Source organism: Flexivirga sp. (assembly GCF_035551235.1).
Taxonomy (GTDB): Bacteria; Actinomycetota; Actinomycetes; order Actinomycetales; family Dermatophilaceae; genus Flexivirga.
The window spans coordinates 1-55,262 of the sequence record NZ_DASZNO010000038.1; the positions used below are offsets into that span (position 1 = coordinate 1).

At 68.0% G+C, this 55,262-nt stretch carries 58 protein-coding genes and 2 tRNA genes (1 of these 60 running past the window's edge); 18 read left to right on the forward strand and 42 right to left on the reverse strand.

Annotated elements, in window-relative coordinates:
• Positions 1 to 12: 12 nt before the first annotated feature.
• On the reverse strand, positions 13 to 1,155 hold the full coding sequence (gene ispG / locus VG502_RS12815; RefSeq protein WP_325550725.1) for a flavodoxin-dependent (E)-4-hydroxy-3-methylbut-2-enyl-diphosphate synthase: 1,143 nt from the start codon (positions 1,153 to 1,155) through the stop codon (positions 13 to 15).
• A 255-nt stretch (positions 1,156 to 1,410) separates the two neighbouring features.
• Here ispG and VG502_RS12820 point away from each other — a divergent pair, with 255 nt between their 5' ends.
• A complete protein-coding gene (locus tag VG502_RS12820; protein WP_325550455.1) occupies positions 1,411 to 2,859 on the forward strand; it encodes a nucleobase:cation symporter-2 family protein in 1,449 nt (482 codons plus the stop codon).
• Between the two features lie 19 nt (positions 2,860 to 2,878).
• Here VG502_RS12820 and VG502_RS12825 read toward each other — a convergent pair whose 3' ends face one another.
• Positions 2,879 to 3,436: a GNAT family N-acetyltransferase gene (locus VG502_RS12825; RefSeq protein ID WP_325550456.1), complete on the reverse strand. Its 558-nt coding sequence runs from the start codon at positions 3,434 to 3,436 to the stop codon at positions 2,879 to 2,881.
• 52 nt (positions 3,437 to 3,488) lie between these two features.
• On the opposite strand from VG502_RS12825, the gene VG502_RS12830 reads away from it, so the two are divergent.
• Positions 3,489 to 4,088, forward strand: coding sequence for a TetR/AcrR family transcriptional regulator (locus VG502_RS12830; RefSeq protein WP_325550457.1), 600 nt, complete (start codon positions 3,489 to 3,491; stop codon positions 4,086 to 4,088).
• 1 nt (position 4,089) lies between these two features.
• On the opposite strand, the gene VG502_RS12835 is transcribed toward VG502_RS12830, so the two are convergent.
• Together VG502_RS12835 and VG502_RS12840 are read right to left on the reverse strand one after the other, a co-directional pair.
• Positions 4,090 to 4,983: an alpha/beta fold hydrolase gene (locus VG502_RS12835; RefSeq protein WP_325550458.1), complete on the reverse strand. Its 894-nt coding sequence runs from the start codon at positions 4,981 to 4,983 to the stop codon at positions 4,090 to 4,092.
• A gap of 30 nt (positions 4,984 to 5,013) precedes the next feature.
• Positions 5,014 to 5,736 carry a TetR/AcrR family transcriptional regulator gene (locus tag VG502_RS12840; RefSeq protein ID WP_325550459.1) on the reverse strand — a complete coding sequence of 241 codons (723 nt, stop codon included), beginning with the start codon at positions 5,734 to 5,736 and terminating at the stop codon, positions 5,014 to 5,016.
• A 113-nt stretch (positions 5,737 to 5,849) separates the two neighbouring features.
• On the opposite strand from VG502_RS12840, the gene VG502_RS12845 reads away from it, so the two are divergent.
• The gene (locus VG502_RS12845) at positions 5,850 to 7,145 is read left to right on the forward strand and encodes an HNH endonuclease signature motif containing protein (protein ID WP_325550460.1); all 1,296 of its coding nucleotides are present in this window, start codon (positions 5,850 to 5,852) and stop codon (positions 7,143 to 7,145) included.
• A 36-nt stretch (positions 7,146 to 7,181) separates the two neighbouring features.
• Here VG502_RS12845 and VG502_RS12850 read toward each other — a convergent pair whose 3' ends face one another.
• The 8 genes from VG502_RS12850 to VG502_RS12885 all read right to left on the reverse strand — a co-directional run bounded on the left by VG502_RS12850 (position 7,182) and on the right by VG502_RS12885 (position 14,630).
• The gene (locus VG502_RS12850) at positions 7,182 to 7,913 is read right to left on the reverse strand and encodes a class I SAM-dependent DNA methyltransferase (protein WP_325550461.1); all 732 of its coding nucleotides are present in this window, start codon (positions 7,911 to 7,913) and stop codon (positions 7,182 to 7,184) included.
• A 68-nt stretch (positions 7,914 to 7,981) separates the two neighbouring features.
• On the reverse strand, positions 7,982 to 8,572 hold the full coding sequence (locus VG502_RS12855) for a mycothiol transferase (protein ID WP_325550462.1): 591 nt from the start codon (positions 8,570 to 8,572) through the stop codon (positions 7,982 to 7,984).
• 88 nt (positions 8,573 to 8,660) lie between these two features.
• Positions 8,661 to 9,992, reverse strand: a complete 1,332-nt coding sequence (locus VG502_RS12860; protein ID WP_325550463.1) for a M50 family metallopeptidase — start codon at positions 9,990 to 9,992, stop codon at positions 8,661 to 8,663.
• 102 nt (positions 9,993 to 10,094) lie between these two features.
• Positions 10,095 to 11,318, reverse strand: a complete 1,224-nt coding sequence (gene dxr / locus VG502_RS12865) for a 1-deoxy-D-xylulose-5-phosphate reductoisomerase (RefSeq protein ID WP_414655740.1) — start codon at positions 11,316 to 11,318, stop codon at positions 10,095 to 10,097.
• Entirely contained in the window at positions 11,297 to 12,055 is a 759-nt protein-coding gene (locus VG502_RS12870) for a hypothetical protein (RefSeq protein ID WP_325550465.1), read from the reverse strand. Before VG502_RS12870 ends, dxr begins: the two co-directional genes overlap by 22 nt.
• Positions 12,052 to 12,786 carry a WXG100 family type VII secretion target gene (locus VG502_RS12875; RefSeq protein ID WP_325550466.1) on the reverse strand — a complete coding sequence of 245 codons (735 nt, stop codon included), beginning with the start codon at positions 12,784 to 12,786 and terminating at the stop codon, positions 12,052 to 12,054. The genes VG502_RS12870 and VG502_RS12875 overlap by 4 nt, the downstream gene beginning before the upstream one ends.
• The gene (locus VG502_RS12880; RefSeq protein WP_325550467.1) at positions 12,783 to 13,070 is read right to left on the reverse strand and encodes a hypothetical protein; all 288 of its coding nucleotides are present in this window, start codon (positions 13,068 to 13,070) and stop codon (positions 12,783 to 12,785) included. Before VG502_RS12880 ends, VG502_RS12875 begins: the two co-directional genes overlap by 4 nt.
• Before the next feature lie 102 nt (positions 13,071 to 13,172).
• Positions 13,173 to 14,630: an NAD-dependent succinate-semialdehyde dehydrogenase gene (locus tag VG502_RS12885; RefSeq protein ID WP_325550468.1), complete on the reverse strand. Its 1,458-nt coding sequence runs from the start codon at positions 14,628 to 14,630 to the stop codon at positions 13,173 to 13,175.
• A 55-nt stretch (positions 14,631 to 14,685) separates the two neighbouring features.
• Here VG502_RS12885 and VG502_RS12890 point away from each other — a divergent pair, with 55 nt between their 5' ends.
• Positions 14,686 to 15,363 (forward strand): copper homeostasis protein CutC, encoded by a 678-nt coding sequence (locus tag VG502_RS12890; RefSeq protein ID WP_325550469.1) that lies wholly within the window; start codon positions 14,686 to 14,688, stop codon positions 15,361 to 15,363.
• Here the strand turns inward: VG502_RS12890 and VG502_RS12895 are convergent.
• The 10 genes from VG502_RS12895 to VG502_RS12940 form a co-directional block, all read right to left on the reverse strand.
• The gene (locus tag VG502_RS12895; protein ID WP_325550470.1) at positions 15,357 to 16,814 is read right to left on the reverse strand and encodes a M81 family metallopeptidase; all 1,458 of its coding nucleotides are present in this window, start codon (positions 16,812 to 16,814) and stop codon (positions 15,357 to 15,359) included. The genes VG502_RS12890 and VG502_RS12895 overlap by 7 nt on opposite strands.
• Positions 16,811 to 18,724, reverse strand: a complete 1,914-nt coding sequence (locus VG502_RS12900; RefSeq protein ID WP_325550471.1) for a M3 family metallopeptidase — start codon at positions 18,722 to 18,724, stop codon at positions 16,811 to 16,813. The genes VG502_RS12895 and VG502_RS12900 overlap by 4 nt, the downstream gene beginning before the upstream one ends.
• A 24-nt stretch (positions 18,725 to 18,748) precedes the next feature.
• Positions 18,749 to 19,618 carry a bifunctional DNA-formamidopyrimidine glycosylase/DNA-(apurinic or apyrimidinic site) lyase gene (mutM, locus tag VG502_RS12905; RefSeq protein ID WP_325550472.1) on the reverse strand — a complete coding sequence of 290 codons (870 nt, stop codon included), beginning with the start codon at positions 19,616 to 19,618 and terminating at the stop codon, positions 18,749 to 18,751.
• Positions 19,611 to 20,417 carry a ribonuclease III gene (gene rnc, locus VG502_RS12910; RefSeq protein WP_325550473.1) on the reverse strand — a complete coding sequence of 269 codons (807 nt, stop codon included), beginning with the start codon at positions 20,415 to 20,417 and terminating at the stop codon, positions 19,611 to 19,613. Before rnc ends, mutM begins: the two co-directional genes overlap by 8 nt.
• Positions 20,418 to 20,433: 16 nt before the next feature.
• Entirely contained in the window at positions 20,434 to 20,628 is a 195-nt protein-coding gene (gene rpmF, locus VG502_RS12915) for a 50S ribosomal protein L32 (protein WP_325550474.1), read from the reverse strand.
• Position 20,629: 1 nt separating this feature from the next.
• Positions 20,630 to 21,208: a YceD family protein gene (locus VG502_RS12920; protein ID WP_325550475.1), complete on the reverse strand. Its 579-nt coding sequence runs from the start codon at positions 21,206 to 21,208 to the stop codon at positions 20,630 to 20,632.
• A 102-nt stretch (positions 21,209 to 21,310) separates the two neighbouring features.
• Positions 21,311 to 21,817 (reverse strand): pantetheine-phosphate adenylyltransferase, encoded by a 507-nt coding sequence (gene coaD / locus VG502_RS12925; RefSeq protein ID WP_325550476.1) that lies wholly within the window; start codon positions 21,815 to 21,817, stop codon positions 21,311 to 21,313.
• A gap of 27 nt (positions 21,818 to 21,844) precedes the next feature.
• Positions 21,845 to 22,420 carry a 16S rRNA (guanine(966)-N(2))-methyltransferase RsmD gene (rsmD, locus tag VG502_RS12930; protein WP_325550477.1) on the reverse strand — a complete coding sequence of 192 codons (576 nt, stop codon included), beginning with the start codon at positions 22,418 to 22,420 and terminating at the stop codon, positions 21,845 to 21,847.
• Positions 22,417 to 24,621: an ATP-dependent DNA helicase RecG gene (locus VG502_RS12935; protein ID WP_325550478.1), complete on the reverse strand. Its 2,205-nt coding sequence runs from the start codon at positions 24,619 to 24,621 to the stop codon at positions 22,417 to 22,419. The genes rsmD and VG502_RS12935 overlap by 4 nt, the downstream gene beginning before the upstream one ends.
• Positions 24,622 to 26,136 (reverse strand): DAK2 domain-containing protein, encoded by a 1,515-nt coding sequence (locus tag VG502_RS12940; RefSeq protein WP_325550479.1) that lies wholly within the window; start codon positions 26,134 to 26,136, stop codon positions 24,622 to 24,624.
• Between the two features lie 181 nt (positions 26,137 to 26,317).
• Here VG502_RS12940 and rpmB point away from each other — a divergent pair, with 181 nt between their 5' ends.
• Positions 26,318 to 26,512, forward strand: a complete 195-nt coding sequence (rpmB, locus tag VG502_RS12945) for a 50S ribosomal protein L28 (RefSeq protein ID WP_166118878.1) — start codon at positions 26,318 to 26,320, stop codon at positions 26,510 to 26,512.
• Positions 26,513 to 26,711: 199 nt separating this feature from the next.
• Here the strand turns inward: rpmB and VG502_RS12950 are convergent, their stop codons facing one another.
• The 3 genes from VG502_RS12950 to thiL form a co-directional block, all read right to left on the reverse strand.
• On the reverse strand, positions 26,712 to 27,023 hold the full coding sequence (locus VG502_RS12950; protein WP_325550480.1) for a hypothetical protein: 312 nt from the start codon (positions 27,021 to 27,023) through the stop codon (positions 26,712 to 26,714).
• A gap of 29 nt (positions 27,024 to 27,052) precedes the next feature.
• The gene (locus tag VG502_RS12955; RefSeq protein ID WP_325550481.1) at positions 27,053 to 28,720 is read right to left on the reverse strand and encodes a sodium:solute symporter family protein; all 1,668 of its coding nucleotides are present in this window, start codon (positions 28,718 to 28,720) and stop codon (positions 27,053 to 27,055) included.
• A gap of 125 nt (positions 28,721 to 28,845) precedes the next feature.
• Complete coding sequence (thiL, locus tag VG502_RS12960; protein WP_325550482.1) at positions 28,846 to 29,856, reverse strand: thiamine-phosphate kinase; 1,011 nt, start codon at positions 29,854 to 29,856, stop codon at positions 28,846 to 28,848.
• A gap of 123 nt (positions 29,857 to 29,979) precedes the next feature.
• Here thiL and VG502_RS12965 point away from each other — a divergent pair, with 123 nt between their 5' ends.
• Together VG502_RS12965 and VG502_RS12970 are read left to right on the forward strand one after the other, a co-directional pair.
• Positions 29,980 to 30,213, forward strand: a complete 234-nt coding sequence (locus VG502_RS12965) for an Lrp/AsnC family transcriptional regulator (RefSeq protein ID WP_188838156.1) — start codon at positions 29,980 to 29,982, stop codon at positions 30,211 to 30,213.
• Positions 30,210 to 30,662 carry a DUF3515 family protein gene (locus VG502_RS12970; protein WP_325550483.1) on the forward strand — a complete coding sequence of 151 codons (453 nt, stop codon included), beginning with the start codon at positions 30,210 to 30,212 and terminating at the stop codon, positions 30,660 to 30,662. Before VG502_RS12965 ends, VG502_RS12970 begins: the two co-directional genes overlap by 4 nt.
• Positions 30,663 to 30,677: 15 nt before the next feature.
• Here the strand turns inward: VG502_RS12970 and VG502_RS12975 are convergent, their stop codons facing one another.
• Entirely contained in the window at positions 30,678 to 31,844 is a 1,167-nt protein-coding gene (locus VG502_RS12975) for a D-alanine--D-alanine ligase family protein (RefSeq protein ID WP_325550484.1), read from the reverse strand.
• Between the two features lie 70 nt (positions 31,845 to 31,914).
• Between VG502_RS12975 and VG502_RS12980 the strand changes: the two genes are divergently transcribed.
• Positions 31,915 to 32,979 carry a trans-sulfuration enzyme family protein gene (locus VG502_RS12980; protein ID WP_325550485.1) on the forward strand — a complete coding sequence of 355 codons (1,065 nt, stop codon included), beginning with the start codon at positions 31,915 to 31,917 and terminating at the stop codon, positions 32,977 to 32,979.
• Between the two features lie 2 nt (positions 32,980 to 32,981).
• Here VG502_RS12980 and VG502_RS12985 read toward each other — a convergent pair whose 3' ends face one another.
• Both VG502_RS12985 and VG502_RS12990 read right to left on the reverse strand, forming a co-directional pair.
• Positions 32,982 to 33,983, reverse strand: coding sequence for an NAD(P)H-dependent glycerol-3-phosphate dehydrogenase (locus VG502_RS12985; RefSeq protein ID WP_325550486.1), 1,002 nt, complete (start codon positions 33,981 to 33,983; stop codon positions 32,982 to 32,984).
• Entirely contained in the window at positions 33,980 to 34,750 is a 771-nt protein-coding gene (locus VG502_RS12990; RefSeq protein ID WP_325550487.1) for a lysophospholipid acyltransferase family protein, read from the reverse strand. The genes VG502_RS12985 and VG502_RS12990 overlap by 4 nt, the downstream gene beginning before the upstream one ends.
• A gap of 176 nt (positions 34,751 to 34,926) precedes the next feature.
• Between VG502_RS12990 and cofC the strand changes: the two genes are divergently transcribed.
• Both cofC and VG502_RS13000 read left to right on the forward strand, forming a co-directional pair.
• Positions 34,927 to 35,601 (forward strand): 2-phospho-L-lactate guanylyltransferase, encoded by a 675-nt coding sequence (cofC, locus tag VG502_RS12995; RefSeq protein WP_325550488.1) that lies wholly within the window; start codon positions 34,927 to 34,929, stop codon positions 35,599 to 35,601.
• Between the two features lie 5 nt (positions 35,602 to 35,606).
• Positions 35,607 to 35,819: a hypothetical protein gene (locus VG502_RS13000; protein ID WP_325550489.1), complete on the forward strand. Its 213-nt coding sequence runs from the start codon at positions 35,607 to 35,609 to the stop codon at positions 35,817 to 35,819.
• Positions 35,820 to 35,899: 80 nt separating this feature from the next.
• Here the strand turns inward: VG502_RS13000 and VG502_RS13005 are convergent, their stop codons facing one another.
• The 3 genes from VG502_RS13005 to leuC all read right to left on the reverse strand — a co-directional run bounded on the left by VG502_RS13005 (position 35,900) and on the right by leuC (position 38,837).
• Positions 35,900 to 36,496, reverse strand: coding sequence for an HU family DNA-binding protein (locus VG502_RS13005; protein ID WP_325550490.1), 597 nt, complete (start codon positions 36,494 to 36,496; stop codon positions 35,900 to 35,902).
• 316 nt (positions 36,497 to 36,812) lie between these two features.
• Positions 36,813 to 37,406, reverse strand: a complete 594-nt coding sequence (gene leuD / locus VG502_RS13010) for a 3-isopropylmalate dehydratase small subunit (protein ID WP_325550491.1) — start codon at positions 37,404 to 37,406, stop codon at positions 36,813 to 36,815.
• Between the two features lie 27 nt (positions 37,407 to 37,433).
• Complete coding sequence (leuC, locus tag VG502_RS13015) at positions 37,434 to 38,837, reverse strand: 3-isopropylmalate dehydratase large subunit (RefSeq protein WP_325550492.1); 1,404 nt, start codon at positions 38,835 to 38,837, stop codon at positions 37,434 to 37,436.
• A gap of 130 nt (positions 38,838 to 38,967) precedes the next feature.
• Between leuC and VG502_RS13020 the strand changes: the two genes are divergently transcribed.
• Positions 38,968 to 39,714: an IclR family transcriptional regulator gene (locus VG502_RS13020; RefSeq protein ID WP_325550493.1), complete on the forward strand. Its 747-nt coding sequence runs from the start codon at positions 38,968 to 38,970 to the stop codon at positions 39,712 to 39,714.
• Positions 39,715 to 39,774: 60 nt separating this feature from the next.
• Here VG502_RS13020 and VG502_RS13025 read toward each other — a convergent pair whose 3' ends face one another.
• The 3 genes from VG502_RS13025 to VG502_RS13035 are packed head-to-tail and all read right to left on the reverse strand — an operon-like array spanning position 39,775 to position 41,588.
• Entirely contained in the window at positions 39,775 to 40,044 is a 270-nt protein-coding gene (locus VG502_RS13025; protein ID WP_325550494.1) for a hypothetical protein, read from the reverse strand.
• Positions 40,045 to 40,053: 9 nt separating this feature from the next.
• Positions 40,054 to 40,656 carry a histone deacetylase gene (locus tag VG502_RS13030; RefSeq protein WP_325550495.1) on the reverse strand — a complete coding sequence of 201 codons (603 nt, stop codon included), beginning with the start codon at positions 40,654 to 40,656 and terminating at the stop codon, positions 40,054 to 40,056.
• Positions 40,657 to 40,670: 14 nt separating this feature from the next.
• On the reverse strand, positions 40,671 to 41,588 hold the full coding sequence (locus tag VG502_RS13035; RefSeq protein ID WP_325550496.1) for a DMT family transporter: 918 nt from the start codon (positions 41,586 to 41,588) through the stop codon (positions 40,671 to 40,673).
• A gap of 90 nt (positions 41,589 to 41,678) precedes the next feature.
• On the opposite strand from VG502_RS13035, the gene VG502_RS13040 reads away from it, so the two are divergent.
• A complete protein-coding gene (locus tag VG502_RS13040; protein WP_325550497.1) occupies positions 41,679 to 42,521 on the forward strand; it encodes a LysR substrate-binding domain-containing protein in 843 nt (280 codons plus the stop codon).
• Between the two features lie 62 nt (positions 42,522 to 42,583).
• On the opposite strand, the gene VG502_RS13045 is transcribed toward VG502_RS13040, so the two are convergent.
• The 6 genes from VG502_RS13045 to clpS form a co-directional block, all read right to left on the reverse strand.
• Positions 42,584 to 42,656, reverse strand: a tRNA-Glu gene (locus tag VG502_RS13045).
• Between the two features lie 60 nt (positions 42,657 to 42,716).
• Positions 42,717 to 42,791, reverse strand: a tRNA-Gln gene (locus tag VG502_RS13050).
• A gap of 59 nt (positions 42,792 to 42,850) precedes the next feature.
• Complete coding sequence (locus tag VG502_RS13055; protein ID WP_325550498.1) at positions 42,851 to 43,597, reverse strand: HAD family hydrolase; 747 nt, start codon at positions 43,595 to 43,597, stop codon at positions 42,851 to 42,853.
• Positions 43,598 to 43,665: 68 nt separating this feature from the next.
• Complete coding sequence (gltX, locus tag VG502_RS13060; protein ID WP_325550499.1) at positions 43,666 to 45,192, reverse strand: glutamate--tRNA ligase; 1,527 nt, start codon at positions 45,190 to 45,192, stop codon at positions 43,666 to 43,668.
• A gap of 27 nt (positions 45,193 to 45,219) precedes the next feature.
• On the reverse strand, positions 45,220 to 45,801 hold the full coding sequence (locus tag VG502_RS13065) for a DUF2017 domain-containing protein (RefSeq protein ID WP_325550500.1): 582 nt from the start codon (positions 45,799 to 45,801) through the stop codon (positions 45,220 to 45,222).
• Positions 45,802 to 45,803: 2 nt separating this feature from the next.
• The gene (clpS, locus tag VG502_RS13070) at positions 45,804 to 46,106 is read right to left on the reverse strand and encodes an ATP-dependent Clp protease adapter ClpS (protein ID WP_325550501.1); all 303 of its coding nucleotides are present in this window, start codon (positions 46,104 to 46,106) and stop codon (positions 45,804 to 45,806) included.
• Positions 46,107 to 46,177: 71 nt separating this feature from the next.
• Here clpS and VG502_RS13075 point away from each other — a divergent pair, with 71 nt between their 5' ends.
• The 5 genes from VG502_RS13075 to VG502_RS13095 all read left to right on the forward strand — a co-directional run bounded on the left by VG502_RS13075 (position 46,178) and on the right by VG502_RS13095 (position 51,493).
• Complete coding sequence (locus VG502_RS13075) at positions 46,178 to 47,503, forward strand: nicotinate phosphoribosyltransferase (protein ID WP_325550502.1); 1,326 nt, start codon at positions 46,178 to 46,180, stop codon at positions 47,501 to 47,503.
• Entirely contained in the window at positions 47,500 to 48,027 is a 528-nt protein-coding gene (locus tag VG502_RS13080; RefSeq protein WP_325550503.1) for a GNAT family N-acetyltransferase, read from the forward strand. Before VG502_RS13075 ends, VG502_RS13080 begins: the two co-directional genes overlap by 4 nt.
• A gap of 23 nt (positions 48,028 to 48,050) precedes the next feature.
• Complete coding sequence (locus VG502_RS13085; RefSeq protein WP_325550504.1) at positions 48,051 to 48,569, forward strand: GNAT family N-acetyltransferase; 519 nt, start codon at positions 48,051 to 48,053, stop codon at positions 48,567 to 48,569.
• 9 nt (positions 48,570 to 48,578) lie between these two features.
• Positions 48,579 to 49,145 carry an isochorismatase family protein gene (locus VG502_RS13090; RefSeq protein WP_325550505.1) on the forward strand — a complete coding sequence of 189 codons (567 nt, stop codon included), beginning with the start codon at positions 48,579 to 48,581 and terminating at the stop codon, positions 49,143 to 49,145.
• A gap of 227 nt (positions 49,146 to 49,372) precedes the next feature.
• Entirely contained in the window at positions 49,373 to 51,493 is a 2,121-nt protein-coding gene (locus tag VG502_RS13095) for a HelD family protein (protein WP_325550506.1), read from the forward strand.
• Positions 51,494 to 51,497: 4 nt separating this feature from the next.
• Here VG502_RS13095 and VG502_RS13100 read toward each other — a convergent pair whose 3' ends face one another.
• Together VG502_RS13100 and VG502_RS13105 are read right to left on the reverse strand one after the other, a co-directional pair.
• Positions 51,498 to 53,330, reverse strand: a complete 1,833-nt coding sequence (locus VG502_RS13100) for a bifunctional metallophosphatase/5'-nucleotidase (RefSeq protein ID WP_325550507.1) — start codon at positions 53,328 to 53,330, stop codon at positions 51,498 to 51,500.
• Between the two features lie 133 nt (positions 53,331 to 53,463).
• Complete coding sequence (locus VG502_RS13105) at positions 53,464 to 54,693, reverse strand: homogentisate 1,2-dioxygenase (protein WP_325550508.1); 1,230 nt, start codon at positions 54,691 to 54,693, stop codon at positions 53,464 to 53,466.
• An 87-nt stretch (positions 54,694 to 54,780) separates the two neighbouring features.
• Here VG502_RS13105 and VG502_RS13110 point away from each other — a divergent pair, with 87 nt between their 5' ends.
• A protein-coding gene (locus VG502_RS13110; protein WP_325550509.1) for a hypothetical protein crosses the window boundary here: on the forward strand, positions 54,781 to 55,262 show its 5' portion. 346 nt of this gene lie beyond the right edge of the window; only the first 482 of its 828 coding nucleotides appear in the window; its start codon is at positions 54,781 to 54,783; its stop codon lies off the right edge, out of view.

The window sequence follows — 55,262 nt, forward strand, 5'->3', positions numbered from 1 at the left end:
CGAGGTGCGTGGTCAGCCGACGGTGACGCTGGGTGCCGCGGCGGCCTCGCCGTCGACGGGCTCACCCATCTCCTCGGCGATCCGCATCGCCTCCTCGATCAGGGTCTCCACGATCTGGCTCTCCGGGACCGTCTTGATGACCTCGCCCTTGACGAAGATCTGCCCCTTGCCGTTGCCGGAGGCGACGCCGAGGTCGGCCTCACGCGCCTCCCCGGGACCGTTGACGACGCAGCCCATCACGGCCACCCGCAGGGGCACCGTCATGCCCTCGAGCCCGGCGGTCACCTCGTCGGCCAGCTTGTAGACGTCGACCTGGGCGCGGCCACAGGACGGGCAGGAGACGATCTCGAGCTTGCGGGGCTTGAGGTTGAGCGACTGCAGGATCTGGTTGCCGACCTTGACCTCCTCGACGGGCGGGGCCGACAGGGAGACGCGGATGGTGTCCCCGATGCCCTTGGACAGCAGCGCGCCGAACGCGGTCGCCGACTTGATCGTGCCCTGGAACGCTGGGCCCGCCTCGGTCACGCCAAGGTGCAGCGGCCAGTCACCGCGCTCGGCCAGCAACTCGTAGGCGCGCACCATCACGACCGGGTCGTTGTGCTTGACCGAGATCTTGAAGTCGTGGAAGTCGTGCTCCTCGAAGAGGCTCGCCTCCCAGACCGCCGACTCGACGAGCGCTTCCGGGGTGGGCTTGCCGTACTTCTCCAGCAACCGCTTGTCGAGGGAGCCGGCATTGACGCCGATGCGCAGTGAGACGCCGGCGTCCTTGGCCGCCTGCGCGATCTGCTTGACCTGGTCGTCGAACTTGCGGATGTTGCCCGGGTTGACGCGTACCGCCGCGCAGCCGGCGTCGATCGCGGCGAAGACGTACTTCGGCTGGAAGTGGATGTCGGCGATGACCGGGATCTGCGACTTGCGCGCGATGGCCGGCAGCGCGTCGGCGTCGTCCTGGCTCGGGCAGGCGACGCGCACGATGTCGCAACCGGCCGCGGTCAACTCGGCGATCTGCTGCAGGGTGGCATTGATGTCGGTCGTCGGCGTCGTACACATCGACTGCACCGAGATCGGAGCGTCCCCTCCGACCTCGACCTTGCCGACCTTGATCTTGCGGGACTTGCGGCGGGGTGCGAGCACCGGCGCGGGCGCGCTCGGCATACCGAGAGAAACAGTCACACCCTCAGTATGACTCCCGGCATCCACTGCCCGAAATGTGGCCGATCCGCCTCGACGTCGCACGTGCGCGCCGACTACGTTCAACAAACTGTTGACGAGTGCTGTGACGCGTGCCACTCTTTCATGTGTCGAAATAGTTCTTCCGCATTGCGAGAAGGTGATCCGAGTGTTCCCTGAACCCGCCGACCCACCCGCCCAGCCATCCCTGAACCCACCCCACCGAACTCCACTCGAGGGATGAGCGCCGTGAAACTCCTACGACGCGAGGGCAACCCGATGCACCAGGGCCGACCCGAGGACACGATGTACGGTCCCGGTCGCCTGCTCATCTACGGAACCCAACACATCCTGACCATGTATGGCGGAGTGATCGCCCCACCCATCATCATCGGCGGAGCCGCGCACCTGAAGACGTCCGACGTCGCGCTGCTGGTCACCGCCGGCCTGTTCATCAGCGGCATCGCAACCCTGCTGCAGACGCTCGGCTTCGGACCGGTCGGCAGCCGCTTGCCGATCGTGCAAGGCGTCTCGTTCGCCAGCGTCTCGACCATGGTGTCGATCGCCAGCAAGGACGGCGTGCGGCCCGTGCTGGGCGCAATCATCGTGGCCGGACTGATCGGCGTCATCGCCTCGACCTGGTTCGCAAAGATCGTCCGGTTCTTCCCGGCGGTGGTGACCGGCTCGATCATCACGGTGATCGGCGCATCGCTGATGCCCACGGCCTTCACCTGGTGCATGGGTGGTGACCCGAAGTCGGCGGACTTCGGCTCCCCCACCAACATCGGCTACGCCGGACTCACACTGCTGATCATCGTGCTGATCAGCAGGCTCTTCCAGGGAGCCGTCTCACGCCTGTCGATCCTCATCGGCATGATCATCGGAACGATCGTCGCCGCGGCGACGGGACATGCCGACTTCTCCGGCGTGCAGGATGCCAAGCTCGTGGCACTCCCCCAGATCCTGCACTTCGGCTCCCCGACCTTCCAGGTCGGCGCGATCATCTCGATGACCATCGTGATCTTCGTGATCATGACCGAGACGACCGCCGACATCCTCGCCATCGGGGAGATCGTCGGCACCGAGGTGGACGACAAGCGCGTCGCCGCCGGCCTGCGCGCCGACATGGCGGCAACCACCGTGGCGCCGTTCTTCGGCAGCTTCCCGGCGAGCGCATTCGCCCAGAACGTCGGACTCGTCGCACTCACCGGCATCAAGAGCCGGTTCGCCGTCGCGGCCGGCGGTGGTGTGCTGGTCGTGCTCGGGCTGCTGCCGGTCGTCGGCGCGATCGTCGCAGGCATCCCGTCGCCTGTCCTCGGCGGCGCGGGGATCATCCTCTTCGGCTCGGTCACGGCCAGCGGCATACGCACCCTGGCGCGGGTCGACTTCGAGAACGGCCTCAACCTCGTCATCATCTCGGTGACCTTCGGCTTCGGCGTCATACCGATCGCGATGCCGACCTTCTGGGACAGGTTCCCGGACTGGTTCGGCGTGATCATGGACTCCGGCATCAGTGCCGCTGCGATCAGCGCGGTGACGCTCAACCTCTTCTTCAACGAGTGGAAGTGGGGCAACAGGCCGGGTGCTTCGGTCTTCGCCGAGCGGGACAACCGCGTCGAGCGCTTCGGCGACCGACTCGAGGACGACATCCGACGGTCCGAGAAGATCTCCCGCACAGCCGTCGACTAGCTCGGCCGGCATCGGGCCGTCACGCGGACGCGCGGGCGGCCCGATGCTCGTCGGCAAGGATCGCCCAGATCTGCTTGTCGTGATGTATGCCGCCGTTCAGCCAGGCCTGCCGCAGGGTTGCCTCGTGCGTCATACCGAGTCGTCGGGCGGTGGCGGCGCTGCGTACGTTGTCGGCGCGACAGCGCCATTCGATGCGGTGCAGCCCGCGTTGGGTGAAGGCCCAATCCAGCATGACCCGCCCGGCGGTGGTGATCAGTCCGCGCCCTTCGCCGGCGGGTTCCAGCCAGCACCCCAGCTCGGCGGTCCCACCTGCCGCGTTGAAGTCGACGAACATCAGGCCACCGACGAGAGTGCCCTCGGCCCAGATGCCGACGAGGCGCGCCTCATCCCGTGCCGTCGCTTCGGCATACCGGACCAAGGTGGCGCGAGCTTCGTCGACGGTCTCGGTGACGAACGACGGGCCGACCCAGGGACGGATGTGCTCCCGCGCGCGATCGAGGTGGGCGGCGAATTCGTCGGCATACCAGGGCTCCAGCGTGCGCAGGTGGACTCCGTCCGCGAGTGGGTGGGTGAACATGGCCGCTCCGATCGTTTGCATAACGTTTGTTGTGCAAACTAGCATTCCGCCCATGGCCAGGCCAAAGGGAAATCACGAGGAGCGCCGCGGCGACGTCGCCGAAGCCGTGTGGCAGGTGCTGGCGAGCGACGGCTTCAACGGGCTGACCATCCGGGCGATCGCCCACCGGCTGCAGGCCACCACCGGTGTCGTGACGCACTACTTCCGGTCGAAGCGGGAGATCGTGAGTTACGCACTCGACCTGCTCGAGAAGCGGTCGGCGAGTCGACTGCGCACGCCGGCAGCGGAGGGGCTTGCCGCCCTGCGGTCCGCGGCGATGGACATGCTGCCGCTGGACGCCGACTCGACGACCGCCAACCGCGTCTGGATCTCGTCGTGGGACCACGCACTCGCCGATGCGCAGTTCCAGCGCGACCACGCCCGACGGTACGCCGACGGCGTCGAGCACCTGGCGCAACTCATCCGCGTCGCGCAGGGACGCGGCGAATTGGTTGCCGGTGATGCGCAGGCGATGGCGACCGAGGTGCACTCGTTCGCGCTCGGGCTGATCGTGCAGGCCGTCCTGGACCCGGCGGAATATCCGGCAGATCGCCAGATCGCACTGCTCGACGGTTACCTGGGACGACTGGCACGAACGTCCGAAATCCGTTGACTCAGTGGGTTTTTCGCTGCACCAGGCCTCGGATGAATTCGGTCACCTCATCCGGTTTCTCCTCGGCCATGAAATGGCCGGCGTCGATCGGCTCGTAGGTCGCGGCTGGCGCCCACTTCTTCCACAGGTCGAGGGCGTTGAAGCCCAACTGGGCGCCCCAGTCCTGCGACAGAACACCGACCGGCATCGCCAGTTGTGCTCCCGCCGCCCGGTCGGCGCGATCCATCTCCAGGTCGATGCCGGCGGTGGCCCGGTAGTCGGCGACGATCGACGGCACCGCTGCGACGGAGCTGTCGACATAGTGCTGACGGACATCCGGCTCGAACGTCGTGCCACTCGGGTCCCAGGCGTCCAGGAACGATGCGAAGAAGTCGGCCGCGACCGCCTCGATCATCCTCTCCGGCAAGCCTTTCGGCTGCGCCATCAGGTAGAGATGCCAGGCGACCTTGGCGTCCACGCCGTGCAACACGTCCCACGTGTCCAGAGTCGGCAGGACGTCCAGGATGCCCAGGTGTGACACCGCGTCGGGGTGGTCGAGCGCGGCTCGCGTGCCGACCAGCGCACCGCGGTCATGGCCGATCAGGGCGAACTGCTCGGCGCCGAGTTCCCTTGCCACAGAGACGATGTCGCGTGCCATGGTCCGTTTGGAGTATGTCGAGGCATCCGCTTCCACCGGCTTGTCGCTCGCGCCATACCCACGCAGGTCGGGGACGATCACCAGGTGATCGTCGGCCAGCCGGGGCGCGACCTGCCGCCACATGAGGTGCGTCTGGGGAAAGCCGTGCAGCAGCACGATCGGCTGCCCCGAACCGCCGATGGCGACGTTGAGGGTCACGTTGTCGTGTCCCGGAATGCGGCGGTAGTCGAAGCCGTCGATGATGGATCGCGCGTTCATGGGGCCTTTCGATGGTGGATGGATGTGCGGTCAGGCGAAGATCGCGCGGGGCGGCTCGGTCCGGTCGGCCGCGCTGGCTCGGAGCGACGGGATGAGCACGTCGTCGACGAGCCTGGCGAGGTAGTCGGCGCCGGTCGCCAGTCCGTTGAGGCGGCGCAGGAGAAGGACGGAGCCGGCGACTTCCTCGTAGGCGAACGGACGGGTTCCCTTCGGGAGCTCACCGCGCGAAATCGCCGCTGTCAGAACGCATTCCGGAAGTTTGGCGCCCGTCGGACCGGCCGCTTCCTCGATATGGCGGCACAGCTCGGGGTCCTCGAGGCCGGCCTGCAACAGCATCAGGCTCATCGCTCCGTCGGACGCGCGCAAGGTCGCGTCGAGCCGTTCGCAGAGCGCCAGGAGATCGCCGCGCAGCGATCCGGTGTCTATCTCGTCGGTAGGTGTCGCAGACGAAGGACCAGCCTTGATCGCGGCGACGACCATGTCCCGCTTGGTGTTCCAACGGCGGTAGAGCGTCGCTTTGGAGGCGCCGGCCCGGCGCGCGACCCCTTCGAACGTCAGGGCGTCATACCCCACCTCGGCGAGGAGGTTGAGAACCGTCTGCAGGATCGCGGCTTCCCGCTCCGCATCGCGCGGACGGCCCTGCGTGGTTGCGTCAGAGGTATTTCGAAACGGCACGTTTCGTATCGTAATGACTTTCTGCGGGACTTTCAACGTGTCGGCGAGCCGGGTGCGGCGTGCTCCCGCGATATCCACATCCCCGGCCCTCGACGCTCTTCGTCCACACGACGCGACGAGGGCGATGCTAGGCGGTGCGGAACGGCATTAGCTTCGCTGTCATCGATGACCGACGAATGGTGGTGTGAGGCATGGGCTTTGATGACGATGATCCCCTCGCACAGGTGCGCGCCTGCGTGGCGACACTGGACGAGCTGCTCGAGTGCATCGACGAATTCAGCGAGAGCGAGCTGGCCGACGCGATGGTCACCCTGCTGCGCCTGCACAGCCGCAGTGAGCAGCTGGCGACCCTTGTTGCACGCCGCGCCCGCGAGCGCGGCGATGTGAAAGCGTCGGACGCGGCCAATACGACGCAGTGGGTGGCCAACTGCGCGAATACCGCGGCGGTGCCGTTGGACGTGCGCGACGCGCACACCATCGCCTCCGTCGCAGATGCCTGCCAGGGCGAGAATGCCCGCGTGGTCACCGAAGCACTCCGTGTCGGCAGCTGCACCCCGGCGGTCGCGAAGACCGCGCTGCAGGAGGCAGCAAAGGTCGCACCGGTGGTGCCCGAAGCCGACCGCGACCAGGTCCTCGGCTGGTTCCTCGATCTCGACCCCGCATCCGGTGCCGCTGGGCGCCGGTTGCTGACCCGGCAGATCCTCGCGATGTACGCCCCGGACGAGCTCGACAAGTCCGACGCCACGCTGGAGCGCACCGAGTCACTGTCCTGGTGGACCACTGAGACCGGCATGACCCGACTCACTGCGGAGCTGGCTCCGGTCAATGCCGCGATCGTCAAGGAAGCCGTCATGGCCCTGTCTGCGCCGCGGACCGGACGCGATGCCGACGGTCGCATCTCCACGGACGCGCCGAGCGACGGCAGCCAGGACGAGCGAACACCCGGCAAGCGCCGCGTCGACGCGCTGGTGACCCTCGTGAGTTCCGCAGCGCGCTTGAGGGACGTCGACGCCGCCGGGCTCGGATCTGCCGCGCGCGTGACGGTGACGATGCCGCTGGACACACTGACGGCCGGCCTCGACTCCGCCACGACATCCACCGGCGACCTCCTCGACCCGGGAGCCGCACGGCGGCTCGCCTGTGATGCCGACATCATGCCGGCAGTCCTGGGCACGGAGAGTGAACCACTCGACGTCGGGCGAACCAAACGCCTTGTGCCCAAAGGGCTTCGTACTGCCGTGACGCTCCGGGACAATGGTTGCACGTTCCCCGGCTGTGACCGACCGCCACAATTCTGCGAGGTGCACCACATCGTGCCGTGGTCAGCCGGCGGGGTCACAAGCCTGCTCAACTCCGCCATGCTGTGCACGACGCATCATCAGAAGGTGCACCGGTCCGGATACACGGCAGTCGCCACTGCCGCGCGTGTCGAGTGGGATCTCACGGCGGCGCGTACGACCGGCAGCCGGAGCAGCGACGCCGCGTGAGTCTTCCCGCGGTTGGCGAGGGTGGGTCCGCTGTGCTCACTCCGTCTTGTGCCATACCGAGACGTGGGACTCGCTCTCGCCGGTGAACTCACTGCCGTCCCAGTCCGCGACGCGCTTCTCGAGCGTCATACCGGCGAGTTGCGCCATCAGATCACACTCGGCGGGCCAGACGTATCGAAAGTTGCTGGCGCCATAGCGAACGGTGCCGTCTGCTTGTCGGGTGTAGTGATGCGAGGTGCCTTGCTGCGTCGCCAGGTCATAGGTGTCGAAGCCGAGATGACGCTCGCCGACGTGGAACGGGACTGCCGTCTGCCCCGGAGGCATCCGGCGAATCCCCGGGATCCATAGTTCGATGACGAAGTGACCACCCGGCACGAGATGACGTGCGGCGTTGCGGAAGACCGCTACCTGTTCGGCCTGGGTGCGTACATTGCCCAGACCGTTCCAGACCAGGTAGACGAGTGAAAACTCACCGGCCACGACTGTTGTGGCCATGTCGCCGACAGTTACCAGCAGGTTGGGTGCCTTGGCATGCAGCTGATCGACCATCGGCTGCGACAACTCGATGCCGCTGACGCTGATCCCCTTGTCGATCAACGGGATAGCGACGCGACCGGTGCCGATCGCGAACTCCAGGGCTGCACCGGTGCCGGCGAGCCCGGCCAGGAAATCCACCGCGGGCGTGAGCACCTCCGGGGCGAACATGAACGACGACTCCGCGTCATACCGCTCCGCCGCTTCGACATCCCACAGATCGCTGCTCGACATGTCACGAGCGTGCCGCAGCGATCGACCCGCCCGCCAGCGAATTTGACGCTCTGCGGAAGGCTCGCCGGTCAGGCTGCGCCGATCGTCCCTGGCGCCGGCACGTAGGGCTGGAAGAACTGCGACGCCGGCATCCCCTCGATGCTCATCACGAGTGCGGGGATCGCCATACCGTCCAACTGCTCGCGAATGATGTCGGCATGCCCGGCGTGCCGCGCGAACTCCTCGAGGAAATGCACGATGTCGTAGCGCCTCTTGACCGGTGCCGATTGCATGATTCCGTGCCACGGCGCAGGCGGTGCCATGGCATCCGCGTCCGGATCCGTGTGCGCCAGCGCTGCACGCAATTCCGCCCGCGCGGAGTCGAATTCGGCCAGCACATCGGAGACCTTCTCGTCGCTACCGACTTCCAGGCTCTGGAGGTAAGCGGCAAATGCCGTGTCGTCCAGCTCCGAGAACGAACCCGAAAGCTGAGCGACGTAGCCCCGCATACCGTATGCAGCGTGCTTGAGCAGCGCCGCGAGCGAGAGGGAGCTTGCGCAGGGCGTCGACTTCGCCTGCTCCTCCGTCAGTCCGTGGACCGACGCGCGCAACGCATCCAGTTGCTGATCGATGTAGTGGGTCAGGCCGGTGATCTCGTCGTGCGAGGTCGGTGCATACATCCGTCGCTCCTCATCAAGCGCTCGTCCATTGACGACAACACTCTGCTGCGGGCTGCGGACAGGGTCAGTCCGCAACCTGCTCGCAGGCTCACCCGAGTTTCACCGGATTGACGATGTCGGCATACGCCAGTAGGGCGAACATCACCAGAAGCACGATCGATACGCCATACGCGAGCGGCAACGCCTTCGCGACATCGACGTAGACGGGACCGGCGATCCCACGCGCGCGGGCGATCCGACGCTTGACCGCCTCCCACAGAGCGCCTGCGATGTGACCTCCGTCGAGTGGCAGTAGCGGCACCATGTTGAAGACGAAGAGCGCCATGTTCAGCGAAGCGAGGATCATCAGCAGCACGACAACCTTGTCCTTCGTGCTGGCGAACTTCGACTCGGTCACGTCACCTGCAGTGCGGCCTACACCGACGACGGACTGCGGGCTGTACTGATCGCGGGTGCCACCGCTGAATGCGGCGTTCCACACGCCGACCATCTTCTGCGGGATCTTCACGAAAACCGATGAGGTCTTCTTCAGCGCATCGCCGAAGGTGCCGATCGCTGCCGGAAGCGACTGCCGCTCGTCACGGTAGGTGCCGCCGATCGACGCGCCGATGATCCCGACGTCCTCGTACTCGACCTCGCCCTTCCAGTTGACGACCTGCGTTCCATTGCTGTCCTGCTTGGGCATGCGCTGCAGCTTCGGTTTCACCTGCAGCGTGACGTTCTTGCCGTCGCGCTGGACCACCAGCGGAAGCTGCTTGCCCGGGTGGGAACGCACGATGTCGGTGAAGTTGATGGTCGAGGTGATCTTGGTGCCGTCGATCGAAACGATCCGGTCACCGGGCTCCACGCCGGCCGCTGCCGCGGCGGTGCGTCCGGCTGCGTCACAATCGGTCACTGTCTTGCCGGCGGCTGTCGGCGAGCACGACTGCACTGCCGCGATGCTGGCGGTCTGCTGCACGGGCAGTCCGATCCCGCTGGCGATGATGATCAGCAGGACCAGCGCGATGACGAGATTCATGAAGGGGCCGCCGAACATGATGACGACCTTCTTCCAGGTCGGCAGCTTGTAGAAGACCCGGTCGGCGTCGCGCGGTGCGATGTGCTCGTAGGCGTCCTCCCGCATCTGGTCGGCCAGCTGGCTGAATCGGCCGGTCGACGACGAGCGGATCAGCCCGTCCTTCTCCCCCGGACGCGGAGGGAACATGCCGATCATCCGGATGTAGCCGCCGAGCGGGATCGCCTTGACGCCATACTCCGTCTCGCCGCGACGGCGCGACCAGATCGTCGGACCGAAGCCGACCATGTACTGGGTGACCTTGACGCCGAAGAGTTTCGCGGGTGTGAGGTGACCGATCTCGTGCAGGGCGATGGAGACACCGACGCCGAGCAGCAGAATGATCACACCGAGCAGGAACAACACGCCTACCAGCGTCTCATGGGGACGCCCTCCTTCGTCGGGTGTCCCATTCGACCCGTGCTTGTTCGCTCGCTGCGCTCGCGGTATGGGTGGCTGCGATCGCGCTCAGCGCCGAACGAGGATCTCCTGTGCATGCGCGCGTGCCCACGTCTCCGCGGCGAGGACATCGTCGACGGTGAGCTCGCCGGCGGACGGTGCGTGCTCGTCGACGACACGCTGCACCGTCTCGATGATGTCGGTGAAATGGATCCGACCGTCGTGGAACGCCCCGACGCACTCCTCATTGGCTGCGTTGTAGACCGCCGGGTAGGTCGAGCCGGCCATACCGACCTGTCTCGCCAGTTGCACGGCGGGGAACGCTCCGTCGTCGAGCGGCTCGAACCGCCAGTCCGCCGCCTTCGTCCAATCGATCGGCGTCTCCGCATCGGGGACTCGATCGGGCCACCCCAGCCCGAGCGCGATCGGCACGAGCATCGTGGGCAACCCGATCTGCGCGACCACCGCCCCGTCGACGAACTCGACCATCGAGTGGATGAACTGCTGCGGGTGCACGACGACATCGATGCGGTCGAACGGCACGTCGAACAGCAGGTGCGCCTCGATGACCTCGAGCCCCTTGTTGACCAGCGTTGCCGAGTTGGTGGTGATGACCTTGCCCATGGCGAAATTCGGGTGCGCCAGTGCCTGCTGCGGTGACACCTGCTTCAACTCGTCGAACGGCATCCCACGGAACGGGCCACCGCTCGCCGTCACGACCAGACGTCGTACTTCCCGCTCGCTTCCCGCGCGCAGGCTCTGCGCGATGGCGGAGTGCTCGCTGTCCACGGGCACGATCTGCCCCGGCCGGGCAGCCCGCTTCACGATCGAACCGCCGACGATGAGGGATTCCTTGTTCGCCAGCGCGAGTGTCGAGCCGGTCTCCAGCGCAGCCAACGTCGGGCGGAGCCCGATCGAACCGGTGATGCCGTTCAGGACGACGTCGGCGCCAGACCGTGCGACCTCTTCCGAAGCGTTCCCACCGATCACGATCTCGGGCCGGTAGTCACGCACACCGGCGCGCCGAGCTTCGTCGTCCAGCACGTCGCGGAACTCCGCCTCCTCCCCCGCGGCGAGCCCCACCAGACCGACGCGCGCCTGCACCGCCTGCTGCGCGATGAGCCGAGGCTGGCCACCGCCTGCGCTGAGCGCGGTCACCCGGAAACGGTCCGGGTTGCGCGAAACGATGTTCATCGCCTGGGTGCCGATGGACCCCGTCGACCCCAGGATTGCTACGGAACGCTGGGCAGGGGAGGCTGCAGGATTGTCGGTCACGCTCTCATTAAATGCCATTCATCAGTTCTCGCATCCTCTCCCCGTGCTCCGAGCAACTCCTCCAGGATGTAGTCACCGACCCCAGTGGCCCGCGCCGGCCGCATCTCGATCAGCCGGTCCCCTGCTTCCTGGGGCACCAGCAGCCGTCGACTCGCCCAGCTGCCGGCAGTGCCCAGCAGGATCCCGAGGAGGACCTGGTCATGATCCGGGTCCCGCGTAGCTCGCCATACGGTGGCATCGAACTGTGCGACGCCCTCGCCCCAGAGGTCTTGTGCCAGGTCTCCCGCGGTGAAGGACGCCACCGTCAGGGTCACCGGATCGCCGTGACCGTCCGCCACGCCGTCGACCGTGCAGAACGCGTCGACCTCGTCCGGCAACTTCTCCGGCTCGGTCAGGCGGAACTCGTGTATGCCGTCATCGGTGACGTCCTCGATCACCACGACGTCACTGCCAAGATGGTGATAGCGCAACACTCCGACCTCGGCGGTCGCCTTGCTGATCAACAACGCCGATCGTGCGGACGCCCGCACCTGCAGCATCGTCACGACGGACTCCGGCAGTTCCATCCCCGCCCCGCCGTTCACCGCGACGGCACCATGTGCGCACAGCGACCGGTAGGCGACCTGCACCGCCACTTGGCGTTGTACCTCGTCGAGGCTGCTCAGGTATGGCGCATCGACCACCGGATGGTGGGCGCTGAACAGCAACAACTCCTCGTCGGTGAACCGCACCAGCAAGGGCGCGAGCCGCCTCATGCCCCGACCTTCACCGGTTGGACCAGCGTTCGGCCCGAGCCATCACCGGATCCGTTCAGTCCCGGCCGTCTCCAGGGAAGCTGCGCTGCGCCCGGTGCCTGCTCGACAGGCGCCGGCACCGGCCGCGGCCCGCTCAACGGCGGCGGCCGCAGCGGCCAGTCCGGCGGCCACTCCCCCGGCGCACGCTCCGGCCCGCTCAGCGGTGGCGGCTCGAACGGCCAATCACCCGGCGCACGTCGCGGCCCGCTCAACGGCGGGGCCGCAAGGGGCCAGTCGCCGCCCCAGCCCGCAGGCGGGCGGATGGGCCCGACCCATCGCGGTGGGGCCACGGGCCTACGCAGCAACAGGCGCTTCAGATCCGACTCGACGTGCATCGACTGCTGCTCAAATCGCTGACGCAGCAACGTGATCCGGTCTTCGATGGCCGTCCGCTCCGCGGATGGTCCCTCCGGCAGACGTCTCGCGTGCGCCTGTGCATCAGCGAGGTCGTGCCCGAACGTGCTCGCGAGCGATCCGAGCCGCTCGACCGCTGCGCGCGCCCCCTGCAGCGTGCCTCGGTGCGCGTGCGCGATCGCGCCGAATGACACCGCGGCTGCTCCGGACCAGCGAGCCGCGGTGCTGTCAGCAGCCCCGCCGAGTGCCTTCTCCTGCCCGTGCAGCTCGAGAGCGAGCGCATTGCACCGTTGGCCCGCACGCAGCAACATGGCGGGATCGCCGTCCGGTGGTCTCACGACTGTTCCACCAGCGCGACCCGAACCAGCCATTCGGTCCGTCGATAAGCCCCCGCGGCGGTGTCGAGATGCGCCGAGAGCGTCTCGGTCTGCTCGCGCACGAACTCGATGGCTTGCGGCAGCACCCCACCTGCGACGCAGGTGTTACCGCCTTCGACTCCGAGTCCGCGCTGCACATCGTCGACGATCGCTCGGGCGAGCAGTGTCGCACCGTCATCGTGAGCAGCCCGCAGCAGCGCGGCTGCCGTCTCCAGCGAGCCCGGATTCACCGTGAGCTGGCCCATCGCCGACTCCCTTCCTCGTCCTCACAGCGAGGTTAGGAGCCGACGACGGTCAGCCGCAGAAGTTATCCACAGGGCTCCGCCCGTGGCAGAACCTCGGCCGGCTCAGAGAGCCAGCCCGACATACTTGGTCTCCAGGTACTCCTCGATGCCCTCGAAGCCACCCTCTCGACCGAAACCACTTGCCTTGACGCCACCGAACGGTGCTGCCGGGTTGGAGACGACGCCCTGGTTGACGCCGACCATGCCGTACTCCAGCGCTTCGCTCACACGCAGCACCCGGGCGTAGTCGCGCGTGAAGAAGTAGCCGACAAGTCCGTACTCGGTGTCGTTCGCGCGCTGGATGACGTCGGACTCGTCGGTGAACGTCTGTATGGCGGCCACCGGCCCGAAGATCTCCTCCCGCGCCATCGCCGCGTCACCGGGCAGGCCAGTGATCACGGTCGGTGTGAAGAAGAAGCCGGAGCCCTCGCGCTTGCCACCACCGGTGACGACCTTCGCCCCGCGATCGGTGGCATCGGCGACCAGTCCGGTCACCTTGTCGACCGCCTTCGCGTTGATCAGCGGGCCGACGTCGACCCCGTCGACCAGCCCGTCGCCCACTGTCAGCCCTGCCATCCGCGCGGCGAACTTCTCACTGAACTCGGCCGCGACGTCGGCGTGGACGAAGAAGCGGTTGGCCGCCGTGCACGCCTCGCCGATGTTCCGCATCTTGGCGAGCATCGCGCCGTCGACCGCTGCATCGATGTCGGCGTCGTCGAAGACGATGAACGGCGCGTTCCCGCCCAGCTCCATCGACACGCGCAACACCTGCTGCGCCGACTGCTCGATGAGCGTTCGTCCGACCGGCGTGGAGCCGGTGAAGGTCAGCTTCCGCGCCCTCGGGTCACGGATGAGTGGCTCCATGACCTCGCCGCTCCTGCTCGTGGTGACGACATTGAGCACTCCGGCGGGCAGCCCTGCCTCCTCCATGACCTGCGCGAGGTAGAGCATCGACAGCGGTGTCTCGGCCGCGGGCTTCACCACCATCGTGCAACCTGCTGCCACGGCCGGACCGATCTTGCGCGTGCCCATCGCCAACGGGAAATTCCACGGGGTGATCATCAGCGTCGGACCCACCGGCTGCTTCATCGTCATCAGCCGGGTCGCGCCGTTCGGCGCCGTCGAGTAGCGCCCGGACACGCGGACCGCTTCCTCGGCGAACCAGCGGAAGAACTCGGCACCGTAGGCCACCTCACCACGCGACTCGGCGAGCGGCTTGCCCATCTCGAGCGTCATCAGCTCGGCGAAGACGTCCGTCCGCTCCACGATCAATTCGTATGCCGCGCGCAGGATCTCGCTGCGGTCTCGCGGCGCAGAACGCGCCCATTCGGCCTGCGCGTCCGCTGCGGCGGTCAACGCCGCGTCACCGTCCGCGACCGAACCGTCGGCGACCCGAGTCAGCTCTCCCCCGGTGGCCGGGTTGTCCACTTCGAGAGTGGCGCCTCCCTCGGCATCCCGCCAGCTGCCGCCGATGAACAACTGCTTCTTGACCTGCTCAACAACCGAAGACGTCTTTGTCATGACCCAAGCGTGCCACCCCTTGGTGGGCTCGAGAATGGGGCCCAGAATGAACGGCATGAGCCGGACCCTCGAAGTGATCGTCACCAGCGTCACGGACGCCCGCGCCGCACACGACGGCGGCGCCGACCGCCTCGAGTTGGTTGCCGAGCCGGAACGCGGTGGGATGACTCCGGCACCGGACGTGGTGCGCGCTGTGCTCGCGGCGACCGATCTCCCGGTGCGGGTCATGATCCGACGCGCTGAGTCGCACCGGTTGACCGACGAGGACGCCGCTCAGCTGTGTCGCGACGTCGAATCACTGCCCATGGCAACAGGTTTCGTGTGCGGCGCGGTCGATGTAGCCGGAGTGCCATCCGACGCCCTGGGACCGGTCATCGCTGCGTTCGGCGGTCGGCACTGGACCTTCCATCGTGCTCTCGACGACGCGCCCGATCTGGCGGCAGCTGTCACTGCTGCGCTGTTCCTGCCCGGGTGCGACCAGGTGCTGACTGCGGGCGACCCGGCCGGGATCGACGTCGGCATGCCGCGCATCGTCGCCACACTGCGCGATCCGGAACTCGCCGCAGCGACCCTCGTCGGCGGCGGCGTGACCTATGACAACCTGCCGGCGCTACTTGCTGCCGGCGCCCGCGGCATACACCTGGGGCGTATGGCGCGGGTCGACGGCAGCTGGGATCACCCTGTGCAGAGCGCGCTCGTCCGTGCCGCCGCGGACCTCGTTCACGGTCACTGAGCCGCGTCGAAGACCTCCACGTCCGCGCGCCAACCGTGATCGAGCGGGTCGAACGGGTGCAGTGGGTGTCCGACGTGCTCGAACCGGAGATCGCCGATCCGCTGGTCTACCGGACCCTCGGTCAGTGCCATCACCCAGCCCCTGCTCACCTCCTCCAGCTCCGGTTCGAGGTAGCCGATCTTGTTGATCACCAGTCTGGTTCGGGCCAGGTCCACCCCGACCCGCGCGTAATCGCCGACCGTGTGGAACGGGCGGCGACGCGATGTCAGGACGACCTGCAGGCGCCCCAGTCGGATGACGGCGACCTCCCCGGAGCAGTCGTCAGCGAGCCGGTCGACGACTCCAGTGAGTCGCGCGCGTGCCGGCCAGCCGAAGCACCCTCCGACCTCTTCGTCGAAGGCACCGCCAACGCCGATCTGCCGTGCCGCCTGCACCCCGCCGGGATCGACCAGCGCTGACCACACTGCGTCGCCCGCGCCCTCGGTGACCCGCTGGTCCGCGACCAAGGCGTCCAAAGTCGTTGCCACATCTCCGGATCCGCCCGCCGTCGGGTTGTCGCCGGTGTCACTGATGAAGAACGGACCGTCCGGCGCCGCCTCCGCGGCATCAAGCGCCCACGGCAGACTCCCGGTCGGGCCGCAGAAGGCGAAGTCATCCCGCGAGGCGACGAATTGCTCTGCCACCCGCCCACATTCACGCTGTATGGCGCAAGCGTCCTCCCCCACCACCACGGCAGCGGCCGACGTGCGAGCCTCGTCGGCCCAGGCATAGCCGACCCACAGCGCCGACTCCCACACGCCCTCCGGCGGATCGGCCAACGACCGGTAGAGCGAGGCCGCAGGCTCGACGCGCGTCGAGGTCTTCTCCCCCGGCAGCGCAACAGGGATCCGGCACCACGCACGCGCCGGACGCACACCGGATGTCAGGGCACGCGCCAGCAGCCGTGCCGCGCGGTCCCGCGTCTCCGGTTCGTCCACGTGCGGCGCTGTTCGGTAGCAGGTCGGCAGCTCCACACACCGGACGAACTCGCGCGACACCTGCCCGTGCAGGTCCATCGCCGCCGCCATCACGACCTCCGCGCCGCCGGCGGCCTCCCGCACCCGGCGAGCGAGATCCGCCTCGACGTCGCTCATCCCCTCGACGAGCATCGCGCCGTGGATGTCGAGCAGCACACCGTCCCAGGGTGCTCCGGCCCGGACCGCGTCGAGCACCTGCTGCAGCAGTGCGTCATACGCGGCACGCAGGACCGGTCCACCCGGCAGCGCCCGCGCGACCGGGCCCGGCACGAAGTCGACCTCGCGGACGTGCCCCGACGGCACGGCCGGAAAGCGTTCCAGCACCCGGTCACCGGTACGAATACCGAAGTCCGCCAGCGTTGTTCGGTGCGGGGCGAACGACGAGCACTCGGTGCCGATGCCGACGATGATCGCTCGCGGGCGCTGCCCGGTCACTCAGCCAGCCACGCTGCGTAAGCGTCGAACGTGTACGGACGCCCCAGGAAGTCGGCGACCAGATCGGCCGCGTCCTTGCTGCCGCCCGGGACCAGGACCTTGTCGCGATAACGACCGGCAACCTCTGCGTTGTAGAGGTCGGCCGTGTCGAACGCGCTGAACATGTCCTTCGCGATGACCAGCGACCACATGTAGGTGTAGTAGCCCGAGCTGTAGCCGTCCAGGTGACCGAACGCAGTGTGGAAGTGCGTGTCCGGGACATACGGGAAGACCGAGTACTTCGCCTGCAGGTCACGCACCACCTCGGTCAGGTCGGCATACCGCCGCAGGTACAGGTTCAACGACAGGGCGGCGTAGAACATCTGCGTCCGCGCCTGGAACCCCTTGCCGAAGTCATCGGCGCGACGCATCTTCGTCACGAGTTCGGCCGGGATCGTCTCTCCTGCCTCGTTGGTCGCGAAGGTCGCCAGCACGTCGGCGTCCCACGCCCACTCCTCCAGCATCTGACTGGGCGCCTCGACGAAGTCCCATTCGGTGGCGACCCCGGTGAAGCTGATCCACTCCTGGTCGCCGCCGAGCACATGGTGGATCAGGTGTCCGAACTCGTGGAAGAGCGTCACGACCTCGTCGTGCTCCATCAGGCCCCGGCCGAAGTTGCACAGCAGGACGCCCTCGGGCAGTTGCCGTCCGCGCAGCCCACCACGCAGGTCGAACTGCGCCGCATGCTTGTACTTCCCGTCGCGTGGGTGCAGGTCGAGGTAGATCCTGCCGATCCGCTCCCCCGCCCGCAGTACGTCGTATGGCGCCACGTCGGCGTCCCAGGTCACCGCGTCGACCGGCTCGAACGAGATCCCGAAGAGCCGCCCGGTCACATCGAGCAGGCCCTGCCGGACCTTCTCGAAGGAGAAATAGGTCCGGACCTGCTGTGCGTCGACGGCGTACTGCTCCTTGCGCACCAACTCGGAGTAGAAGGACAGGTCCGAGGACGAGATGTCGGTGGCCTCCGGCACGTCCTGCTGCAGCCGCTCCAGCAGGACCGCCTTGTCACGTTCGGCGCTCTCTGTGGCCGCCGCCGTGATCTTGTCGATGAACTCGCCGATGGCAGAGGCGTTTCCGATCATCTTCACCTCGGCGTCGAAGTCCGCCCAGGTGTCATAGCCGAGCAGTTTCGCGTGTTCCGCGCGCAGTTCCAGCAGTCGTTGCAGCACCGCGTCGTTGCCGGGCCAGGCGACGTTCAGTCGTTCGAGCGTCATCGCCATACGGGTGGAGGCGTCCTGGCAGAAGGTGATCAGCGGAATCGCATCCGGGTAGTCCGTCGTCACGGTGACCAGACCGTCATCGCCGGCCGGGTGCGCGTCGAGCCAGTCCTGCGGCATACCGGCCAGCGCCGCCGGCGGCACGGAAATGCTCCGCACGCCCTCGCGGATGTTCTTGCTGTGCTCCTGGCTCGCCCTGAGTTCCAGCTCGGCGAGTTCGCTCAACCGGGCCCGCGTCTGTTCGTCCTGGTCCACCCCACTGCGCCGGAAATCGCGCAGGGTGTGCTCCAGAAAGCGCCGCGCCCCGTTGTCCAGGCCGGAGGTGTCGACCGACGAGAGGATGCCGAAAACCTCCGGGTCCATACCGAGTTCGGTGGAGAAGGCGTCCAGCCGTTGCATCGCCGTCTCGGCGGCGTCGCGCACCGCGGAACTCGGATCCGCCTCGGAGTACACCCCGGCGACCCCGGCGGCCCCCGCGAGCGCGACATGGATGTCGTTCCAGGCACGCAGCGTTTCGAGCGCGTCAGTGGGCGGGCTCTTCTTGAACGACGTCACGAGCGAGCGCGCCCGATCGAGGCCGCCGTCGCAGGTCCGGGCGACCCACTCAAGGGCCTCGTCGGAAGTTGGCAGGGTCTGCGGCTCCAATGCGCTCATGGAGGCAACCTAACCGGATGCGGCTCAGCCGACCACGCGCGGACGTCGCTGGCACCGCGGACAGCTGAACGACGACCGGTTCATGAACGACTCGCGCACCATCGGCGTGCCGCACCGACGACACGGATCGCCTTGTCGTCCATAGGCGTTCAGCGATCTCTCAAAATAGCCGCTGGCGCCGTTGACGTCGACATACAGGCTGTCGAAGCTGGTGCCGCCCCGACCGAGAGCCTCGGTCATCACGTCGGCGGCATGTCCCAGCACCTCGCGAACCGCCGCCGCGGTGAGTCGCTCCGTCGGCCGCTCACCGTGCAGGCGTGCCCGCCAGAGCGCCTCGTCCGCATAGATGTTGCCGATGCCGGAGACCAGGGACTGGTCCAGCAGCGCCCGCTTCAACTGGGTATGGCGACGCCGCATCGCCCTGCTGACCGCCTGCTGGTCGAACGCGGCCTCGAGCGGGTCCGGCGCGATGTGGCCGATGATGTCCGGCACACTGCCGGGTCCGAACGGATCCGGCACCAGCGCAACCAGTTGCAGACCGCCGAAGGTCCGCTGGTCGACGAAACGCAATTGGCGCCCGTCGGAGAGGTCGAAGAGAGCGTGGGCGTGCTTCTCCCGGGGCGATTCGGGCTCCTCGACCAGCAGTTGCCCACTCATCCCGAGGTGTATGACGAGGGCCTCGACCGCGCCGTCCAGCTCCAGCCAGAGATACTTGCCACGCCGCCGCGCACCGGTGACCGCGCGTCCGCGCAACCGGTCCGCCAGGTCGACGGGACCAGGCACGTGTCGTCGCGCGACCCGATGGCCGAAGAGTTGTATGTCGGTCAGCGACCGGCCGACCACGTGCGTGGCAACGCCACGGCGGACGACCTCGACCTCGGGGAGCTCAGGCACTTCCGGCGGTCGACGGGCTGTCGGACCCCGACACGCTCGAGGTGTTGCGGGAGGTCTCCTCGGCGGCGTCGGCCCGCGCCTTGAGGGTCTTCCAGGCGATCTCGGCTGCCTGCTGCTCGGCGGACTTCTTGTTGCGGCCGACGCCCCGGCCGAGCTTCTCGTCGGAGATCAGCACGGTCGCGGTGAAGGTCTTGTCATGGTCCGGCCCCTCCTCCTCGACGCGGTAGAACGGCACGCCGAGGCCGAGCGCGGAGGAGATCTCCTGGAGCGAGGTCTTCCAGTCCAGTCCCGCTCCGAGCGTCGCTGACTGCTCGATGAGGGTGTCCATCAGGCTGTGGATCAGCGCGCTCGCGCCGGGGATCCCGCTGCAGAGGTAGACCGTGCCGATGACTGCTTCCATCGTGTCGGCCAGGATCGAGTCCTTGTCGCGGCCACCGGTGGTCGCCTCGCCACGGCCCAGCTTCAGGAAGTCCCCCAGCTCGAGCTGCCGGGCAACCTTGGCCAGTGCGAGCGAATTGACAACCGCCGCACGGAATTTCGCCAGCTGTCCCTCGGGCAGGTCGGGGTGCTCGTGGTAGAGGTGATCGGTCACGATCAGGCCCAGCACTGCGTCGCCGAGGAACTCCTGGCGCTCGTTGTGCGGGATGCTGCCGTTCTCGTAGGCGAACGACCGATGTGTCAGAGCACGCGAGAGCAGCGACTCGTCGACAACCTGTCCGGATCGCTCTTCGAGGATCCGGGCGAGGTCGGCGACGGGCCGCTGTGCGTGTTCGGGACGCTGCCGCTTACTGGGGCTCACGTCGTCGAAGAGGCCGTCAGGCCTGGTGCTCGGTGCGCTCCGCGGCGCTGTAGTGACGGTCCTTGTAGGTACCGCACGCCGGGCAGGCGACGTGCGACTGCTTCGGCGCGTTGCACTGCGGGCAGGTCGACAGCGCAACCGGCGTCGCCTTCCACTGCGCGCGGCGGGACCGGGTGTTCGAGCGCGACATCTTCCGCTTCGGGACAGCCACGTCAATTCCTCTTCTCGTCGGTGTCGGTGTCATCGCCGCCGGCAAGTTGTGCCAGCGCCGACCACCGGGGGTCGATCACTTCGTGGTGGTGCGTCGGGTCGTCCGCGAGCAGTGCTCCGCATTCGGAGCACAGGCCCGGGCAGTCTTCCCGGCATACCGGCTGGAAGGGCAGTGCAGGCACCACCGCATCCCGCAGCACGGGCTCCAGGTCGGCGAGATCGCCGTCCAGCTCGTGCACGTCCTCCTCGTCACCGTCCTCCACCTCGCGGTGGTGAGCAGCCCGATCGGCGTAAGCGAACAGCTCCTGAAACGGAACGTCGATCGGTAGATCGACGGGCTCCAGGCACCGCACGCAAGCACCGGTCGCCGTGGCGTGCACCGTGCCGGTCACCAGAACGCCCTCCATCACCGACTCCAGACGCAACCGCAAGGTCATCTGCTGACCTTCCGGCACGCTGATCACGTCGGTGCCGAAGTGCTCAGGTGCCGCCACCTGCACCTCACCCTCGAGCATCCCGCCGGGTCGCCTCGGAAGCTCCTTGGTATCAAGGGCCAGCGGGCGTCGCGTATCGGTATGCATCACAGTGTGTTTCGCAGGAGACATGGCACGGTCTCACGTCGGAACGACAAGACCGAAGAGCAAGGTTACCGGGTGAGGTGCCCGTCGCCCAAACCGGCGCCGTCACTCGGTCCGCGGCGCCGGCCCCAGCCTGTCCAGCAGCGGAGCGAGCACCGGCTTCGGCACCATCGCACTGACGTCGGCGCCGCGCTGCGCGATGAGCCGGATCAGCGAGCTCGAGTAATGCGTGTATGCCGGGTCGCCCGGCAGCAACAGCGTCTCCACCCCGGTCATCTCGCGGTTCATCAGCGCCATCGGCAGCTCGTACTCGTAGTCGGTCAGTCCCCGGATGCCCTTCACCAGCACGGCGGCGTCCAGCTCACGGCACACATCCACGATCAACCGGTCACCGAAGGCGAGTGCACGCACGTTGGGCAGGTCGGCGGTCGCCGCCTCGATCAGCTCGATCCGCTCCTGCGGGCTGAACGTGCCCTGTTTGGCGGTGTTGTGGAGTATGGCGACCACCACGTCGTCATACAGCGCACTCGCGCGCTTGATGACGTCGAGGTGACCGTTGGTGATCGGGTCGTAGGAGCCCGGGCACACACACCGTGCAGGATTACCGCTCATGTCACGCACTCTAGCCAGCGGACGGGCTCACGCGGTGTCGCCATCGGGCACGTACTCCGCGAACCAGCAGGTGGTTTCGCCATAGCGCCGCGGCCCGATCAGCTCGACACCTGCCGGCCACACCGGTTCCGCGGATCTGCTGGAGCGCTCCACGACCAGGACCGCGTCGACCGCCAGCGATCCGTGCTCGACCAGGCTCGCGAGCACGCCGGCCAGCACCTCCTCGCCCACTGCGTATGGCGGGTCTATGAACACCAGATCGGCGCGCGGCGCCAGCGGTGCGCCGACCACGGACTCGACGGTGCCGGCACGCACCTGCACGCCGGCGAGGCCGAGGTGGCGGACGTTCTTGTCGATGGTCGCGGCAGCCTTGCGATCGGACTCGACCAGCAGCGCCGAGTCGGCACCTCGTGACACGGCCTCCAGGCCGAGGGCGCCGGAGCCGGCGTAGAGATCGACCACGTGCCCGCCGGTGAGCGCGTCGAGGTGCTCCAGCCGGCCGAAGACGGCCTCGCGGACCCGGTCCGACGTCGGTCGGGTGCCCGAGCCCGGCGGGGTCAGCAGCCGGCGGCCACCCGCGGTCCCCGCGATGATGCGCGTCATCCGCGCTCCAGGAACGCCGCTTGTTCCTCGCTGAGCCGATCGGCGACCAGCTGCGCCAGTCGCGGATGCCCGGTCAGCTCCGGGTCGTCCTCGACGATCGCCGTCGCGTCCTCGCGGGCGAAGTCGATCAGCTCCACATCGGAGGGGTGGCTCAGCCGCAACAGCCGCAGCTGACTGCGCGTGCCACTCTGCGCGGCGCCCAAGACATCGCCCTCGCGTCGCAGGGACAGATCGAGATCGGCCAGTCGGAAACCGTCGCTCGTCGCGGCCACCGCTTCGATCCGCTCGACCGTGTCGGGGTTCTCGGTCTCGGTCACCAGCAGGCACAGGCCCGCCGCATCGCCACGCCCCACGCGGCCGCGCAACTGGTGCAGCTGCGAGATGCCGAAGCGGTCGGCGTCCATCACGACCATCACCGTCGCATTGGGCACGTCGACACCGACCTCGATGACCGTGGTCGACACCAGCACGTCGATGTCGCCGGCACCGAACGCCGTCATGACGGCATCCTTGTCATCGGCGGACATCCGGCCGTGCAGCATCTCTATCCGCAGTCCCTGCAACGACGGCTCGCTCCGCAGCCGCTCGAGCTGCTGGTGCACGCCGGTCAGCTCACGCTGGGCCTCGGGCTCCTCGCCCTCGTCATACGCCTCGAAGTCCGGTGGCGGCTCCCCCTCGAAGCCGACCTCGAGCGATGCGTCCATCGGGTCGCCGATGCGGGGGCACACGACGTAGGCCTGGTGCCCCGCGCGGACCTCTTCGGCGACACGCTCCCAGGTGCGCGTCATCCAGTTGGGCCGGCTGCCGGGCACGACATGGCTGGCGATCGGTTGCCTCCCGCGCGGCAGCTCTCGCAGCACCGAGGTGTCCATGTCGCCGAAGACCGTCATCGCGACGGTTCGCGGGATCGGCGTCGCCGTCATCACCAGGACGTGCGGCGGCCGAGCAGCCTTGGCGCGCAACGCATCCCGTTGCTCGACGCCGAAGCGGTGCTGCTCGTCGACGACCACCAGCCCGAGGTCGGCGAACATCACGTGTTCCTGGATCAGCGCGTGCGTGCCGACCACGATGCCGACCGGGCCGGTCGCCACGTCGAGCAGGACCTTCTCCCGCTGGGCCCTGCTCATCGAACCGGTGAGGAGCGCGACCCGGGTGGCGTTGTCGGCACCGCCGAGCATGCCGGCCTGTCCGAGCTCGCCGAGCATCGCGCTGATAGACCGCTCGTGCTGTTGCGCGAGGACCTCGGTCGGTGCGAGCAGCGCCGCCTGGCCGCCCGCGTCGATCGCCGCCAGCATCGCCCGCAGCGCGACGATCGTCTTGCCCGAGCCGACCTCACCCTGCAACAGCCGATGCATCGGGTGGCCCTGTGCCATGTCGTGCGCGATCTGCTCCCCGACCTCGCGCTGGCCCGCCGTCAGCTCGAACGGCAGCCGGGCGTCGAACGCCTCCAGCAGGCCGCCGGAGACGGCAGTGCGCGGAGTCGCCTCCTCCTGGCGGGCTTGCGCGCGCCGCTGCGCGAGCACGGTCTGCACCACCAGCGCCTCGTCATACCGCAGCCGGCGCTTGCCGCGCCCCCAGTCGGCGTCCTGCAACGGCAGGTGCACGTGCTCGTATGCCGTCTGCAGGTCCAGCAACTTCCGCTCGCGCCGCACCTCGTGTGGCACGGGGTCGTCCAGCTCGACCTGCTCCAGCACCAGCCGCATGGTCTGCGTCAGCTGCATGTCCGTGACGCCCTTGACCGCGGGATAGAGCGGGATCAGCCCCCCGCGGTAGACCGGGTCGGTCTCCCCGCCGGAGAAGAGCGTGTATTCGGGATGCGCCAGCTGCAGCGTGTGGCCGTAGGTCTGCATCTTGCCGCGGAAGACACCGTGGGCGCCGGGGACCAGCCGCTCCTCGTGACCCCAGGCGCTGAAGAACACCAGCGAGGCCTGCTGCCCGTCCGCGTCCTGCAGCACAGCGGTGAGCATCTTGCCCTTGCGCCCGCGCATCGGACGCGTCTGCGCGGACACGATCGTCGCCACGAGGACCGCATCCTGCCCCGGGTGGAAGTCGGCCAGCCGGCCGCTCTTGCTCGCGTCGAGGTAGCGGCGCGGCAGGAAGTCGAGCAGGTCACCCACAGTGCGCAGGCCGCGCGCCTTCTCCAGCTTCGTGGCAGCCTTGCCGACGACCGGCTTCAGCGAGCTGCTGCGTGTGATCGCCACCTACTCCACCCCGATGGTGAGCAGGGGCTCGCCGAGCCCACCGGCGACGTGCGTCACCTCCAGCTCGGGCCGCTCGCGGCGGACAACGCCGAGCAACCCGTCGATCCGCGCGGCGGCGAGCCCGTCGCCGGTCACCAGCGTCACCAATTCGGCTCCTGCCGTGGTCTCGATCAGTTCTCGGATCTGCCCCATCAGGGCATCATCACCCGGATCACCGACAACCCGGCGGCTGGCGACGTCGGCCGCCGCCTCACGTGCGGCAGCGCAGAGCTGATCGAAACTAGCGTCGGGATCGAGCACCGCAGCGGCGGCTATCGCCTGAGCCGCATCACTGCCGACCGCGACGACCCCCTGGTCGGAGCCGAGTGCCCGCGCGGCGTCATACGCGTCGGGCGCCGCGCAGAGCAGCAACGTGCCCGACCGCCCGAGCCGCGCGCGCAGGGCCGCCTCGTCCTGCCAGTCGGTCACCGTCGTGATGCCGGCCCGGTGCAGCTGATGCGCCACACCCTGGCCGTGGGCGAGCGCCAGAACGGCGAAATCGGGTGTCTCCGTTGACCTGTGGTCGGCGAACCGCGTGATCCGGAAACGATGCGCATGGCCGGACCCGACACCCGCGTTGACCGCGGCCGCGACGTCGTCGACGTGCACATGCACCGAGTAGCGGCGTGGGCCACCGGCCACGACGAGTGAGTCCCCGAGGTCGTGCAGCGTGGTCTTCAGCACTCCGACCGCGTCCTCGGTGGTCTCCTCGAGCAGGAACATCACCTCGTACGCCGGACCGTCGAGCGGCGCGTGATCACCGCAGTCGGCCGGCAGGTCAGCCGCACCCGTGCTGTCCTTGCTGATCCGCAGCCAGTCCGGCTGCTCGCCACCGGTCGTGGCCAGCCCGCCCTCGCCGTGGATCACCCGTTGCAGCGCCTCCAGCAGCAACAGATAACCGGCGCCGCCCGCGTCGACGACACCGGCACGGCACAGGACGGGGTTGTCGAACCGGGTTCGCAACAGCGCATCACCGGCGCCCTTCACAGCGGCATCGATCACGCCCACCAGGTCACTGGCCGTGGAGTCGGCATCCGTTGCTGCCGAGCCGGCGGCGGCCGCGACGGTCAGGATCGTGCCGGGCACCGGTGCCGACACGCCGTCCTGCGCCAGCTGAGCCGCGCGCGAGAGCACCAGCGCCAGCTGGTGCCCGCCCAGCTGCTGGCCCCGCGAAGCATCGACGGCCTCGCTCAGACCACGGGACAGCTGGCTGAGGATGACGCCCGAGTTGCCGCGCGCCGTGGTCAGGGTCGCCTCCGCCATCGCCGCCGTCGCCGTGACGATCGTCTCCGGCGCCCTCCGGTCGAGTTCGTCGACCGCATCACTCATCGTCATCAGCAGATTGCTGCCGGTGTCTCCGTCGGGCACCGGGAAGACGTTCAGGCCGTTCAGCGCCTGCGCGTATGCCGCCAGGTCGGCACGTGCGGTGATGACCCATCGGCGCAGCGCTGCCAGATCGAGGTGGGCGAGCGGCATGAGACGCTGGATACCTTTCCGGTCGACGGCGCGTGCACCCCGAGCCTAGTCATAGGCGGCATGACCCGTTTTGGAGACCGGGCACCGCCTCGGCTACGCTTGGGCGGTTCCCGTTAGCGACCTGCCTTGTGGCATGCCTACGGGCCAGATCGTTTTCAACCATTATCCAAGGAGATTCACCGTGGCTGCCACCTGCGACGTCTGCGGCAAGGGACCCGGCTTCGGTCACAACATCTCGCACTCGCACCGCCGCACCAAGCGTCGTTGGAACCCCAACATCCAGCGCGTCAAGGCGCTGGTGGGCGAGGCCGGTGTGACCCCGAAGCGTCTCAACGTTTGCACTTCCTGCCTGAAGGCCGGAAAGGTGAAGCGTTGAACTGCTGAGTTCTTCGCTCTTCAGAACGGGCTGTCCCAAACGGGACGGCCCGTTCTTGTATGTCGGAGCCCCATGACCGAGCGGAGCAGCGAACGACCGAGAGGAGTACGGATTCCAGTGGAATCCGTACTCCTCTCGGTCTGCCGGTACTCCTCTCGGTCAGCGAGAGGCCGGAACCGGTCGGCTCAGGTCAGTCGGGTCAGTCGTCCTTCGGCAGGTTCGGGTTGGCCATCTCGGCAGCAGCCTTGTCCCGCTCGAGCTCGACCTCGTCCACCACGATCGGCCGCAGGTAGCACCACACCGCCATACACACGGCGAAGATGAACATGCCCAGGCCACACCAGAGGTTCAGATTGAAGTCGTCGGCCTTGCGTTTGTCCTCCTCGGTGAAGTTGACCAGGCCCATGATGAACAGCACCACGCCGTAGATGCCCATCAGGGCGGCGATGATGTTGCGCACATCGAACAAGCCGGCGCTGTGCCTGCGCGGGGTTGTCGTTTCAGCAGTCATGACTCTTCAGCTCCTTTCGTGAGACCGGGTCAGTGGAAGATGACGTTGAGGATGATGACCAGGGCGAGTGAGACACCCGCCAGCTTCACCGGCGAGAGCCACCAGTGGGCGACGGCCTCCTCGGCGTGGTCCTCCTTCGGCGTCAACGACTTGACCAGACCGCGCAACTCCGATTCCGGCTTGGGAGTGGTGAACCCCGTCACGATCACACTCACCAGTATGTCGACCACGAACGCAGCACCGGCGCACACGAAACTGGCACCCTGGCCCGACAGGCCGATCCAGCCCTGGGACAGCCCGCCCAGCGCGTCCTGCGACGCGATGCCGACCACGACCGCACCCAGGGTTCCGGCAACCAGGCCGGTCCAACCCGCGGCGGACGTCATCTTCTTCCAGAACATGCCGAGGATGAAGGTCGCGAACAGCGGCGCGTTGAAGAAGCCGAACAGGGTCTGCAGGTACCCCATGACGTTGTTGTACTGGCTGGCGAACGCCGAGGTCCCGATCGCGATGATCGTGGCGGCGACGGTCGCGATGCGGCCGAACTCCAGGTAGTACTTGTCGTCCTTGTCCTTCACGACATACGTCTGCCAGATGTCGTACGACATGACGGTGTTGAACGCGGAGATGTTGGCCGCCATACCGGCCATGAACGCGGCGAGCATGCCGGCGATGGCGACACCGAGCAGACCGTTGGGCAGCAGGTCGCGCATCAGGAAGAGCAAGGCGTTGTTGTAGTCGTGCTTGCCCGAGCCGGAGAACGCGCCGAGACCGGCGGCCGCCATACCGGGGATGATGATGATGAACGGGATGAACATCTTCGGGAAGGTGCCGATGATCGGTGCCCGCCGGGCGGAGTTCATGTCCTTGCTGACCATCGCGCGCTGGACCTCGACGAAGTTGGTGGTCCAGTAGCCGAAGGACAACACGAAGCCCAGGCCGAAGACGATGCCGATCACCGAGAGGGTGGCACTGCCGAAGCCGGTCAGGCCCTGACCGGGCCAGGACTGCATCGGGTCGTGCGCGAAGTTCTGGGCGTGCAGCTTGTCCTGCAGTCCGCCCCAGCCACCGATCTTGTGCATCGCGATCAGCGTCAGCGGCAGCAGCGCCGCCACGATCACGAAGAACTGCAGCACCTCGTTGTAGATGGCCGCGGACAGCCCACCGAGCGTGATGTAGGAGAGCACGATGACGGCGGCGATGATCGTGGAGATCCAGATGTTCCAGCCGAAGAGCGTGTTGACGATGGTCGCCAGCAGGTAGAGGTTGATGCCGGCGATCAGCACCTGCGCCACGGCGAAGCTGATCGCGTTGACCAGGTGGGCCTCGGGTCCGAACCGCCGGAGCATGAACTCCGGCACACTGCGCACGCCGGAGCCGTAATAGAACGGCATCATCACCACGGCGAGGAAGAGCATCGCGGGGATCGCGCCGATCCAGTAGTAGTGGAAGGTCGCCATGCCGATCTGTGCACCACTGGCCGACATACCCATGATCTCGGTGGCGCCGAGGTTCGCGGAGATGAACGCCAGGCCCGTGATCCACGCCGGCAGCGAGCGCCCGGACAGGAAGAAGTCGACACTGCTGGACACCTGACGGCGCGCAACGAGGCCGATTCCGATGACGAAGACGAAATAGAGCGCGATGAGGATGTAGTCGACCGGTCCGGCATCGAGTCTCAACGCGGACGAATCCATGTGCATGGGTCACCTACGGCTTTCTGGGTGGCCATCGAACAAGCTCGATGGGACGCAGCGATGTTGCGCGACTGCGCAGACACTACTCCGCAGGTGACACATTCCAACGTTCGGTGTTGAGCGTTTCAGTCGGTCTTTGCCGAACCGAAATGATCCCAGCCGACCCGCGTGTGTTCGCGACCACCGACGGTGATGCCGGATCCGGGCGCAACGACACCGATGATCCGCCAGCCGGGCGGCACCGCACCGGCCGGAAAGGTGGCCAGCAGGCTGTGTTCCTCTCCCCCGGTCAGCACACAGGTCTCGGCGTCGGCCCCGCCGACCGCATCGGTCAACGCTCGTATGTCGGATGCGAGCGCCGTCGGGTCGAGGTCGAGCCGCACACCGCTCGCGCGGGCGATCCGGCCGCCGTCGCGCAGCAGGCCGTCGGAGATGTCCAGCATCGCCGTGGCTCCGGCCCGAGCGGCCACCGGTCCCTGCTCGTATGGCGTGCGCGGGCGGCGTTGCGCCAGAACGAGATTCGCGCCCTTCGCAGCGTGCTCACGCTGCAGCAGAAGCAACCCGGCTGCGGCTCGTCCCAGCGTGCCGCACACTGCGACCAGATCGCCCGGCCGCGCACCCGACCGCAGCACGGCGGCAACACCGTCCAGCTCGCCGAACGCGGTGATACTGACCACCCGGGTGCCTGCCGGAGCCGAGGACAGGTCACCGCCGACCACCACGGTCCCGGCGTCGCGCGCGGCGTCGGCGACGCCGGTCGTGAAGTCGGCGACCCATTGCAGGGGCGTCTGCTGGTCGGCGACGAGCGTGACGAGCAGGCCGGTGCAGCGGCCGCCCATCGCCGCGATGTCCGCGACGTTCTGCACCACGAGCTTGTGACCGACATCGGCACCGGTCGACCACTCGTCGAGCCAGTCACGGCCCAGCACCATGGTGTCGGTCGTCGCCAGCGCAGCGCCCGACCGCACCCGCAGCAGCGCGGTGTCGTCGCCGGGGCCGATGATCACGTCATCGCTGGTCGCGAACCTCGGCAGCACCGTGTCCAGCAGCTCCTGCTCCTCGACGTCGGCCAGCGTGCGCGAGTCCTGTGAATGTGCGCTGGACTGTGCGCTGGAATGTGTCCCGGACTGCGTCATACCTGCTCGTTCCACCCTTCGTCACCGCCCCAGCATCAACGCACGGTAGCGTTTCCGCGGGCACGGCCATCGTGCCGCCACCCCGTCCCGCGGGGCTTCGCACGACACTCGGGAGACTACGCAATGGTTCAGGCCTACATCCTCATCCAGGCGGACCTCGGACAGGCGACCGCTGTCGCCGCCGCGGTGCGCGAGATCCCCGGCGTGTTGTCCTCCGAGGACGTCACCGGACCGTATGACGTCATCGCGCGCGCCGAGGCCGAGACCCTCGACAAGCTGGGCTCACTCGTGGTGGCGAAGATCCAGGAGGCTCCTGGCATCATGCGCACGCTGACCTGCACCGTGGTCCATCCTTGAGGTTCGCCCCCGCCGCAGCGGTCTGTGCTCTGGCGCTGACGGCTTCGCTCACGGCCTGCGGAGGTGAAGGCGCCGTGCAGGCATCGCCGCCCGAGCAGGCCTCGAACCCGTTGTGCGCCAGGGCTTCCCGGCAATGGCCCACGACAGTCTCCGGACAGAAGGCACGCAAGGTCACGACGAAGTCGTCGACCGTCCACGCCTGGGGCGATCCGGCGATCATCGCCCGCTGCGGTGTTGCGTCCCCGGGGCCGACAGCGACCGGTTGCGTGTCGGTGGACGGCATCGACTGGGTCGGCAGCAAGCTCTCCGACGGCGGTCGCTACATCACCTACGGCCGCACCCCGGCGATCGAGGTCCTCGTGCCGACGAAGTACAACTCACTCCCGCCGCTCGGTGCGTTCACCCAAGCGGTCCGGCAGATCCCCCAGGGAACCCACCGCTGCAGCTAAATCCTCGAGCGCAACTCACCGCAGGCCGGTGCGCCGCTCCAGTGCCAGCTCGATCAACTCGGTGATCAGCGACGGGTAGTCCAGCCCGGACTCCGCCCACACCCGCGGGAACATCGACGACGGCGTGAAGCCGGGCATCGTGTTGATCTCGTTCAGCATCAGGCCCGTTCCGGCCTCGTAGAACCAGTCGACGCGCGACAGGCCCTCGCAGCCGGCCGCCTCGAACGCCTTGACCGAGAGCCGCTGGATCTCCTCGGCCACCTCGGCCGGCAGGTCGGCCGGGCAGCTGAGCTGGGCGTCACTGTCGAGGTACTTCGCCTCGAAGTCATAGAAGGTATGGCGCTCCCCCGTCACGGTGATCTCGCCGACCTTGCTCGCCCGCGCCGGATCGGAGCCATGGCCCTCGAGCACACCGCACTCGACCTCGCGGCCGGCGATCGCCGCTTCGACCAGCACCTTGGGGTCCGACTCACGCGCGATCTCGATCGCCTGCTCCAGGTCCGCCGGCCGGTCGACCTTGACGACCCCCATGCTCGACCCGGCACGGGCCGGCTTGACGAACACCGGCATACCGAGGCTCGTCGCGCTGTCCAGGCACGCGGCCCTGTCGCGCCGCCATTCCTTGTCGGCGATCACGACGTGCGGTCCGACCGGCAGTCCGGCCGCGGAGAAGACGACCTTCATCAGTGCCTTGTCCATCATCACCGCGGACGCCGCGACACCGGACCCGACGTAGCGGGTGTCCGCGAGCTCGAGGAGCCCCTGCAGGGTGCCGTCCTCACCGAACGGGCCGTGCAGCAACGGCAGCACGACATCCACGGACGTCAGGCGGCGTGGTGGCTCGTTCGGGGCGAAGACCATCAGCTCACGCGCCCCCGGGTCGGCGGACAGCAACGCGGTCGTCTCACCCTGCACGCTCGGCGTGTGCTCGGCGGTGAGCTGCAACGGCTCCGGGTCGTCGGCGACGAGCACCCACCGGCCGTCCTGCGCGATGCCGATCGGCACCACGTCGAAACGGTCGCGGTCGATCGCGCGCAACACACTCGCGGCCGTCGAGCACGACACCGCGTGCTCGCTGGAGCGGCCGCCGAAAACGATTGCGACTACGGGCTTTCGGCTGGTTTCGTCGGCCTGTCCGTGCGGCTCTGCGTGGACATCTGGGGCCGGGCTGCGGTCACTCATCGCCCTGAGCCTAACGCGAAGGACGTGGACAGCCGCGCTGCGCCGCCGCCTGTCATGCCAAGGTGTTGCCATGCCTGAAGATGTCAGCTACGCCCCCGCCACCCGACTCGTCGGACTCGGACGTCCGGCCCGGACGCCCGGAGCGCCGGCGGGTCCCGGTATCGAGCTCAGCTCCACCTACGTCGCCGGCGACGGCCCGGCATACGGCCGCTTCACCAACCGCACCTGGGAGGCACTGGAGCAGGTCCTCGGCGACCTGGAGGGCGGCACCGCACTCGCCTTCAGCAGCGGTATGGCGGCCGTCAGCGCCTGCGTCGAACTGACCCCGCAGGGCGGCACGGTCGTGCTGCCGGCACACGTCTACAACGGCACCACCTCCCTGGTCGACCAGCTCACGCAGACCGGTCGACTCGTGCCACGACGAATCGACCCGACCGACACGGCGGCGGTGATCGCCGCCCTGGACGGCGCCGACCTGGTCTGGCTCGAGTCGCCGACCAACCCGATGCTCGAGGTCGCGGACCTCTCGGCGATCCTCACGGCCGCCCGCGAGCGGGGCGTGGTCTCGGTCGTCGACAACACGTTCAACACACCGTTGCTGGCGCGCCCGCTGGAGTTCGGCGCGGACGTCGTCGTGCACTCGGTGACCAAGTTCCTGGCGGGTCACTCCGACGTCGTACTCGGTGCGCTCGTGACGTCGTCCGACACATTGCACGAGCGCTTGCACTCACACCGCACGCTGCACGGCGCCATACCGGGCCCGCACGAGGTATGGCTGGCGCTGCGCGGCATGCGCACCCTGCACCTGCGGCTCGAGCGCTCCTGCGCCAACGCCGCCGAGCTCGCGGAGCGGCTCATCGACCACCCGGCGGTCGCCCAGGTTCGCTACCCGGGGTTCGGAGCCATCGTGTGCATCGAACTCGCCGGTGGTCGCAGCGCCGCCGAAGCGGTCGAGGAGGCTGTCCGCCTCTGGCTGCCCGCGACGAGCCTCGGCGGTGTCGAGTCCTCGCTGGAGCGTCGGCGCCGGCACGCCGCGGAGCCGGAGAGCGTGCCCGAGGAGCTGGTCCGCCTATCCGTCGGTGTCGAGGACGTCGACGACCTGTGGCGCGACCTGGACACCGCCCTGTCGTCCTAGGGTCACGCGCCCTCGTGCTTGCGGGCGCGCGACATGAGCGCGTCGGCGACGTCCTGGGGTGCACGTCCCTCGTGCACCACGGCGGCGACGTTCTCGACGATCGGCACATCGACGTCGGCGCCGTGCGCGAGCTGCAGGATCGACTCACACGACTTCACGCCCTCAGCGGTCTGCTTGGTGCTCGCGATGACCTCCTCGAGCGACATCCCCGAACCGAGCCGGTAGCCGAAGGTGCGGTTGCGTGACAGCGGCGACGCGCAGGTCGCAACCAGATCACCGACACCTGCCAGGCCGAGGAAGGTCTGCGGGTCGGCGCCCAGCGCCGCTCCGAGCCGGGCGGTTTCGGCCAGGCCGCGCGTCAGCAGGCTCGCCATCGTGTTGTCGCCCATGCCCATGCCGGATGCCATCCCGACCGCGAGGGCGATGACGTTCTTGGTGGCACCGGCGATCTCGGTGCCGATGACATCGGTGCCCAGGTAGGGCCGGAAGTATGACGTCGCGCTCGCCTCTGCCACCTTGGCACGCACCCGCGGACTCGCCGCTGCGACGACTGCGGCCGCCGGCTGACGAGCGGCGATCTCCGGTGCCAGGTTGGGTCCCGAGACGACGACGATGCGGTCCTGTTCGACCTGGCCGGCCTCGGCGATCACCTGGCTCATGCGCTCACCCGTGCCGAGCTCGATGCCCTTCATCAGGGACACGATCGGTGCATCCCTGGGCAACAGCTCGCGCCAGTCGGCGAGGTTGCCGCGCAGGGTCTGTGACGGAACCGCGAGAACGACGATCTCCGCGCCGTCCAGTGCGTCGGCATACGAGCTGGTGGCCGTGATCGTCTCCGGCAGCACCCGTTCGGCGAGGTAGCCGGAGTTGAGGTGCGTGCTGTTGATCTCGTCGGCCACCTCCTGGCGCCGTGCCCACAGCCGGACCGTGCAACCGGCATCCGCCATGATCGCCGCGTATGCCGTGCCCCAGTTGCCGCTGCCGAGTACCGCTACGTGAGTCATCCGTCGCCCTTCGTTTCCGACCGGCCGGCGCTCGCCGGCGGACCGTCACCACCGCGCGCCGCGTGCTGCGTGCGCGGGTCGAATCGTGTGTCAGGTGCCTTCTCGTGCCGGATGTCCTCCAGGAGTCGGGTGATCTCGTCCATCAACCGCACACTCGCGGTCCGTAGCTTCCGGGCGTCGATCGGACCGTCACGCAGATCGCTCAGGTCGATCGCGGGACCGGCCGCAACGTGGATCAGCTTGCGCGGCAACAACTTCGGCAGCTTGTCGCGGTAGGGCCACATCATCTCCCGGGTGCCCCAGATCGCGAGTGGGATCAGCGGGACGCCACTTTCCAGCGCCAGTCGCGCAGCTCCTGACTTGCCCACCATCGGCCAGAAGTCCGGCTCGCGGGTGATCGTGCCCTCCGGGTAGACGCACACGCACGCGCCGCGCTCGAGCGCCTCGGTCGCCGCGGAGAGCGCCGAGGTCGCCCGCGAGGTGCCCCGGTAGACGGGGATCTGCCCGGTGCCGTGCAGGATCTGCCGGACCACCGGAGGCTTGAAGAGGGAGGACTTGGCCAGATAGTGCGGGGCGCGTCCGGACGCCACGAGGTAGTGGGCCAGCGGGAAATGGTCCATGTTCGAGATGTGGTTGGAGGCCGCAACGAATCCGCCATCACGCGGGATGTTCTCCATGCCCGTCCAGTCACGGAAGGTGATCCGCTGCAACACCGGATAGAGCGTCGTGATCACCTTGGAGTACATCGGCTCGATGTTCTCGGTCATCGGGGGACGCGACACGAGTGCTAGCTCCTTACCCTCAAGTCCGCACGGCGGCACCGGTGCCGCCCGCACACGGCGCGACAATACCTGCAGTTGTCAGTATCCAACCCCACTCCGTCGCTGCGTCCCAAGTGAACCGCCGCGACGGGCCCGTGGGGCGGTCTGAGAACATCATTCCCGTGGACTCCGCCATCACCTCGACCTGGCACGTGATCGTTCCGGTGAAACACAGCTCGAGGGGGAAGTCCCGGCTGCGTCCACCCGAGGGGGTCCACCGCCGGGACCTCGCCCTCGCGATCGCTCTCGACACCCTCGACACCGTGCTTGCCATCGTGCCCGCCCAGCAGGTTTTCGTGGTCACTGCCGATCCCGAGATCCGCCTGCAGCTGCGCGGGTCGGGTGCAGTGCTCGTGGACGACCCCGGCCGCGGCCTCAATGCAGCTGTGGCTGCAGGGATCTCGGCCGTCACCTCCGGTGCGCCACACACCCCGGCCGCCGTGTTGCTCGGCGACCTGCCCGCTCTGAACACCGAGGAACTCGCCGGCGGGCTCGCCGCCTGCGCCGCGGCGGAGGCAGCCGTCGTCCCCGACCACGAAGGCACCGGCACGGTGCTGCTGACCCATCACGACGCCGCACGGCTCGTCCCCCGCTTCGGCACGGGCTCGGCTGCGCGACATGCGCGTTCGGCCACCACACTGGACCTGGACCTGCCGCGGCTGCGGACCGACGTCGACGACGACACGTCGCTCGCTCTGGCCCGGAAACTCGGTGTCGGACCCTGGACCGGCCGGCTGCTGGAGTCCTCCAGCGGACGACCGGCGGACGGATCACCGATCGACTCACCCGTAGGCTGACCGTCATGCAGGCGACGATCCACACCTTCGACAACGACTCCGGCTCCGGCACCGTGCTGACCGACAACGGCCGGTTGCTGACCGTCGATCATGCGACGTTCGCGAAGTCCCACCTGCGGCACCTGCGCATGGGGCAGCGGGTGAGCATCGAGGTGGGCGCCGAGGGCGTCACCCGACTCTGGATCGAGGGCATCGGCCCGGGTCAGCGGATCCGCTGACCGACCCACCCGCACAAAACAGACCGACGGCCGCCTCGTGAGTCACGAGACGGCCGTCGGCACGTGTGGGGCGGGTGGCCTCAGCGACGCGATGCGCGCTTGGCGGTGCTCTTCTTGGCCGTCGCCTTCTTGGCGGTGGTCTTCTTGGCCGCGGCCTTGGCGGGGGTCGCCTTCTTGGCGGTCGTCTTCTTCGCCGCAGCCTTGACGGGCGTCGCCTTCTTGGCGGTCGTCTTCGTGGCCGCAGCCTTCGCCGTGGTCTTCTTCGCCGCAGCCTTGGCGGGCGTCGCCTTCTTAGCGGTGGTCTTCTTGGCGGTCGACTTCTTCGCCGCGGACTTCTTCGCCGGCTCCGCTGCGGCGGCGGTCGATGCACGCCCACCCGCGTTCCCGGTCTTGGGCAACGAGCGCGGGTTCGCGACAACGGTCTTGAATGCGGTGCCGGGCTTGAACTTCGGCACGGCGGTCTTCTTGATGCGCACGGTCGTCCCGGTGCGCGGGTTACGGCCGGTGCGGGCCGCGCGCGAGATCTTCTCGAAGGTGCCGAAGCCGGTGATACCGACCTTGTTGCCCTTGGCGACCTCGCGGATGATGGCATCCACCACAGCCTCCAGAGCGTCGCTGGCTGCCTTCTTACTGCCGAGACGGGTTTCCAGGCTCTGGATGAGCTCTGCCTTGTTCATGGGTCGTATCCCCTTCGGGTGGTGCCGGCGTTCGACCGGGCGTCCTATTGCAGGTCCTCAAGCTGACGCTCGATTGAGACAGACGGTATGCCCACCACGTCAAGTCGGCAACCTGCAACGCCGCTCGATTTGCCTAGGGCACAACAGCTTTGGGCGGTCTGGCGCTCTCGCGGCAGGCCCTGCGAACTTCCCCTGTATGACGCGGAAAAGCCCGGACCTCGAACAAGCAAATATCCCAACTTCTTTCAACGACAACGAAATTCGCGCGGATGCCCCTCAAGGGACATCCGCGCGAAGTGGTATGACGAGCCGCCGCTCAGGCCGGTTGCGTCGCCGGCTTCCAGCTCGGTCGAGCAGATTCGAAATTTGTGATCTGATCCGCGTGTCGCAGCGTCAGGCTGATGTCATCCAGGCCCTCGAGCAGGCGCCAGCGGATGTAGTCATCGACCTGGAAACCGAAGACGTGCTCACCCGCGGTCACGGTCCGTTGCTCGAGGTCGACGGTCAGCTCGAGGCCGGGGTCGTTCTCCAAGAGCTTCCAGAGCAATTCGATGTCCTCCTGCCGCAATTGAGCTGCGAGCAGTCCGGCCTTGCCGGCGTTGCCCCGGAAGATGTCCGCGAACCGCGAGGACAGCACGACTCGGAAGCCGTAGTCCATCAGAGCCCAGACCGCGTGCTCACGGGACGACCCGGTGCCGAAGTCCTGACCGGCGACGAGAACCGAACCCCTCCTGAAATCAGGGTTGTTCAGCACGAACGTCTCATCATTGCGCCAGGCGGCGAACAGGCCGTCCTCGAAACCGGTTCGACTCACCCGCTTGAGGTAGACGGCCGGGATGATCTGGTCGGTGTCGACGTTGCTGCGCCGCAACGGAACTCCGACGCCGGTGTGCTGGGTGAACTTCTCCATGACGTTCCTCGATCCTCTCTGCCGTTGTCAGTTGGTGGTGGTCAGGTCGGACGGGCTCGACAGCGTGCCCCTGATCGCCGTCGCAGCCGCGACCAGCGGACTGACCAGGTGCGTCCGGCCGCCCTTGCCCTGCCGGCCCTCGAAGTTGCGGTTGGAGGTGGACGCGCTGCGCTCCCCCGCGGACAGCTGGTCCGGGTTCATGCCCAAGCACATCGAGCAGCCCGCCAGCCGCCACTCGGCACCGGCCTCGGAGAACACCTTGTCGAGGCCCTCACCCTCGGCCTGGAGTCGCACCTTCGCCGAACCGGGCACGACGAGCATGCGCACGCCATCGGCGACCTTGTGCCCCTTGATCACCTCGGCCGCGGCACGCAGATCCTCGATCCGGCCGTTGGTGCAGGAGCCGAGAAACACTGTGTCCACTGCGATTTCGCGCAGCGGCATACCCGGGGTCAACCCCATGTAATCGATGGCACGCTGAGCCGCGGCCCTCTCGTTCTCGCCCAGGAAGCTCTCGGGGTCGGGCACCTCCGCCGACAGCGGCAGGCCCTGACCGGGGTTGGTGCCCCAGGTGACGAACGGCGTCAGCGCGCTCGCGTCGATGTCGACCTCGGCGTCGAAGGTCGCGTCGTCGTCACTGACCAGCTGCGACCACGACTGCACCGCCGCGTCCCAGTCGGCGCCGGTCGGAGCGTGGTCGCGGCCCTTGAGATACGCGAAGGTCGTCTCGTCCGGTGCGACCATCCCGGCGCGGGCGCCGGCCTCGATCGACATGTTGCACATGGTCATTCGTGCTTCCATCGACATGTTGCGCACAGCCGACCCGCGATATTCGAGGACATATCCCTGGCCGCCGCCGGTGCCGATCTTGGCGATGACCGCCAGGATGATGTCCTTGGAGGTGACGCCCTCGGGCAGCTCACCCTCGATGTTGATCGCCATCGTCTTGAAGGGGTTCAGCGGCAACGTCTGGGTGGCGAGCACGTGCTCCACCTCGCTGGTGCCGATGCCGAACGAGAGGGCACCGAAGGCGCCGTGCGTCGACGTGTGGCTGTCGCCGCACACGATCGTCATACCCGGCTGGGTCAGACCCAGCTGCGGGCCGATGATGTGCACGATGCCCTGCTCAGCGTCACCCATCGGGAAGAGCTTGACGCCGAACTCCTCGCAGTTGGCGCGCAACGTCTCCACCTGGGTGCGACTCACCGGATCCGAGATCGGGCCGGGGGTCGTCGGGACGTTGTGATCCTCGGTGGCAACCGTCAGGTCCGGCCGACGCACCTTCCGGCCCGCCAGTCGAAGGCCCTCGAACGCCTGGGGGCTGGTCACCTCGTGCACGAGATGGAGATCGATGTAGAGCAGATCCGGCTCGCCGTCGGCATGACGTACGACGTGTTGTTCCCAAACCTTCTCTGCCAACGTGTTTCCCACGTCGACCCTCCTTCATCGAGCCTCACCCCGGGAGCGTTTTGCCCCCGGATCACCTGTTATCGACCGAGCCTGACCGTGAAACTCGCCACAAGGACTTGCGTCTCGCGGACTGAGACGTCAGTATCAGTGCATGGACAACTCTAGCGGTGTCGGCGTTCTGGACAAGGCCGCCGTTGTGCTTTCCGCCCTCGAAGCCGGCCCGTCAACCCTCGCCCAACTGGTCGCACACACCGGACTCGCACGCCCGACGGCCCATCGCCTGGCCGTCGCGCTCGAGCATCACCGGCTCGTCGCACGGGACATGCAGGGCCGCTTCATCCTCGGCCCGAGGCTCAGTGAGCTCGCCTCCGCCGCCGGCGAGGACCGGCTGCTCGCAGCCGCCGGTCCCGTGCTCGGCGCGCTGCGTGATCACTGCGGGGAGAGCGCACAGCTCTACCGCCGGCAGGGCGACCAGCGCATCTGTGTCGCGGCAGCGGACCGGCCGATGGGCCTGCGCGACTCGATCCCGGTCGGCGCAACGCTGACCATGCAGGCCGGATCAGCCGCTCAGATCCTGATGGCCTGGGAGGAGCCGGACCGGCTGCACCGCGGCCTGCACGGCGCCAAGTTCACGGCGACGATGCTGTCGGCCGTCCGGCGTCGCGGCTGGGCGCAGAGCGTCAGCGAGCGCGAGCAGGGCGTCGCCTCGGTGTCGGCACCGGTGCGCGGCCCGTCGGGTCGCGTCATCGCGGCGGTGTCGATCTCGGGGCCCATCGAGCGTGTGTCCCGTCAGCCGGGCCGGCTGCACGCCGGCACCGTCGTGGCCGGGGCGAACAAGCTGACCGAGGTGCTGGCCCGCGCACACGCGGCCACCGCGCGCCGCGGCGAGTCCGCCTGACCCGATATCCCGTTCAGCATCCCGTCCACCGGCCGTGACGACGGCCGGTGGACGGCGGGTTCACCCGTGAATGCCCTTGTACCACTTGTCGATCGCGGCCTTGCTGGTCTCAAGATCCGCCCCGGTGCTGTCGCGGTAGAGCTTGATGGCCAGAACCTTCCGGCCCCTGGCGATGGCTGCGCCGATCGCGACGCGCGCCTCGTGCGACAACCGGAGGTCGAACTCCTCGATGCGCTCGGCGCTCACGTCGGCGCCGCGCCCGCGCCGGGCCTGCGCCAGAACGACGACAAGGACCACCACGACGACCAGCAGCACCACCCAGATCCACACGCGACGAGCCTACCGAGCCGCGCCGTATGCCCCGTCCGGAGTGCGGCCGCTGACCAGCCGGGCGATGTATGCCGCCGCCTCCTCGCGCGACAGCCCGTGGGTGGCGATCAGTCCACGCTCGATCGTTGCGGCATACGCCGGCGACGGGGGCTGCTCGGCGACCTGCACGGAGGCCGGGAAGGTGAACGTCAGCACGGGTTCCCGCTCGATCGAACCGGCCACCAATACCCGGTCGTAGAGTCCCGTCCCGCCGACCCACTCACCGGCCGCGATGGTCCGGTCGAGTGGCAGTGCGCCCCCGACGGGCAGATGGCGCTCCTGGAGCCACACGTCGGGGAACTGCTCGAGCGTCAGGCGATAGGCCGTCGCCAGCGATGGTCCCTCGCCCTGCGGGTCGTAGAACGCCATACCGCCGCCCCACACGCTCGACTCCGCACCGAACAGAACGCGTCCGGGCAACTGCGTCGGGCGGCAACCGGTGGGCATCGTCGTGTCACGGCAGCCGGTGTAGGTGCGGCGCGCGCCCTCCGGTCGCCCCCCGCTGACGTAACAATCGAAGCGCTGCGGCGAGAGATTGGATCCGTACGAGGCGTACCAGACATGCGTGGTCATCCTTCGATGATCACTCAGCGCACCGATTCGACGGGCTCGGGGGATACCTGGCGCATGGCCCGGCCGACGTCCGGCGCCCGGACCGGTGCGCGGCCGAGCAGGCATGCTGCGGCGCCGAGCACGAGGCCACCGAGCACACCGGCGTCCGGCCGATCGCCGAGCAGCACCCAACTCAGCACCGCCGAGACGGACGGTATGACGGCGAAGAGCATCGCCACCTGTCCGGCGCCGCCGCGCCGCAACGCCGCGAGATAGAAGCTCATGCCGAGCAGCGAGCTGAAAACGATCATCGCGACCATCGACCAGACGGCCTGCGCGGGGCGATCGACCTGCAGCGGCTGGGTCATTGCGAACACGATGGCTGCGGGGACCGATGCGAGGATCCCGATCCCGGTGCCCATGATCGGATCGACACCGCGCACGAAGCGCTGCTGATAGACGCCGCCGAGCGACAGCCCCAGGACGGCGATCAGCACGCCGACCACACCGATGCCGAGGGATCCCGCCGAGCCCAACCGGCCCGCGAACGCCACCAGCACGGCAACGACGGCCAGGACGAGCGCGAGCACGCGCCGCCGACTCAGCCGCTCGCCCAGCATCGGCATCGCGAGTGCAGCAGTGACAACGGGATTCATCGAGATGATGAGCGCGACCAGCACCGGCGACATCCCCAGGCTGAGGGCTTCGTAGCACCCGATGAACTGCACGGCCTGGATGAGCACGCCGACGACGACCACGTGCCCCAACTGAGCGCCGCGCGGCCACGGCACTCCGCGCCGCGCGGCGAGCAGCAGCAGGATCGGTGCCGACACGACGAACCGCAGGATCAGCACCAGCCCCGGCGACATCGCCTGCACGGCGAGCGCTCCGATCGGGTAGCCCAGGGCGTAGAGGAGGACGACGACGAGCGACAGTCGCACGGGAAGTTTCACGACTTCATCCTCGGACCGCCACGTGCCCCCTGTCCAACAATGATGAGTGATCATGATCAATCGCATTCACTAATCGGTTATCGTGGCGTCATGTCCGCGACACTCGACATCACTCCCCTGCGCTCCCTCGTCGCGATAGCCGGCTCGGGTGGCTTCCACCGCGCCGCCCTCACGCTGCACCTGACCCAGTCGGCCGTCAGTCAGCACGTCCGCAAGCTCGAGCAGGCGACCGGGCGTCAGCTGGTCGAGCGCAGCGGCCGACAGACCCGGTTCACGCCGGACGGCGATCAGCTGCTGCGCAGTGCGCGCCGCATCCTGGCCGAGCACGACGACGCCGTGCGGTTCTTCGAGAGCCCGGACTCGCGCACGCTCACCATCGGCGCCTCGGAGCATGCCGCCGAGATGCTGCTGCCGGAGATCTCGAGTGCGCTGCGCGAGGCGCTCCCGGACACGAGTTTCCGCTTCCGCCTCGATCGCACCGCGCAGGTCGAGCGTGCCCTGGACGACGGCGTGGCGGATCTGATCGTCCTCGCCGAACTCACCAGTCCACCGGCGGCCGAGCGCAGCCGGCTGCGGCTGTGCTGGTTCGCCGCACAGGACTTCCGGGCGCCGGCCGGGGCGCCCCTGCCGGTGATCGCGTTCGACGAGCCGTGCATGCTGCGCCGGCCGACCTTCGACACGCTGACCGCGGGCGGCCTCGAGCACGAGCTCGTCGCGGAGGTGTCGAACCTGTCGGGTGGCTACTCGGCGGCCCGTGCCGGGCTCGGCGTCATCCTGCTCCCCCACATCGGCCGCGCCCCCGAAGGACTGATCGAACGCACCGACCTCCCGGAGCCGCCCGACGTGCGTATGTCGGTGCGTGCCGCCTCCGCAACTCCCGACTCGGCAGTGCGAGCCGTGACGAAGGCCGTGCGCCGGGCGATGCAGGGCTGAGGAACCGGCAACAATCGCGAAGCGCCCGAGTCCTTGGAGGACTCGGGCGCTTCGTCTCAACGTGACCCCAGCGGGATTCGAACCCGCGTTACCGCCGTGAGAGGGCGACGTACTAGGCCGCTATACGATGGGGCCGCGACCGGTGAAACCATACCCGAACCGGGTGATTTCGCCGAATCGGCGATCTCTCGCCGATGGCTGGGGTACCAGGACTCGAACCTAGACTAACTGAACCAGAATCAGTCGTGCTGCCGATTACACCATACCCCATGGGGGTATCACTCCGTCGCTGGCCTGACGCCTCCGACGAGGTGAACCGAGGTGAGACACTACCCGGTCGAAGGGGCTGCGCCCAAATCGGGGAGGTCCAATCCGTCGGCGACCGGCGAGACTTCCGCCAGCGTCGTGATGAACGGCACATCCACCGGGGACGCCGGCGTGTTGTCGCCGCGTCGTCGCAGCCAGATCGGGTGCAATCCGGCATCGCTCGCGCCCACGATGTCGGCCTCCCATTCATCACCGATGTATGCCGTGCCGGCGGGCTCGCTGCCCAGGCGCTCGCACGCCTCCCGGAAGACTCGGGCATCGGGCTTGCCGAAGCCGAGCGTGTCCCGCGTGACCAGCGCGCCGAAGCGGCCCGCCAGGTCGGTCGCGGCGAGCTTCGGCAGCGTCGCTTCCTCCGACGAGTTCGTGAGTGCGCCGACCGCGATGCCCGCCTCGTCGCACGCCTGCAGGAAGGGCAGCACGTCGCCATACCGATGCTGCCGCGCCAGGAACGCAGGGCGGAACGCCTTCTCATACATCTCGAACGCACGCGACGGCACGGGCAGCCCGTGCGCCACCCCGACCTCTGCCAGCCGGTGCGCACGCATCGTCTCGAAGTCGAGCGTGCCCGCGGTGTAACGGCGGAAGAAGCCGCCCGGGTCGGTCCGGAAGCGCACCGCGGCATGCTCGTGCCACTGCGGATCCTGCTCGGGCCACACCGCCGCCATACCGACCGCGCCGGCGCCGATCATGGCCGATGTGGTGTCGACCAGGGTGTCGTCGATGTCGAGCAGGACGGCCGTGACGGACATCCGGAGAGGCTTCATGCGCAATGCTTTCTCGTCTGCTTTCCGATCGTTTGCTTTCCGATCGCTCGGGTTCAGACGGTCGCGCGCAGTGCCCTCAGCCGGCGCAGCGTCGAGTCCTTGCCGAGGATCTCCATCGACTCGAACAACGGCGGCGAGATGCGCTGCCCGGACACCGCGGTCCGGAGCGGTCCGAACGCGAGCCGTGGCTTGATGCCGAGCCCGTCGACGATGGCACCGCGCAGCGCCTCCTCGAGGCGCGCGGCGGTCCACTGGAGCCCACTGCCATCGGGGTTGCCGATCGCGCCGCTGATCGGCTCCAGGGCGGCGATGGCCGCATCCAGAACCTCCGGCGCGCTCTCCTTGAGCTGCTTGCGGGCGTCCTCGGCGATCTCCAGCTCGTCGTCCTCGACGTAGAAGGGCGCGACGAGCGGGGCCGCCTCCGAGAGCAGGTTGATGCGCGTCTGGATGAGCGGCACCAGCGCGTTCAACCGGCCCAGCTGCGGGAGCGACGCCGGCTGCGGCAGGGCTCCGTCGCGCTGCAGGAACGGCAGCAACCGCTGCGCAAGGTCCTGCTCGGACAGCTCGCGCAGGTAGTGACCGTTGAGCCAGTTCAGCTTGTCGAGGTTGAAGACCGCACCGGCGGGGTTGATCTTGTGCCAGTCGAAGTGCTTGCTGAACTCCTCGAAGGTGAACGTCTCCCGCTCGGTGCCGTCGTCCTCGATGATCGGCGGATGGCCTTGCAGCGCAAGGAAATTGACCAGCGCCTCGGGCAGGTAACCCTGCTTCTGGAACCACGTGAGCTTGGCCCACGGGCTCTTGCGCTTGGAGATCTTGGCCCGCTTCTCGTCGCGCAGCAGCGGGATGTGCGCGAACTGCGGAGCCTGCCAGCCGAGCCACTGGTAGAGCAGGATGTGCTTGGGCGTCGAGGAGATCCACTCCTGGCCGCGGACCACGTGCGTGATCTCCATCAGGTGGTCGTCGACGACGACCGCCAAGTGGTATGTCGGGAACCCGTCGGCCTTGAGGATGACCTGGTCGTCCGGTTTCGGCGCCTTCGTCGGGCCCATGATGAGGTCCTCGAACTGCAGCGGCGCATCGTCCGGGATCAGCATCCGCACGACCGGGGTCTCGTTGAACCCTGGCAGCTTGGCGCGCTCCTCCTTGGTCTTGCCGAGGCAGGTGCGGTCGTAGCCGGTCGGCTGCTTGGTCTTCTGCTGGACCTCGCGCATCTGCGTCAGCCGCTCACCGGAGCACCAGCAGTAGTAGGCGTGCCCGTCGGCGATCAGCTGCTCGACATACGGCTGATAGGTGTCCAGCCGCTCGGACTGCTTGTACGGCGCGAACGGGCCGCCCTTGTCCGGGCCCTCGTCCCAGCCGAGCCCGAGCCAGTGCAGCGTGTCGTAGAGCTGCTGCTCGCTGTCCTCCTGGAACCGCGCGCGGTCGGTGTCCTCGATGCGCAGGATGAAGCTGCCACCCTGCTGGCGCGCGAACGCGAGATCGAAGATCGAGACGTATGCCGTGCCGACGTGCGGGTCACCGGTGGGTGACGGTGCGACGCGCAGGCGGGGCTTCTGGGCGGATTCGGAGGTTTCGCTCATGATGCCCGGATTCTATTGCCAAGCCCGCTAGAGCAAGGCTCCGGCCAAGGACTCCTGCATCCAGGTGAGGAAGTCGTAATAGAGGCCGATGATCAGTCGCGGGTCGTCCGACGCGTCCTCCCCCGCGACCGCGAGGTCGTGCTGCAGTTGCTCACTGTCCTCGTCGGTCCGCAGCCGCAGGCGTTCGCCCAGCGCCAGCCGTACGTCGGCGAGACCGACCAGCAGCGCCTGCGCCTGGCCCAGGTCGAGATCGAGCTTGTCCCGCGTCGTCGGCTGATCCAGTGCCTCGATCGCCGTCGACAGGTTGGCGACCTTGCGTTGCCGCAGGCTGTGCTCAGTGAGTGACCGGAACTCGGCGGCGACCTCCTTGTCACCGCGGTGGCCGTCCGGCAGCAGCCGGGCCAGCGCGGGATCGCGGTGCGCGACCTCCTCGGGGTCCGGTGCGTTGCCGAGCCCGGCCAGCAGGTCCTCGACCGGGTCGCCGGACAAACCGCCCTCCGGCGTCAGCAACTCGCGTGTCTGGTCCAGCAGTTCGCGGACGATGGCGCGCTCGTTGGCATCCAATCGCGCAACGACACGAGAACCCTTGCGCTTGAACGCAGTTGCCATCGTCAGGCGTCCCTCTCGAAGGTCGCCCACAAGCCGTAGCCCTGCATCGCCTCCGTGTCGGTCTCCATCCGCTCCCGCGGCCCACTGGAGACAACGGCCTTGCCGTCCCGGTGCACGGTCATCATCAGCTTCTCGGCCTTGGCCGCGGAGTAGCCGAAGTAGGTCTGGAAGACCCAGGAGACGTACGACATCAGGTTGACCGGGTCGTTCCAGACCAGCGTCACCCACGGCCGGTCGGTCTGCTCGGTCGCCTCGGCGTCGAGGTCGACGTCGGGTGAGGCATGCTCCGGGGGCGCTACTGACACGCCACCCACGATAGGCAAGACACACCACCGGAAGCGAGGCTGCCTCGATCAACGACGTTAGAGTGACGCGCGTGACCACACGCGTGGGCGCGTCCACCGCGCTGCTTACCGACCACTACGAGCTGACGATGCTGAGTGCGGCGCTGCGAGACGGCACCGCTCATCGCCGCAGTGTCTTCGAGGCATTCGGGCGACGCCTGCCCGACGGTCGGCGGTATGGCGTGGTCGCCGGCACCGGCCGGCTGCTCGATGCCCTGGACAACTTCCGGTTCGGCGACGCGGAGCTGGAGTCGCTGCGCGAGCACCACGTGGTCGACGCGCCAACCCTGGACTGGCTGGCGTCATACCGCTTCACCGGCGACGTATGGGGCTACGCCGAGGGCGAGATCTACTTCCCCGGCTCGCCGATGCTGGTCGTCGAGGCGAGTTTCGCCGAGGCGGTCGTCCTGGAGACGCTCGTGCTGTCAATCCTCAACCACGACACCGCGATTGCGTCGGCTGCCAGTCGTATGACGGCCGCAGCCGAGGACCGGCCGTGCATCGAGATGGGCTCGCGACGCACCCATGAGGAGTCTGCAGTGGCGGCCGCCCGTGCGGCATACATCGCGGGTTTCACCACCACGTCCAACCTCGAGGCGGGCCGACGCCACGGCGTGCCGACCACCGGCACCGCAGCCCACGCCTTCACCCTGCTGCACGACGACGAGCGGGCCGCGTTCCAGTCCCAGGTCGACACGTTCGGCCCGGGAACGACACTGCTGGTCGACACCTACGACGTCCCGAACGCCGTCAAGCTGGCCGTTGAGATCGCCGGCACGGAGCTCGGCGGCGTCCGCCTGGACTCCGGGGACCTGTTGCAGCAGGCACGGGAGGTTCGCGAGCAGCTCGACTCGCTCGGAGCGACCAGGACCAAGATCGTCGTCACCTCCGACCTCGACGAGTTCGCCATCGCCGCACTGCAGGCCGGACCGGTCGACGGCTACGGCGTCGGCACCCAGCTGGTCACCGGATCCGGTGCTCCCACAGCGGGATTGGTCTACAAGCTGGTCGCCCGCGAGAACTCCGCCGGCGAGCTGCAGGGCGTGGCCAAGAAGAGCAAGGACAAGACGTCCATCGGCGGGCGCAAGTTCGCGCTGCGCCGTCGCAACCCTCAAGGCATCGCCGAGGCGGAGGTGATCGGGATCGGGACTCCGCCCGTCGACGATGGCGACGACCGGTCACTCCTGGTGCCGCTCGTCGAGGGCGGTGAGCGCGTCTTCCATGGCACGCTGAACGACGCCCGCGAGCACCACCGCGCTTCTCGGGGAGAGCTACCGCCGACCGCCCGGCAGATGTCCCGGGGCGAGCCGGTCATTCCGACGCTGTACCAGTGCGATGAGAAGGAGAAGACGCGATGACCCGCATCGAGCTACTGGACGGCGACGCCGCTGCCCCTTACGCCGACCGCATATTTGCTTTGTATGACGCAGTGTTCGGCAGGTTCCCGGAGAAGGCGGACTGGCTCGAGCAGCTCTTCGACCGGGACCGCAAACGCGACGGATACCGACTGGTGCTGGCACTCGACGGGGAAAACGTCCTCGGCTTCGCCTGGGGCTACCACGGCGAGCGTGGCCAGCACTGGCCCGACCTGGTGGCCCGGACCCTGCCCGAGCTTCCCGCCGAGTGGGTCCGCGATCACTTCGAACTCGTAGAGCTGGCAGTCGATCCCGACGCTCGCCGGCAGGGCATCGGCGTCGGCCTGCACGACGCCCTGCTCGACGGGCTGACCGGGCGTGCGCTGCTCGGCACCACCCTGGCGCCCGACGACCCGGCGCTGCGCCTCTACAAGTCACGCGGCTGGAGCACCCTGGGGCACCTGGCCGACAACCGCCAGGTCATGGGCGCCTACCTCCCGCTGCCGTACACCAAGCGGGCTGAGTAGCGCAGGAGCGCTATCGAAACCACATGACGCACGTCGACGTCCTCGACAGCGAGCGTTCGGCCGCGTACGCCTCGCGCGTATTCGCCTTGTACGACACGGTTTTCGCCGACTTCGCGGACGAGGATGCTTGGCGGGAGCAGATGTTCGACCGGCACCGTGCACGGGACGGCTACCGGCTCGTCGTCGCGCTCGACGATGAGCGCCTCCTCGGTTTCGCCTGGGGCTTCCGCGGCGAACGCGGCCAGTACTGGCCGGATCTGGTCGCCCGAACGCTTCCCGACGTCGGCGCGGAGTGGGTCGGCGGTCATTTCGAGTTCGTCGAGCTTGCCGTCGACCCGGCTGCGCGGCGACAGGGCATCGGTCGCCGCCTGCACGACGCCCTGCTGGACGGCCTGACCGGCCGCGCTCTGCTCGGCACGAGCGCGGACGAGACAGACCCGGCGGTGCGCCTCTATCGATCATGCGGCTGGCGAACCCTCGGTCTGCTGGACGATCAGCGACAGGTGATGGGACGAGATCTGCGGAGTGCCGGCAGGTCGTAGGCTGAAGCCATGGGTCGCGCACTGGTGCTGGTCGATGTCCAGAACGATTTCTGCGAGGGCGGCTCGCTCGCCGTCGCCGGCGGCATCGCTGTCGCCGAACGCATCGCGGCATACGTCGAGGACCACGGCGGGGAATACGCGCAGATCGTGGCGACCGCCGACTGGCACATCGACCCCGGCAGCCATTGGTCGAAAACGCCTGACTTCGTGGACAGTTGGCCGGTTCACTGCAAAGTGGGAACACCCGGCGCGGACTTCCGGTCCGAGGTGCATCCGGTGATCGCGCAGGCGGCGGCGATCTTCCGCAAGGGCCAATACGCAGCGGCATACAGCGGTTTCGAAGGTGCCACCGAAGACGGCGTCGGTATGACCGAGTGGCTGCGCGACCACGAGATCGACGAACTCGACGTGGCCGGCATCGCGACCGACTACTGCGTTCGTGCGACCGCGCTGGACGCGGCGAGTGCGGGGCTCACGACTCGGGTCCTGCGCCACCTCGTTGCCGGCGTCGCACCGGGATCGACCACGCACGCGCTCAACGACTTCCGCGCTGCCGGCATCGACGTCGTCGACTGACGCCTCGACACCTCCATCACCCCTCACACCGAGAGGACACCCGTTTGCCGGCAGGACACCCAATTACGGGCAAAATCGGCCCCAACGGGTGTCCTGTCAGTACAACGGGTGTCCTCTCGGCGAATCCGAGGCCACGGTTCGCGGCAGTCGTCAAAGGTGCGAACGCGGGAACATCCACTGATCATTGGCGGTTGAGACGGTGCAGTCACCGTCCCCGAGAGGATTCCGTGAGCGAAACGCCGACGACCACCCCGCAGACCGACGCACTCACCCAGGAACAGGAGATCGTCGACGAGGCGTACCTCCGCAGGGAGGATCTGCTCGCCGAGGTCGGCCACGACCTAGAGACCGCCCCGCGGGACTCCGTGGAGGCTGCCCGGATCACCTCCCTGCGGCGCCGCCGCACCGACCTGCAGCATGCCGAGAACGGCCTGGTGTTCGGGCGGCTCGACGCGGTCGACGGCTCCGTCCGGCATCTCGGGCGCGTCGGACTCCCCCGCGCCGATGACGACTCGGAACCACTCGTGCTCGACTGGCGGGCACCGGCCGCCCGTGCCTTCTACACCGCGACCCCGCTGGACCCGCAAGGGCAACGACGCAGGCGGCACATCCACATGGACGGACGCCTCGTCGTCGGTGTCGATGACGAACCTCTCGATGGCTCAGTCGATTCCGGCGATCTCGTCGGCGAAGGTGCGCTGCTGTCGGCCCTGTCCGCACGCCGTACCGGTCGGATGGGCACGGCGGTCGCCACCCTGCAGAAGGAGCAGGACGCCATCGTCCGCGCGAGCAGCGACGGCCTGCTCGTCGTGCAGGGCGGCCCGGGCACCGGCAAGACGGTCGTCGCGCTGCACCGGGTGGCGTACCTGCTCTTCAGCCATCCCGAGCTGGCCGACCGGGGTGTGCTGGTCCTCGGTCCGTCCCGCCGTTTCCTGGATTACACCGCCCAGGTGCTGCCCGCGCTCGGCGAGACCGCCGTCGTGCCGGCGACGTGCGAGACGCTCGTGCCCGGCGTCTCCGTCGAGGACGATGAATCGCGCGAACTCGCGGAGCTCAAGGGTCGCGCGCTCTGGATGCCCGCACTCACGGCATACGTTCGCTCTCTCGCACCGGCTCCCGTGGCGCTGAACTTCGTGCTCGACGGTGAGCGTCACACGTTGTCCGCGGCGCGAGTCCGGCGCGCCCTGGAGAGTGCGGTCGCCGGACGCGACCTGCACTCGGCGCGCCAGTGGTTCTTCGAGCAGGTGCACGATCTGCTGACCGATTCCGCCGTCGAACGACACGAGGAACTGCTGGCGGGTGTGGAGGCCGGTTTCGAGGACATCCTCGCGAAGGTCGACGCGAGCCAGGCACGTGCCGATGACCGCGGTGTGCGCCTGGATGTCACCGGCGCAGAGGTCGACGGCACGCTCACCGATGCGGATGTCGATCGGCTCCGTGATCGAATCGCCAAGGATGCCAATGTCGCTCGCGTGCTCGACGATTACTGGCCGGTGCGGGATGCGCGCCGGACCCTGCGCGCTCTGCTCAGCTCCGACAACCTGTTGCAGCAGTTCGCCGGCACACTGACCGCCGACGAGCGGGCCCTCATCACCAGCGGCGGCCCACTCCTCGCGGCGAGCGACATCGCCCTGCTCGATGCGGTCGCCGAGTTGCTCGGCTCGGTGGAGACGTCACCCGAGCAGGGCGAGTTCCTCGCGGATCGCGCTGCGAACAGGCGTGATTGGGCCTATGGCCATGTGGTCGTCGACGAGGCGCAGGAGCTCTCGGCGATGCAGTGGGAGATGGTGCGCCGCCGGGTGCCGAGCAGGTCGATCACCGCTGTCGGCGACATCGACCAGACCGAGGCACCGCACCGCCATACATCCTGGAGCGCTGCGATCGACCCGGTGTTCGGCGAGCGCTGGCGGCGCAGCGATCTCACGATTTGCTACCGGACACCGAGGGAGGTCATGGCGCTCACCGGTCCGGTGCTGGCACGCGCCGGCAGCCGCAACGATCCGCCGCGCGCTGTCCGCGACTCGGGGATCGAGCCGTGGACGGTCGACGCGGCCGAGGCCGAACTCGTCGCAACGGTGCGGGAATCGGTCGCGGCGATGGCTGCTCGGTGGCCGGGCGGCAGCGTCGGTGTGGTCGCGCCGGCAGCGCGTGTCACACAGCTGCGGGAGCAACTGCCCGACGCCGTCGTCCTGCGGGCCACCGAGGCGAAGGGGCTGGAGTGGGATGCCGCCCTGGTCGTCGACCCGGACGGCATCACCACCGAACCCCGCGGCTGGAACGGCCTGTATGTCGCCCTGACCCGCTGCACGCAGGAGCTGGGGCAGGTGCGGCCGATCAGCGGAACCTGACCGGTCAGTTGACCACGATCGGGGTGCTGCCCGACACCAGCTTCCAGTCGACCTGGTGGAAGGTCGCCGGGTCGATGCTCTTGTTGGCGGTGACCCAGTCGATGATCAACTGCCGAATCTCGTTCTGCCGGTTGTAAACAACGGGGGCCGTGGTCACGCCCGGGAATCCGCCACCACCGGACTGCCGGTAGTTGTTGATCGCGATGACGAAGCTGTCGCCGTCGGCGACGGGCTTGCCGTCATACGCGAGATTCCGGATCCGGCTCCCGGCCTGGACGCTCAGGTCGATGTCGTAGGTGAGCGCGGCGTCGAGCCCGCCCATGACGTCGTAGTTGTAGTCCGGGGTGCCGTTGGGCGCGGTCGGCGTCTTGGCATTCGTGACCTGATCCATGTCGAACGGCCCGGCGCCACTCACCTGCTGGAAGTAGGTGGCGGACGTCTCGAGGTACGCCTTGACCTGCTGACCGGTGAACTTGATGCCCAGCAGAGTGTTGTCGTAGATGTAGAGCCCGGCCACGTCCCGGACGGTCACGTCGCCCTTCGGGATGATGGCGGTCCGGCTGAACGGCGCCGCAATCGACAGCACCGGGGTGGCCTCGTCGGGAGTGCCGGCCAGGCCGGCCTTGACCGCTTGCGCCTGCACCAGATTGATGAAGTCGACGGCAGCCGCGTCCTCGACGCAGGCGCGTGCACCGCTCATCGTCTCGACACACGTGCCGATGACGCCATTGACATAGGTGCGCACCTTCTCGTGCGGGGTACGCAGCAGGTCCGCGATGGTCGGGTCCTCCGGGGCGGTGTTGGAGTTGAGCAGCGTCGAGGCGGCGCTGGCGACCTCCCACTGACCGCGGTTCTTGCGCAGGTTGAGGTCCATCACCGTGACCCGCTCACCGAAGCACAACGGCTCGGACAGCAGGACCTGCTTGCCGATCTGCTCGTTGGTCACGAAGCGTTGCGGGATCTCGACGTGCGCGTGCCCGACGAGGATCGCGTCGATGTCCGGAACCTGTTGTGCCAGGAGGGTGCTCGCGTTCTCGGGGTACGGCAGCGCATCGCCGTATGACGAGGACGTGTCGGCACCGGAGTGGCACGACACGACGATCACATCGGCGCCCTGGGCCTTGACCTCGGGGATGACCAGCTTGGCCTGCTCGACGATCCCGTTGAACTTGACCTTGTCCTGCACGTTGGCCTTGTCCCAGATCGCGACGCCCGGCGTCACCAGGCCGACGATGCCGACCGTCACCGGCTTGTGCCCGGGCACGTACACGCGCTTCAGCGTGTATGCCGGGAAGGCCGACTTGCCGGTGTTCCAGTCGAGGGCGTTCGCGCCGAGCAACGGGTGGTGCAGCTGGCTCTGGAAGGTCCGCAGCAGGTCCATGCCGTAGTTGAACTCGTGGTTGCCGAGCGCGGCTGCGTCATACCCGATCTGGTTCATTGCCAACGCCATCGGGTGGATGACGTCCTTGCCGATCGGCTCGATCTTGGCGTAGTAGTACGCCAGCGGCGTGCCCTGGATCGTGTCGCCCGCGTCGAGCGTGATGCACGTGTCGGCACCGCGCTCCTCGCGCACCGCCTGGATCAGCGTGGCGCACTTGGCGGCACCGACATCGTTGTGCGCCTTGTCGTCATACTCCTTGTCGCTGAAGTAGTCCCAGTTGTAGACGTGCCCGTGCAGGTCGGTCGTGCCCAGAACGGTGAGGCGCAGGTCGTGCGCCGCATCGGGCGCCGCAGCCGCGGACGGCGCCTTGGCCACTCCCACGACTCCGGCACCTCCGATCATCGTCATCGCCAGCAACTGGCGGCGGCTCGTGGCATTACGGACGACGGGGTGCATGGGATCTCCTTCAGGGTCGGACCGCGCGGATCACGCTCGGCAACTGCATCACGCTACCGGCGTTCGAAAGCGAAATGCCGGTAAACGCCGGAAACCCCGCGCCGACTCTTCGGGTATGCCGATCAAGCCGTGATCAGCGGCCGCCGACCCAGCTCCAGGCGTACTTGCCGTCGTCCGTCTCGCGACCGGCCTCACCCAGCTCCATCGGCCGGAAGGTGTCGACCATGACCGCGAGCTCGTCGAACTCGTGCACGCCGATCGACTTCTCGTAGGCACCCGGCTGCGGGCCGTGCGCGTGACCTCCCGGGTGCAGCGAGATCGAGCCCTTGCCGATGCCCGAACCCTTGCGCGCCTCGTAGTCGCCGTCGACGTAGAACATGATCTCGTCGCTGTCGACGTTGGAGTGGTAGTAGGGCACCGGGATCGACGCCTCGTGGTAGTCGACCTTGCGCGGCACGAAGTTGCAGACGACGAAGTTGGTGCCCTCGAAGACCTGGTGCACCGGCGGCGGCTGGTGCACCTTGCCGGTGATCGGCATGAAGTCGGCGACGTTGAACGCGTAGGGGTAGAGGCAGCCGTCCCAGCCGACGACGTCGAGCGGGTGATAGGGGTAGGTGTAGATCGTGCCGACGATCTGCCCACCGGACCCGCGATGCTTCACGTAAACGTCTGTCGGCGTTGACGATTCGGCGCCGATGTCCTCCGCCAGCAAGGGCCCGGCCGGCCCGCGCAGGTCACGCTCGCAGTATGGCGCGTGCTCCAGCAGCTGGCCGAAACGCGACAGGTAGCGCTTCGGTGGTGCGATGTGCGAGTTGCCCTCGATCGCGTAGGCGCGGAACGCTTCGGTGAAGCCCTCGTCGCCGGAGGCAACCGGCAGCCACCGGTGGGTGGTCGCGCGCGGCACGATCAGGTAGTCGCCCTCGGCCACGTCGAACGCGCCGAAGACCGTCTCAACACGGGCGGCACCGCGCTCGACATACACGCACTCGTCGCCGATCCCGTTGCGATACCACGGGCTCGGCGCATCCGCCACGACATACGAGATGCGGACGTCACCGTTGCCGAGCACCAGGCGGCGCCCGGTGACGGCGTCGACACCGGAGCTGCCCTCGGCGAAGAGGTCGTGCAGCTTCAGGTGCCGGGGCAGCAGCGGATGGTTGGGCTCGGTCTGCTGCGACCAGCGGAACTCCCACGGCTTCGCATCCGAGATCGCCGAGGGCAGACCCCGGTGGTAGAGCAACGAGGAGTCGCTGGAGAAGCCCTCCTCCCCCATCAGTTCCTCGAAATAGACGCTGCCGTCCGGCCTCCGCAGTGCGGTGTGCCGCTGTCGTGGCAGCTGTCCCATCGATCGGTAGAACGCCATTGTTCTCCTTCTTCCTCGTCGGCTCCCTGTCGCCGGCGCGCTTGTGGCCCATGCAAGCGCGGACGGGTCACTGGCTACGGTTGCACCATGCCCAGTCTGCCCACCCGAACGCTGTTCACTCAGTTGGTCGACGACGCAGCCGTCTTCCCACCGGGGAACTTCTCGCTCTCCGAGGCTATCGACCGACGCTCCGCACGTCGCGGCACCCCGGCATCCGATTTCGTCGGGCCGCTGCTGCTGCCACCGCGGTTGATCGACGAGGCTCTCGAGGACCACAGCGGACTGGTCATCACCGTCGTCGGCCGGCGCGAGACGCCGCTCGACGAGGTGATCGCCGCGGCCGAGAACGTCGCCGACGCCGCCGGACATGCGCTGTCCGGTCTGGAGGTCGCGGCCGTCGACGGCTGGGAGAAAGCACTCGACCTGTCGGTGCCGGTCGCCGTCGAGGTGCCGGCGGGCGCCGCCGGCCGTGACCTGTTGCCCGGCATCGCCGACCACGAGGGCCAGGTCATCGCGAAGCTGCGCACCGGGTCGACGCCCGCCAACGACGTTCCGTCGGTGCCGGACAC

Excerpts from the sequence above, each read along its gene's own strand:
- ispG (WP_325550725.1), bottom strand. The coding sequence starts at position 1,155 with ATGCCGAGCGCGCCCGCGCCGGTGCTCGCACCCCGCCGCAAGTCCCGC.
- VG502_RS12820 (WP_325550455.1), top strand. The coding sequence starts at position 1,411 with ATGAGCGCCGTGAAACTCCTACGACGCGAGGGCAACCCGATGCACCAG.
- VG502_RS12825 (WP_325550456.1), bottom strand. The coding sequence starts at position 3,436 with ATGTTCACCCACCCACTCGCGGACGGAGTCCACCTGCGCACGCTGGAG.
- VG502_RS12830 (WP_325550457.1), top strand. The coding sequence starts at position 3,489 with ATGGCCAGGCCAAAGGGAAATCACGAGGAGCGCCGCGGCGACGTCGCC.
- VG502_RS12835 (WP_325550458.1), bottom strand. The coding sequence starts at position 4,983 with ATGAACGCGCGATCCATCATCGACGGCTTCGACTACCGCCGCATTCCG.
- VG502_RS12845 (WP_325550460.1), top strand. The coding sequence starts at position 5,850 with ATGGGCTTTGATGACGATGATCCCCTCGCACAGGTGCGCGCCTGCGTG.
- VG502_RS12850 (WP_325550461.1), bottom strand. The coding sequence starts at position 7,913 with ATGTCGAGCAGCGATCTGTGGGATGTCGAAGCGGCGGAGCGGTATGAC.
- VG502_RS12855 (WP_325550462.1), bottom strand. The coding sequence starts at position 8,572 with ATGTATGCACCGACCTCGCACGACGAGATCACCGGCCTGACCCACTAC.
- dxr (WP_414655740.1), bottom strand. The coding sequence starts at position 11,318 with ATGGCATTTAATGAGAGCGTGACCGACAATCCTGCAGCCTCCCCTGCC.
- VG502_RS12870 (WP_325550465.1), bottom strand. The coding sequence starts at position 12,055 with ATGAGGCGGCTCGCGCCCTTGCTGGTGCGGTTCACCGACGAGGAGTTG.
- VG502_RS12880 (WP_325550467.1), bottom strand. The coding sequence starts at position 13,070 with ATGGGCCAGCTCACGGTGAATCCGGGCTCGCTGGAGACGGCAGCCGCG.
- VG502_RS12885 (WP_325550468.1), bottom strand. The coding sequence starts at position 14,630 with ATGACAAAGACGTCTTCGGTTGTTGAGCAGGTCAAGAAGCAGTTGTTC.
- VG502_RS12890 (WP_325550469.1), top strand. The coding sequence starts at position 14,686 with ATGAGCCGGACCCTCGAAGTGATCGTCACCAGCGTCACGGACGCCCGC.
- VG502_RS12900 (WP_325550471.1), bottom strand. The coding sequence starts at position 18,724 with ATGAGCGCATTGGAGCCGCAGACCCTGCCAACTTCCGACGAGGCCCTT.
- VG502_RS12920 (WP_325550475.1), bottom strand. The coding sequence starts at position 21,208 with ATGCATACCGATACGCGACGCCCGCTGGCCCTTGATACCAAGGAGCTT.
- coaD (WP_325550476.1), bottom strand. The coding sequence starts at position 21,817 with ATGAGCGGTAATCCTGCACGGTGTGTGTGCCCGGGCTCCTACGACCCG.
- rsmD (WP_325550477.1), bottom strand. The coding sequence starts at position 22,420 with ATGACGCGCATCATCGCGGGGACCGCGGGTGGCCGCCGGCTGCTGACC.
- VG502_RS12940 (WP_325550479.1), bottom strand. The coding sequence starts at position 26,136 with ATGCCGCTCGCCCACCTCGATCTGGCAGCGCTGCGCCGATGGGTCATC.
- VG502_RS12950 (WP_325550480.1), bottom strand. The coding sequence starts at position 27,023 with ATGACTGCTGAAACGACAACCCCGCGCAGGCACAGCGCCGGCTTGTTC.
- VG502_RS12955 (WP_325550481.1), bottom strand. The coding sequence starts at position 28,720 with ATGGATTCGTCCGCGTTGAGACTCGATGCCGGACCGGTCGACTACATC.
- thiL (WP_325550482.1), bottom strand. The coding sequence starts at position 29,856 with ATGACGCAGTCCGGGACACATTCCAGCGCACAGTCCAGCGCACATTCA.
- VG502_RS12965 (WP_188838156.1), top strand. The coding sequence starts at position 29,980 with ATGGTTCAGGCCTACATCCTCATCCAGGCGGACCTCGGACAGGCGACC.
- VG502_RS12975 (WP_325550484.1), bottom strand. The coding sequence starts at position 31,844 with ATGAGTGACCGCAGCCCGGCCCCAGATGTCCACGCAGAGCCGCACGGA.
- VG502_RS12980 (WP_325550485.1), top strand. The coding sequence starts at position 31,915 with ATGCCTGAAGATGTCAGCTACGCCCCCGCCACCCGACTCGTCGGACTC.
- VG502_RS12985 (WP_325550486.1), bottom strand. The coding sequence starts at position 33,983 with ATGACTCACGTAGCGGTACTCGGCAGCGGCAACTGGGGCACGGCATAC.
- VG502_RS12990 (WP_325550487.1), bottom strand. The coding sequence starts at position 34,750 with ATGACCGAGAACATCGAGCCGATGTACTCCAAGGTGATCACGACGCTC.
- VG502_RS13000 (WP_325550489.1), top strand. The coding sequence starts at position 35,607 with ATGCAGGCGACGATCCACACCTTCGACAACGACTCCGGCTCCGGCACC.
- VG502_RS13005 (WP_325550490.1), bottom strand. The coding sequence starts at position 36,496 with ATGAACAAGGCAGAGCTCATCCAGAGCCTGGAAACCCGTCTCGGCAGT.
- leuD (WP_325550491.1), bottom strand. The coding sequence starts at position 37,406 with ATGGAGAAGTTCACCCAGCACACCGGCGTCGGAGTTCCGTTGCGGCGC.
- VG502_RS13020 (WP_325550493.1), top strand. The coding sequence starts at position 38,968 with ATGGACAACTCTAGCGGTGTCGGCGTTCTGGACAAGGCCGCCGTTGTG.
- VG502_RS13030 (WP_325550495.1), bottom strand. The coding sequence starts at position 40,656 with ATGACCACGCATGTCTGGTACGCCTCGTACGGATCCAATCTCTCGCCG.
- VG502_RS13040 (WP_325550497.1), top strand. The coding sequence starts at position 41,679 with ATGTCCGCGACACTCGACATCACTCCCCTGCGCTCCCTCGTCGCGATA.
- VG502_RS13055 (WP_325550498.1), bottom strand. The coding sequence starts at position 43,597 with ATGTCCGTCACGGCCGTCCTGCTCGACATCGACGACACCCTGGTCGAC.
- gltX (WP_325550499.1), bottom strand. The coding sequence starts at position 45,192 with ATGAGCGAAACCTCCGAATCCGCCCAGAAGCCCCGCCTGCGCGTCGCA.
- VG502_RS13065 (WP_325550500.1), bottom strand. The coding sequence starts at position 45,801 with ATGGCAACTGCGTTCAAGCGCAAGGGTTCTCGTGTCGTTGCGCGATTG.
- VG502_RS13080 (WP_325550503.1), top strand. The coding sequence starts at position 47,500 with ATGACCCGCATCGAGCTACTGGACGGCGACGCCGCTGCCCCTTACGCC.
- VG502_RS13085 (WP_325550504.1), top strand. The coding sequence starts at position 48,051 with ATGACGCACGTCGACGTCCTCGACAGCGAGCGTTCGGCCGCGTACGCC.
- VG502_RS13090 (WP_325550505.1), top strand. The coding sequence starts at position 48,579 with ATGGGTCGCGCACTGGTGCTGGTCGATGTCCAGAACGATTTCTGCGAG.
- VG502_RS13100 (WP_325550507.1), bottom strand. The coding sequence starts at position 53,330 with ATGCACCCCGTCGTCCGTAATGCCACGAGCCGCCGCCAGTTGCTGGCG.
- VG502_RS13105 (WP_325550508.1), bottom strand. The coding sequence starts at position 54,693 with ATGGCGTTCTACCGATCGATGGGACAGCTGCCACGACAGCGGCACACC.